Raw genomic sequence first — 57,671 nt, forward strand, 5'->3', positions numbered from 1 at the left:
TGACGCCGAATCGAAGATCGCGCTGCGCGCCTACCGGTCTGACGAGTACGTCGCCGTGGAAGTCACGAACACCGGCCAAACCATTCCGCCGGAGCATATCGGCAAGATCTTCGACCGCTTTTATCGAGTCAATTCCGCGCGGCAAGGGTCGGCGAAGAACATGGGATTCGGCCTCGCCATCGTGCGATCGATCATGGCGTTGCATCGTGGCCGAGTCGACGTCGTGAGCCGCGCCGGCTTGACGACCTTCACGCTTTACTTTCCTTCCGTTACCGAGTGACACCCTGAGTCGGCGTGCCGCGCAATCGCGCGGCATTCTTTTCTCGCAGCGTTCCGTTAGCTGATCCGTGCAAGATGGCGCGCCCGCGTCCGCCTTGCGTCGGCAGGCCGACGGCGCATTCTGCGCGTGCCATCCCAAGATGTCCGAAATGACATCTCCCCGCCACTTCCTAATCAGACACGCAACACGAAAATACGCTCTCCAGCACTGAGGGAAGCCGTCGCGATACCTCAGAGTTCCAAGGTTTGTTCAACCATCGAGAGCTTTCGTGAACATTCGCTTTCGCAAGCGTCTGCAGCTGTCTGTCGGGGAAGCGAGCATCCTCGTTCTTTGTGGTGCCTTGTTTTCCCGTCACTCGCGGACTCCCCCCGCGGCTATCGAGTCAGCGCTGCCAGGGGTCAGTCGATCGGGCTCCCCTGCTGCCCAATACCGTGGACCTGTCGCCCGAGGCGCTCGCGAACGTCAAATTGCAGTTCGAGAAAGCGGAGCTTCAGCCCGAAGCCGAAGCGCTTTATCTGTCAGTGCTGACCGCGGAGCAGGCCTGGCACATGGCGCGGCATTGCGTCGATACAGGCAAGGGCCGCCAAACTGGCGGGTACGGCAGCCTTCTTTCAAGCCGTGGGCGGCGGCTGGTGGAATCGGTCCGATTCACTCGTCTCGACGTTCGCGTCAGACCAACCACGATAGAACAGGTCATGAAACGACTTTGTACAGTTTTTGCCTTTGCGATCGTGCTAACCGGTTGCGCGACACAGCCGCAATTGCGCCATCCCACCCGAGACCGACAGACATCGGATGGCACGGTAGTCGACTACGATGGCGTGCCCTGCCGCAATCAGAACATGCATGTGAAATCGCCCATCTGCCTGTTTCCGACGACCCTGCTCGCGTCACACGGGCGCATATGAGATTTTGCGGTAGGACGGAACATCAGGCGATCGAGACAAAAATGATCAGGATTCCATATTCTGGCAAAGATCGGAATTGGTCTGGACGCTTCGGGACCGTTGCCAGCCGAGCCGCAGATCCGTTTTACGTAACTATGAAGCGCAATTAATTCGATATAAGCAACAATGTAAATTTCCCTCCAGAACTTTAATAAATGAATAGATTGCTCATAAATGCATGCGCGAAAGTCCTCAATCAAATTTTAGTTTGTTGATCTGCGTGAGGCGTACAGCACCTGCCCCACCTATAGCGATCACGGTATGCACATGGCAGCATTGCTCAATCTCTCTGCAGAGCAATGCACCTTCATTGTTCTTTCGCCTCCTCTAATGCTTTTCATTTCCAAAGTAATTCGGCGGCTATTGAAATGATAGGAAGAAGAGATTGGATAAAAGAACGGCTAAGTAATACGATTCCTCCGCCCCCTTTGAACCAGGAATACAAAGTGAAAGTACCGAAGACACAGATTGCCGCAAGCATTTTCTCGATCGTCTCAGCAATTGCGCTCGCTCCAATGGCGCATGCGGCGGGTATGACTCAGGATAGCGGGTCGCCGGTCGGCGACAACCAGAACTCCCAGACCGCGGGTCCCGAAGGTCCGGTCCTTTTGCAGGACTCTCATCTCATCGAGAAACTGCAGCGCTTCGACCGGGAGCGCATACCCGAGCGCGTCGTGCATGCGCGTGGCACAGGTCTCTTTGGCGAGTTCGTGCCGTCTGCAGACATCAGTTCCCTGACCTCTGCCCAGGTGTTCACGCCTGGATCGAAGACCCCGGTCTTCGTTCGATTCTCGACGGTGATGGGCTATCGCGGCTCGCCCGAGCAGGCACGAGATCCGCGCGGTTTCGCCATCAAGTTCTACACGCAGCAAGGGAACTGGGACATGGTCGGCATCAACTGGCCGCTCTTCTTCATTCGGGACGCCATCAAGTTTCCTGACTTCGTACACGCGAACAAACCCTCGGCAGTGACCGGTGTGCAGGATCCGAATCTGGCGTTCGACTTTTTCGCCCATTCGCCCGAAGCAACCAACATGCTCACGCACCTTTACACGGACGAGGGCATGCCGGATTCGTATCGCCACATGGACGGTTTCGGTGTGCACGCCTTCAAGTTCGTCAATGCGAAAGGCGAAGTTCACTACGTGAAGTTTCACTGGAAGAGCCGTCAGGGTATCCAGGGCATTCGCCCCCAGGATATCCCGCACTCGATCGGCGCCGACTGGAATCTGATGACCGATGACCTGTACAACTCGGTCAAGGCGCATTCGTATCCGCAGTGGGACCTTTACATCCAGGTACTCTCGCCAAAGGATCTGGACAAGTTCGATTTCGATCCGCTGGATGACACGAAGGTATGGCCGTCGTCCATCCCCGAGCAGAAGGTGGGCACGATGACGCTCAACCGCATTCCGGATAACTATTTCGAGTCCACGGAAGAATCGGCATTCGCACCGTCGCGCCTCGTGCCGGGGATTGAACCTTCAGAGGACCGGATGTTGCAGGGGCGCCTGTTCGCCTATGCCGACACACAGATGTATCGCCTTGGCCCGAACTACAACCAGTTGCCGATCAACCGTCCGCTGTTCTCGGTTTCCAACAACAACCAGGACGGCCTGATGAATGGGGGAGATCGTAAGGGCGAAGTGAACTACGAGCCATCCGGAATCGCCGAAATCGCACAACAGGACAAGTACAAGTCAGTGCAGACGCCGCTGCAGGGGACGACCCAGCAAAGAGCGATTCACAAAACACTCGACTTCCGTCAGGCCGGCGAGTACTACCGGACGCTGTCCGATACCGACAAGACAGACCTGATCACGGCACTGTCGGGCGACCTTGGCCGCGTGACCAACGACGCGAACAAGTACGCGATGCTCTCGTACTTCTATAAGGCTGATGCCGACTATGGCACCCGCCTCGCACGTGCGACCCATGCGGATGTCACGCGCGTGAAGGATGCGGCGGCACACCTGAGCGACAACTAAGCGAAATGGGGGAGCCTGCGCAAGCAGGTTTCCCCACTGAATAGGTATGCTTTCTCATGGAGGACGCGATGCGATGTTCTTTTGCTGCCCGGCGCCTTGTTCGGACCGTGGCGGCCATCACCCTAACCGCACTGTTGACAGCGAGTTGCGCGCAGCATGTGTATCAGGCGGGAACGTATTCGGCCGTGACGGACACACCGCGTTACACTGAAGACTGGTTTGCCGCAGCGCGTGAGGGACGCACGGATATTGTTCAGGCCTTGATCGCTGCCCATTTCCCGCTCGAGACAACGACGCCCGAAGGCTATACCGCGCTGATCCTTAGCGCGTACGACAATCACCCGGAAACCTTGACGGCCCTCCTTGCTGCAGGCGCCAACGCTTGCGCGGCCGACCGGCATGGCAATACGGCTCTGATGGGGGCGCTCTTCAAAGGCGAGACGAATATTGCCACGATGTTGCTGGACACGCATTGCGACATCGATCAAACCAACAACGCGGGGGAAACGGCATTGTCGTTTGCCGCGCTATTCGGCCGACTCGATATGATTCCGGTGCTCGTCGCACACGGCGCCAACGCGAATCATGTCGATGCGCGCGGCGGAACCGCATTGCAAATGGCGATCGCACAACACAATCCGGCTGCAGAGGGCGCTCTACGCCAAGTCGGCGCGACACAATGAGACGTGGCCGATGAGCCACATTTCACACCGCGTCGACCATCGGCAGATCAGTGACTGTGCTGGTCACGCCCGCTTCAACAGCGCGCTATCCACCGGTAACGCCCGAATCCGCGTGCCTGTCGCATTGAAGATTGCGTTGCAGATCGCCGCCGTTGTCGGCGGCACGCCCGGTTCGCCAACGCCGCCAGGCGGCGCAGCACTCGGCAAGATATAGACATGAGTTTCCGGCACGGAGTCGATGCGGGCGACCCGGTAGTCGGTGAAGTTCGACTGCTCGGCCGCCCCGTGACTAAACGTCAGTTCGCTGTATAGCGTATTACCGAGAGCCATGACCACCGCGCCTTCGAACTGCGCAATCACGCGGTCGGGATTGACGATACGTCCGCAGTCGATCGCCAGATCGACACGCGTCACCCGTACCGAGCCATCCTCGGCTACCTGCACCTGCGCGACCGCGGCAACGTAGGTCAGAAAGCTGCGATGGACAGCGATCCCGCGCCCGTGGCGAGCGGGCAACGCCGCAGCCCAGTTCGAACGCACCGCCGCCGCGCGGACCACAGCTGCATAGCGCGCGGTATCGATTGGATACTCGTCGATCGACGCGCCGTAGTTCGGATAATCGACCCCCAGCGCATGCAGATCGACATGGCGAGGACTGCCCAGCAGCGCGAGCAGATGCTGCACCGGATCCTGCCGCGCTGCAGCGGCGAGTTCGTCGACGAACGAGCCCAGCGCGAATCCGTGCGGAATGTTATACACCGACCGATACCAGCCGATACGTGTATGCGCCGGCGCCGCTCCGTTCTCGCACTGCACATTGGCGACTTGATATGGCATGTCAGTCACACCCTGACCGAGTTCGCCCGCCGAACCATAAATCACGTTCGGCGTGAACGTCGAACCGATGGACGGAAACACGCTCCGGTGCAACCACGCGATCGTCTTGCCGTGCCCATCGAGGCCGCCTTCCATGTGCTGCGCGCACACGGCATGGAAGTAGTCGTTACGTATGTCGTCCTCACGTGTCCACGTCAGCTTGACGGGTGCGCCGACCTCGCGCGCCAGGTACGCGGCTTCGGCCACGTAATCCGGCTTCGACTTGCGGCCGAAGCCGCCGCCGAGCAACGTGACATTGATTGTCACGGCCTGCTCCTGCACGCCGAGTACTTGCGCGACAGTCGTGCGTGCTTGCTGCGGATTTTGCGTGGCGGTCCAGACTTCGACTGCGCCGTTCGCAAACGATGCAGTCGCAGCCAGCGGCTCCATCGCCGCGTGCGCCAGATGCGGCACGTAATAGTCCGCCGACACGTGTTGTGCGGCGTTCTTCAACGCTCCCGCGGTATCGCCGTTGTTGCGCACGACCTTCCCGGGCTGCCGCGCAGTGTTTTCAAGCGCCTTGCGATACGCGTCGCTATCGTACGCGCCGTTCGGCCCGAGGTCCCATTCGAGCTTGAGTTTCCGGCGCCCTTGCAGCGCGGCCCAGGTGTTGGTCGCGATCACGGCGACGCCGCCCAGTGGCCGGAAGCCGGCGGGAAGCGGCGCTGAAGAAATGCGCACGACGTGCAGCACGCCGGGCACCTTCATCGCTTCAGTCGAGTCGACGCTTTTGAGCGTTGCGCCGTACACGGGCGAACGTTCGACCGACGCATACGTCATCCCGGGCAACACGACATCGATGCCGTACGTCGCGCGGCCATGAACGATGTCGTCGAGATCGACGATTGGCAGGGACTTGCCGATATAGCGCCACGTGTCCTCGTTTTTCAGCTGCAACGTGTCGCGGCCGGGCACCGGCTGACGCGCCGCAGCCTCCGCCACCGCGCCGTATGAAACGCGCCGCCCGCTCGCCGCATGCACCACGTGGCCGGGTTCGGTCCGGCAGCTCGTCGGGCTCACGCGCCACTGCGCAGCGGCCGCCGCGATCAGCATCTGCCGCGCGGAGCCGCCAGCCTCGCGCAATGGCTGGAAGAACTGGCGGATGCTACGCGAGCCATCGGTATTCTGGTCGCCGTACTTCGCATCGCCTTGCGCCTGCACAACCTTGACTGTGTTCCAGTCGGCATCGAGTTCGTCCGCGAGGATCATCGCGAGGCTGGTACGGATGCCGGTGCCCATCTCGGAGCGATGCACGACCAGCACGATCTCGCCAGACGGCGCGACCGACACATAGACGTTCGGCGCAAACACTGCTTTGACACCGGTTGCCGAGGCGAGCGGGGCCGCCGCAAACGCCAGGCGCGCGCCGCCGACATGCAGACCCAGCACCACGCCGCCCGTCAATGTGCCCTTCAGTACCCGGCGTCGGCTCAAATTGACGATCTCGCTCATGACGCCTGCTCCGCCGCAGCCTTGATGGCAACCTTGATGCGTTGATAGGTGCCGCAGCGGCAGACATTGCCGGACATCGCTTCGACGATCTGCTCGTCGCTTGGCTTCGGCGTCTGTTTGAGCAGCGACGCAGCCTGCATCATCTGGCCAGGCTGACAGTAGCCGCACTGCGGCACATTCGCGGCTTTCCACGCTCGCTGCACGGGATGTTCGCCGCCTTTGCCCAGGCCTTCGATCGTCGTCACGGACTTTCCTTGCACATCCGCAAGCGACGTGACGCACGAACGCACTGCCACGCCATCCAGATGGACGGTGCACGCGCCGCACGCGCCCACGCCGCAACCGAACTTGGTGCCATGCAGTCCCAGCAGATCCCGCACCGCCCACAGCAGCGGCATGTTCGCGTCGGCGTCGACCTTGTGATGCACGCCATTCACAATCAGTTCCATCCGTTGACTCCTTGTTGTCGACGCACGCCACACCTGCCGGCGCTGCCTGATAATCGCCTTACCTGCGCATGCCGTTCATGCTCTTGCCTGATAGGCGTTGCACCATCCGGCGCCGCTCACCTGCTTTGCGCCGAACAACGCACAGAGCGCATTGGCGTCGGCCGGCTTACCCTGGTAGAACTGGCAGTTCGCGCAGCGCTGGTTGTTGCTGAAACGGGGATATTTCGCGTGGTCGACCCGGGTTGCATCGGCCTTGTAGCCGAGCGCCTGCGCAGCGGGATCGCTCTCCTGAAGCTGCGGGGGTGCCGCCCAGACGGAGCGTCCGGTGATCGCAAGCGCAGCGGCGCCGATCGAATGGATCATGAAGGTGCGTCGAAGGGTTCTCATGTTCAATGCTCCCCTCTCACGCTACGAGCAAGCGTTGCGGCGGCGCCATGAACTCCGGCCCCACAGGATCCTTGACGAAGCTCGCGACAATCGCGTCGATCTGCGCGAACGCCTTCTCGTCGAGGCGCCAGCCGAACACCTTTTCGATCCCGTCCAGTTGCGCCGGACGACGTGCGCCCCATAGCGCGATCGTCGGGCCGCGATCGAGCACCCAGCGCACCGCCAGCGCGAGCACCGACTTGTCGAAGTTATCGCGCGCGAACACGTTCAGCGCTTTCACGGCCGCGACATATTGCTCGCGACGCGGCGCGCAAAACTTCGGATCGCGCTGGCGCAGATCGTCGCCCTCAAAGCGCGTCTCGACGCCGATGCGCCCCGCCAGCAGTCCGCGGCACAGCGCTCCATAGGCAAGCGCGACGAGCCCATGCTGTTTTGCGTACGGCAGCACGTCACGATCGATATCTCGCTCGAACAGGTTATACGGCGGCTGAGTGGCAGACAGCGGCGCCACGCGCCGGAATGCATCCATTTGCGCAGGCGAGAAGTTGCTGACGCCCAGCGCCCGCACCTTGCCTTCTTTGCGCAGATCGTCGAGCACCGCGGCGGTCTCTTCGACCGGCACGAGCGGGTCGGGCCAGTGGACCTGATACAGATCGATGTAATCTGTCCGCAAGCGCCTCAGGCTGTCCTCTACTTCCTGACGAATGCGCTCCGGCGACGAATTGCGAAATACCGTGCCGTCGTGCCATTCCAGCGCGACCTTGGTTGCGATGACCGCCTTGTGCCGATACCCGTCGGCCAGCGCCTTGCCAACGATTTCCTCCGAAGCGCCGAAACCGTACACCGGCGCTGTATCGATCAGATTGACACCGCTGTCGAGCGCCCGGCGGATCACCGCGATCGAGTCTTTCTCGTCGGTGCCACCCCACATCCATCCGCCAATGGCCCAGGTGCCAAGGCCGACGCGTGAGACGGGGGTCGTTAAACCTTCAATTGCGATTGTTTCAATAGTCATGTGAAGCTCTCAAATCAATGCACTACATCGAGCAGCGCGTCCGGGTCGAATGCGATCTGACAAATGGCGACGTGCCCATCGGACAGGCAGGCGAGCCGATTATTTCAGCGGCATCCGCCGATCACAAGAAGGCACCTGACGGTTTCATACTTTCCCCATGGAAACTAATTGCTACGACGGTGCTTACGCGCACGACAACGCACGACAATCCGCAAAGGAAAACCGACGATCTGGCGCGGGTCCCGCGCACCGGCGAGCGGAAGTCACGTCGAGCTTTTTCGTCGTGCCTTATGTGGCGAAGTCACTACCTGTGATTGGTCTGGGCATCGCCGTGCAGCTCGCCGGCATTCAACGCGCGACGCTGCTGTTTGTCGGCCTGACGATAGTCATTGTGCTTATCGCGCTGCTCCTGCTGATGCGCGGGCAAGCGAACCGGGAGCCAGACGTCCATGCGATCGGTGACTGACTTCGGTCAATTACACCGTGCGGCGAAGCGGTCCGCGATGCGCGCGTCCGCGCGTCGCTTGATGGCTGTTTTCCGCGCTGGGCGAGGCCGCTAGCGCGTCACGCTCAGGAACCTTCCAGCGCCGGAAGCAGCGCTGGCGCGCTCGTGAGAAAGGCGCGCACGTGCATCGCAATCACCGCGTCGCTGGGCGTGGTGTTGTCGTTGGAATAAATACGGCGGCGAATCGCAAGGTGGGATACCGCCCCATGCAGCAGCCAGCCCACCTCGATCAGATGCGCCGGATCGGCCGGTACGCCGCATCCCAATTCGTGCGCCGTCTCAGTGACAATGATCTCAAGCGCATGCGTCACGACGGCGTTCGTGTACGTCGGTGCCATTTGCAAATCTTCAAGCGAAGAGTAGAGAAACAGGCGAAGCCACTGCCGCGTCAGCAGGGTATCGTAGTAGTCGCGATAAAAAGTATTGAGTCTGCTTTCAATCGGCACACTGCGGTCTTTCAGTTGAACAAACCACATCGCCTTGAAGGTTCCGACGATTTCGCGCTTATAAACTTCGTCGATCAACGCGGCCTTGCTAGGAAACAGGCTATACAGCAAACGTTGCGACACGCCACAAGCCTCGGCAATCGCGCGAGTCTGCGCGGTCAAACCGTGCTCGGCGAAATATTCGGCGGCCTTCTCCAGCACACGCGCCTGACGCTCCGCGCGTGGCAAACGCTGCGGTGCCTTTTTCATCGCCCGCCTGATCGGCGCGCGACCGGCTGCCGTCTTGCTGCCCGGCTCTGCAACATCCCTGGGTTTGGCCTTCATGACGCTCCTGTGTCCAGCACTTTTGAAAATAAGTCTTCACGTGACGACTTATGATTTGGTAGAGTATATCGTCCGGGTACGAGGAAGAGTCTCGCCAGGCACCCGGGCGCTGCCATGCATTATCTCAGGCTACCTCGAAGCGAGTCCCATCTTTGACGGCCATCAAATGCAAACGCTCCAATCTGAAGCGTTTGAGGCGCTGCCGCACAACCCGAATTCCGTTCTCCGTCCATGTCTTTGTCAAGCCGCCAGTCAGTCATCATCGCGCTGATCGTCGCCAGTGCCTATTTCATGGAGAATCTGGATGCGACGGTAATCGCGACCGCCCTGCCCCACATGGCCGCCACGTTCGGCGTCACGTCCGTGAGCCTGAGTATCGGCATGACCGCCTATCTGCTGGCGCTCGCGGTCTTCATTCCAATCAGCGGATGGGTGGCCGACCGCTTTGGGCAACGTTCGGTGTTCGGTGGCGCGATCATCGTGTTCACCGGCGCCTCCATACTGTGCGGGCTGAGTAACGGCCTCGTCGAATTCACCGTGTCGCGGATCCTGCAGGGAATCGGCGGCGCGATGATGGTGCCGGTGGGCCGCCTCGCCGTGCTGCGCAGCACCGAGAAGCGTCACCTGATGCGCTCGATAGCCTATATCACCTGGCCTGGCCTCGCCGCTCCGGTGTTGGGTCCAGCGCTGGGAGGATTTATCTCGACCTATTTCAACTGGCGGTGGATCTTTCTACTAAACATACCGATCGGTTTGCTGGGTCTGGCGCTAACCGCCCTATTCATTCCGAACTACCGCGAACCCACCCGCCGTCCCTTCGATGTGCCGGGGTTCGTACTGAGCGGTATCGCGCTGACGTGCCTGATGTACGGCATGGTCCTGATCGGGCAACTGCATAGCGACTGGCGCATCACGACCGCCGCGCTGATCTGCGGTTTTGTCGCTGCGGTCCTGGCCATCCGACATTTCGGCCGCGCCGAGCATCCGCTGATCGATCTTTCGCCCTGGCGAATTCCGACGTTCCGCGTGACCCTCGACGGCGGTTCGCTATACGTCGTCTCGGTTAGCGTCTCACCCTTCCTGTTACCGCTGCTGTTCCAACTGGGCTTCGGGTTGAATGCATTCGCTGCGGGTTTGCTGGTGCTCGCATACGCGGCCGGCAATCTGGGCATGAAGACCGTCACCACGCCGATCCTTAAACGCTTCGGCTTTCGCAGGGTAATGATCGTCAACGGGGTGCTTACCGCGGCCACAATCGCGTTGTGCAGCCTGCTCTCGCCGGACACGCCGCGCGCGCTGATCATGCTGGTGCTGCTGGTCGGCGGCCTGTGCCGATCGATGCAATTCACAAGCATCAACACGCTCGCGTTTGCGGACGTCCCAGCGGCGCGAATGAGTTCAGCGAGCACATTCTTCAGTATGGTCCAGCAGATGACCATCGGTCTGGGCATCGCATTTGGTGCGATCGCGCTGCACGTTGCGGTCCTGATTCATGGAAATCACGCTCAGCTCTCATTGGCCGATTTCCGGGTCGCCTTCCAGCTAGTGGCTGTGCTGGTGCTGTTCTCGGTTCTTTACTTTCTCGGCATACAAGCGGATGCAGGCCGGGAGGTGAGTGGCCATAGACAGACCGCATCGCGTTAGCGCGGAATTGAATCGAGCGAATTCGCGTGTCCAGATGAGCTTAATGGTAGAAGTTGAAGAGAGAGATAGCCAGTGCAGGAAAAGAGCGGTACCCCGTCCGCAGTACGACCGGCCGCCCCGGCCAGTGTCATGCCAACAGTAGACGCAGCAGCCCCACGTAGCGCCTCGCAACAGATGCTGATCCTCGTGGGCATTTGCATCGCAGTGCTCGTGCTGCCGCTGAATTTCGGCGGTGCGGCCGTGTCCGCGCCGGCCATCGGCACCGCGTTGGGAGGCAGCCCAGTGGCGGTCAACTGGATTCTCAACGCCTTTATGCTGAGCTTCGGCAGCAGTCTGATGGCCTCGGGAGCGCTCGCCGATCTGTTCGGGCGAAAGCGTGTATTCGCCATAGGCGTGGTCCTCTTCGCGTTGACATCACTTGGGATCGCCGCGTCGCCGACTCTGTTGTGGGTCGATGTTCAGCGCGCGCTACAGGGGATTGCCGCTGCATTGGTCCTGGCCGGCGCGTCGGCAGCGCTCGCACAGGAGTTCGACGGACCTGGGCGCGCCCGCGCGTTCAGCATGCTCGGCACCACCTTCGGCGTGGGCTTGGCGCTTGGCCCATTACTCGCCGGGTTTCTCACGGAGACGTTCGGTTGGCGTTCGTTCTTCCTGGCGGATGCCGCAATCGGCTTGACCGGATTTGCGCTCGGCGTTCCGAAGCTAAGAGAATCGTACGATCCCAATGCGATGGGTCTCGATTGGCCGGGCGCCGCCAGCTTTACCGCCGCGCTGACACTCTTCACATTCGGGCTGTTGCAAGGGCCGGAAAGCGGCTGGAGCAGCCCTCTGATCATTGGACTGTTCTCGGGTGCCGTGGCGGTGTTCATCGCGTTCGTCTGGATCGAAAAACGTGCTTCCCGGCCAATGCTCGACCTGTCGCTGTTTCGCTATCCGCGCTTCGTGGGCGTGCAGGTGCTCCCTCTCGCGACGGCATTTTGTTACGTCACCCTGCTGCTCGTCTTGCCGACGCGATTCATCGGAATTGAAGGACATTCTGCGATTGACGCCGGTTTGATGATGGTCTCGCTATCGGCGCCGATGCTCTTTGTGCCCATCACGGCTGCATTTCTCACGCGATGGATGTCGGCCGGTGTCATTTCAGCGGTCGGCCTCGTCATAGCGGCGGTCGGTATGCTTTGGTTCAGCGGCATCGCGCCTGACGCGCCAGCCGATGCCCTGACGCTTCCGCTGTTCATCATCGGAGTCGGAGCCGGCCTGCCGTGGGGCCTGATGGATGGCTTGTCGGTCAGCGTCGTTCCAAAGGAACGTGCGGGCATGGCAACCGGCATTTTCAGCACGACACGTGTAGCGGGAGAGGGCATGACGCTCGCAATCGCCGGCGCGATATTGGCGGTCCTCACGCATCTAAGGCTATCCGATGCACTTGCAGCGTTGCCGCCCGTTTCGCGCGATGCCGCCGCGGAAGCCGCCCAACGCGTGGCAACCGGCGATCTGCCCCATGCCGCCGCGCTTCTACCCGCGCTGGGGCAGCCTATTCTCGCGCAGGCGTACGACGGCGCGTTCCGCATCCTGCTCCATATTCTCGTGGCAATCACACTGGCCTCCGCGCTCGTCGTGCTGGGATTTCTCGGTCGCACACCATCCGCTGCTAAACCTAAGGATACCGGCTCTACACTTTTGGATAGCGAAGGAGTGGCCGACTGAGAACGCATCCGGGGCGAATTGGTGATCGCCGGGGCGCCCGCCCCGATCTGTGACGTTTGCTCACAAAGTCAATATTTTTCGTGCATTGTCGTACCCTCGGTCAGCGCGCTTAATCATCCTCGAGAGCATTCCGCAACGCGTAAATCTGGAGGAAGCCATGGATTTCGGGCCGCGCAAACCTGCGATTTCTGATCGGTTGATGAAACGGATCGCCTGGCGGCTCGCGCCGCTGATGATTGTGATGTACATCGCGAACCAGCTTGACCGCGCGAACATCGGCTATGCGGCCCTGACCATGAACGCCGAGCTCCACATGTCAACGGCGCAATACGGCCTCGCCGCAAGCCTGTTTTTTCTCGGCTATATTCTGTTCGAAGTGCCGAGCAACCTGTGCATGCATCGCTTTGGCGCGCGGCTGTGGATGACGCGCATTCTTCTGAGTTGGGGTCTGCTCTCCTCGCTGACGAGCTTCGTCCCCAACGCCAACTGGCTCTTTATCGCCCGCTTCTTCCTTGGCGCGTTCGAAGCCGGCCTGTTTCCGGGCATGGTGTATTACCTCACGCTATGGATGCCGGCGCGCAATCGCGTATGGATGATGTCTCTGTTCGTGACAGCAATCCCGCTGACCGGTGTACTCGGGGCACCGGTGTCCACCTGGCTGATGGCACATGCGAACGTGTTCGGTATCACCGGCTGGCGCGCGATGCTTCTGCTGGAGGGGATCCCCGCAATCATGCTGGCCGGGATTGCCTACTTCTGGCTGACGGACGACCCATCGCGCTCCCGCTGGCTTTCCGCTGCGGAAAAGAGTGAAATCGCCGCGGCGCTGGCTGCCGAACGGGCCGAGGCAGCGGCCGCCACCTCACCGTCCAGCGCATCGCGGGCGCTCGCCAATCCGAAAGTCTGGGCGCTCGGTCTGGTCTACTTCGGCACCAACGCCGGCATCATCGGCTTGCTCTACTTCCTTCCGCAAGTCATCAAAACGTTTGAAAGCACTTTTGGGGTGAAGTACAGCCTGATGGATATCGGGCTGATCACGGCGATTCCATTCGGCGTTGCCGTTGTCGCGACGCTGATCTGGGGCCGTGTGGTTAGCCGTCACCAGGTCGGCGCCCGACATGTGGCAGGCCCCCTGCTGGTGTGCGCGGCCGCGCTCTCGGTGGCCCTACTGCTGAAATCTCCCTACCAGTCGATCATCGCCCTCTCGATCGGCTCCGCGGCCTGCTTCTGCAGCATCACGACCTTCTGGCAGCTGCCTAGCCGCATCCTCACCGATCGCGCCGCAGCGGCCGGCATCGCGCTGATTACGAGCATAGGGGTATCGTCAGGATTTTTACTGCCGTATTTTATCGGTTGGGTAAAGGACACAACCGGCACGTTTGTCCTCGCATTTGTCGGCATTGCCGCGACGATGGTGGTCGCCTCGATCACGGTCGCGCTGCTCGAGACCCGCTGGCGCAACGTTGGCCAGCCGCAGCTTGCCAGCGATTAAGCGTGGCGAGCGCCTCGCCGTCCTTAGGACTATCATCGAACGATCCATTGCCCATTTCTTTTCGCCAGCAAGGATTCTCGATGCGCCGCGGTGTCCCTAGTCTCAGTGCGCTACAGGCTTTTGAAGCCGCGGCGCGACATGAAAGTTTTTCGAAAGCCGCAGTCGAACTGTCGCAAACGCATGGTGCCGTCTGCAAAAAGGTCAACGAGCTCGAGGCTCATCTGGGCATGCCGCTGTTCGAGCGGGTGCGTCAGCGTCTAGTACTGTCCAAGGCGGGCGCAGAGTACGCGCGGCGAATTCGCGTCCATCTGGACCAGATTCGCCGCGATACGCTCGAGCTGATGCGCAAGCAAGGTGAAGTGAAGATCCAGTTGGCGGTCGGCGTCACGTTCGCATCGCAATGGCTGATTCCGCGTCTGCGTGACTTCTACGAGCTCAACCCGGACCTGCAACTTCACATCATGGGGCGTGACCAGCCGACATTCTTCGACAATTCAAGCTTCGATGCCGCGATCTATTTCGGACAGAGCCTGTGGCCCGCTATGCCAGGACAACCACTCGTGAGCGACGATAAGATTCTGGCTGTCTGTGCGCCCGGGTTGATCGGCAGGCGCGATAGCTTGAGCAGCGAAACGATCAGCGCGCTACCCTGGATTCACACCCGCGATCTTCCGCGCGCGTGGCTTGCATGGTCCGAAAGCGCGTCCACACAGATCACCGAACATAGCGCGGCGAACCAGCATTACGACATGTTCATCATGGCAATCAACGCCGCGATTTCCGGACTAGGCGTGGCACTGCTTCCGCACATCCTGATTGAACGGGAGCTGCGCAGCGGTGCACTCGTCCAGGTGCATCCTCATTCGATCCCGAATCCGGAGACGGTTTACTACTCGTTTCCCGAGCAGAAGCGTGACTGGGAGCCGCTTAAACGCTTCGATCAATGGCTAGGCGCGGCCGTGCGCGACTATCGCGAAGGCTGCCATCGCGACCGCACGGCAACCTTCGAAACGACGCTTGCGGCAAACTGAGGACGTCCGTATGAGGACGTCCGCGTTCACGCGAGTTCGCGCAGATCAGGGCTGTCGCGCAGGAGTTGCTGGTAGAGCCCCTGGAAGTTGAGCCATGCGACATAGTCGGACCCCAGTTGCGCACGCGTTGCCCGCGCGTCCTCGTCCGATAGCGGCTCAATTGGACCTGCCGCCTCCGCCAGCAACTGCACCTGGCAGCAACGCTCCATTGCAATGAAGCGGTACGCCGCGGCGTCGACCGATGAACCAACGGTCAGCAAGCCATGATTGAGCAGAACGGCGGCGCGCTTTGTACCCATCGTTTCCGCGATTCGGCGACCCTCTTCGGTGGCGAGCACGACTACGTCGCCGCGAAATAGCACGTGATCGTCGTAGAAGAGACAGGCTTCCTGATTGAGCGGAGCAAGGAGCCGGGCGCGCGCTGAAAACGCGCGGCCGGAAGGCGTATGTGTATGGGCCGCTGCAACGACATCGGGATTCGCGCCATGGATGCCGCAGTGAATCGCCGCCGCAGCGGCGTTGACGGGGCCGGTCCCATGATAAACGTTGGCCTCCTCGTCAATGCAAACGAGGTCGTCGGGATGGATCGACGAAAAATGCTGCGCATACGGATTGACCCAAAAACGGTCATGAAACTCCGGATCGCGGACCGTGATATGTCCGGCTATGCCTTCGGCCAGTCCGAACCGCGCAAAGATGCGAAATGCCGCAGCGAGTTTGAGCTTGCGATGTTGCCGTTCATCGTCGAGGCTGGCGAATACCGGCGGCTCCGGCAAGCGTCCGCCAATTGGTTTTGGAATCTGCAACTCGCGGACTTCCGCGTGGCCCATGACATACTCCTTCGTGCTGGTCGGAGTCTTGATTTTGGTCTGCACAGAGGACACAGTCCATCGACGATTTGTCACAAGATCGCTTCTTGCGCTCACAAGGCGTGGCAGACGTTTCGACCCACTTCACTTCGTAGATAGCACGCGTTCGAGGCCAAGGGATGAAACAGACATACATAAAAATTCAATCACAAGTGTCCCGGTAGTCATGCGATACTCGTCGTTTGACAAACCGCACTCGTGCCGGATGCTGTCCGAGGAACTGAGGCATGCTGAGGCATGCTGACTAAGCGAACACGCTTACGATCATGTCAGCCACATCAGGCGACCACCAAACACCTCGCGGCCCCATACTTTTCCCCATGGCAACAAATTGCGACGATGCGCTTTGCGCCGACGACAATGCGCAAAAGAAAACCGACGACCTTGCGCGCGACATCATTGAGCAGATCGCCGACAAGTGGAGCATTCTGGTGATCGATGCACTTGGGACTCGTGGCGAGATGCGTTTTTCACGCCTACGCGAGCACATCGGCGGCGTCAGTCAGAAGATGCTCACGAAGACGTTGCGCCAACTTGAGCGCGACGGCCTGGTTTCGCGCCACGTGCATCCAGTGATACCGCCGCGCGTCGATTATCGGCTGACACCGCTCGGAAAGAGCCTTCTGGACAAAATCTGCGGAATTTGGGATTGGGCCGAACGTCACATGACCGAAATGGAAGCGGCGCGAGTGCAGTTCGATCGTCGAGAAAAACGGGCCGACACCTCACGGTCACCCGACGGTGCAACCCTTTAGACGGCGCGGTTGAAGCTAGTGAGTTGCAAATGCATGCAGCAGTTCGCTGCCCACAACGGTGACCGAGGCCTTATACGAGCGGGTCAATGACGCTCCGTTGACAACGAACCGCGTATCCGGAAAGCGCCGACTGCGCTGCGCAACGCGAGCGCCTGCTGTTCCAGTGATCGCGTAGCCGCCGACGCCTGCTCCACCAGTGCGGCATTTTGTTGCGTCGCTTCGTCCATTTGCACGATTGTCTGCCCGACCTGTTCGATGCCGACGCTCTGCTCTTCCGACGCCGCGGCGATCTCGGCCATGATCTCGTTGACCTGGCGTACCGATTGCAAAATCTCGGCCATCGTCGCCCCGGCGTCGCGCACCCTGAGCGAGCCCGCCTGGACACGCTGGACCGATTCATCGATAAGCGCCTTGATTTCCTTGGCAGCGGTCGCCGCGCGCTGCGCGAGCGAGCGCACCTCGCTCGCGACAACCGCGAAGCCACGCCCCTCCTCGCCCGCGCGAGCAGCTTCCACTGCCGCATTGAGCGCGAGAATGTTAGTCTGGAACGCAATGGCCTCGATGACCGAAATGATCTCCGCCATCCGCTCCGACGATGCCGAAATTCCGTCCATCGTTTCAACAACGCTTTGCACAGTCTGACTGCCGCGCGTAGCTATCTGCTCCGCCGCCGTAGCGACTGCACTGGCTTGCCTGGCGCTGTCCGAGTTCTGTTTGACGGTGCCAGTGAGTTGATCCATCGACGCTGAAGTCTGCTGCAGTGACACAGCTTGCGATTCGGTGCGCCTCGACAAATCTGCATTGCCCTGGGTGATCTGAATACTTGTCGTCGAGACTCCGTCGGCATGCTGCCGCACACTTTCGACAACCTCATGCAGTGCGTTGCGCATCCGCTCCATGGTCGCAAGTATGCTGTCGCTATCACCAGGCCGCACCCGCACCGCCTGCAACAGGTCGCCGCTGCGGATCGCGTCAGCGAGATGCTTGACCTGACCCGGTTCGCCGCCAAGCGCCCGCGTGATGTCATGCGTGATCCAATAGGCAATCACACCGCCTATCGAGATTGCCACCGCGGTCAGCACGAGCATCAGCACCTGGAATGTGCGCCCAACTTCCCGCGCCGCGTTTCCCTGTACGCCGTTCAATTGCTCTTCGAGATCAATGAAGTAATCGATGTCGTTCAGCCAGTCGACGAATGCCGGTCGGGCCTGTCCAAGCAGCACGCGCTGCGCACCGGCTGTGTCCCCCGCCTGCTGCCTTGCAATCACGTCGGCCATCAAGGGCAGCGTGCGAGCCTCGTCGGCCTTGATGGCTGTCAGCGCGGGCTGCTCGTCGTTATACGCCGCGCTGCGCACAGCGACCATTTTGTCGAGTGGACCGGCTGCTTCCTGGTACGCTTCGTTTAATTCCTTGATACGCGAGAGCACCGAAGAAAGTTCTCCCGGCGGCACGAGCACCACGTCGCGCAGCGCTATTGCGCGGTTGTGGACACTTCCACGAAATGCAATCGCATAGGTTTCCTTGACACTGTTGATGTCGTTGATTGTCGTGAGGCTCGCATTGATCTTGTTGACTCGCGTGATCCCTACAATCGTCAGCGCGATGAGCGCAAACAGAATCAGCCCAAAACCCACGGCAACCCGCGTGCCGGTGCGAACATTCTGAAGTTTCAACATCGTCCCCTGTGCGATCATTCTCACTAACCTGTGTACCTGCTTGCTATCGTCCAACGTGCCCGAGCCTGGCGAACAGCCGACTCACGGCCTTATCGCCCGACAAAGAAGTCCCGCACGACGGTGAGCGCAGCATTGACGGCGGCCGCGGGGACGTCGAGGTGCGTAACCCAGCGCTGCTGCGTCGTGCCATACACAGACGTGACGCCAATGCCGTGTGCAGCCAGGTGACCGGAAAACACCTCTGCTATCTCTTCGGCGACATCGACGAAAACGATATTCGTGTCGGGTGCTGACACGGTCAAGCCAGGGAACGTCGACAAACCCTGCGCGAGGATCCTGGCATTGGTGTGATCAACGTCTAACCGATCGACGTTGTGCTCAAGCGCAAACAGTCCGGCTGCCGCCATGATGCCCGCCTGCCGCATGCCTCCGCCGAGCATCTTGCGCAGCCGCCGCGCCCGCGCGATAAAAGGGGACGAGCCGACGAGCACGGACCCGATGGGCGCACCCAATCCCTTTGAAAGACACACGGATGCGGAGTCGAATGGTGCGACCAGCGTCGCCACCGGAACGCGCAGTACGGCGGCCGCATTGAACACACGCGCGCCGTCGAGGTGGCATGAAAGGCCATGCCGGCGTGCCAGTGAAGTGGCGGCGTCGACGTAGGCCAAAGACAGGGCCTTCCCGCCGATTGTGTTCTCCAGCGCGAGCAGACGCGTGCGGGCGAAGTGTGGATCGTCAGGCTTAACGGCCAGTTCGATATCCGCGAGCGACAGCGTCCCATCGGGCTGATTGGTCAACGGCTGTGGCTGAATACTCCCGAGCGCTGCGGCTCCACCGGCTTCCCAGCGATAGCAATGGGCTTTCTGGCCGACGATATACTCGTCGCCGCGCTCGCAATGCGACATGAGTGCGATAAGATTGGCCTGCGTGCCGGACGGCACAAAGAGCGCAGATTCCTTGCCGAGCATGTCGCAGACTGTTGCTTCCAGCCGATTTACGGTCGGATCGTCTCCGAAGACGTCGTCGCCCACTTCGGCGGCTGCCATTGCGGCACGCATTGGAGGGCCCGGTCGGGTAACGGTATCGCTGCGGAAGTCGTATCGGATTGCAGCGCTCATCGCATTTCCTTCAAAAAGCGGCGATGTTGGCATTCCGATCGTGTCAAGCCAATACACAGCAAAGGCGAATCTGTTAGATAACAGATTCGCAGCGTTGAATCGAACACCATGCAGGCAGCTGAATCCGTTTTGCCACGATATAAACGACTTGCTCAGCAATTGTGGGAGGGAATCGTCCATGCGGGACTGTGCGAAGGCAGTCGCATACCGTCCGTGCGTGCGCTGGCAGTCCAACATGACGTGAGCCTCACTACCGCAATGCAGGCCCTGCGCTGGCTGGAAACGCAAGGGCATATCGAGGCTCGCCCCCGATCCGGTTATTTTGTCGCCAGGCGACCGGAGCACTCCAGCCACGCGCGAGCAACAGGGTGGCCCAATCCGCCTCCAGAACTCGATGCCCAGGCCCGTGATCACCTTGCGATGGTAGGTGCGCCGTGTGCGGTTCGTTTGGACCTCGCTGTGGGGGAGCCATCGCTTTACCCGGTCGACAGGCTGAGCGTCCTGCTACGCCGCCACGCGTATCAGCAGCCGGACCTCGTCGGTGCCCATGCGCGGGGGGGCGGGACACCCTGACCTGCTGCGAGAGATCGCTCGTCAGGCGATGCAGTATCGTTGCGAACTCGCCCCGGACGAACTGGTTGTGACCAACGGCTGCATCGAAGCGCTGAATCTTGCGCTCAGGGCCGTGACGCGCCCTGGCGATGTCGTGGCAGTCGAGTCGCCGACTTATTTCGTGTTGCTGCAAATGTTGGGCGCCCTCGCACTTCGGGTCCTGCCGATTCCTTGCCGAACCGGCACCGGGATGGATCTCGACGCGCTAAAGAGTGCGCTCAATGAAACGCGCATCAATGCAGTCGTCACGATTGCAAACGCCAACAATCCGGTTGGCAGCATCGCGTCAGACGCGGACAAGGCGGCACTCGTGAGGCTGCTACAAGCGCGCGACATCCCTTTGATCGAGGACGACATTTTTGGAGACGTCTGCTACGACGAGCCGCGGCCGCGTCCGGCACGGGCTTTCGATACGTCCGGCAATGTACTTCTGTGCGGCGGCTTCTCGAAGAGTCTGTGTCCCGGCTTGCGCCTTGGCTGGATTGCCGCGGGAAAATTTAGCGAGAAAGTTCGGGCACTGAAGTACACCACCAGCATGGCCACGGCCGAATTGCAGCAAACCGCCGTCGCCGGGATGCTCTCCAGCGGTGGTTTCGCGTTGCACCTGAGACGGCTCAAGGGTGCGCTGCAGGATCAGCAGAGTGCACTACGCGATGCTGTCCTCCGTCACTTTCCCGAAGGCACAGAATTGAGCCATCCACGCGGCGGCTTCGTTCTCTGGCTAAAGTTACCCGCCACCGGCCACCTTCGCGTCAGCACGCGCCCGATGTTCGAGCAGGCACGCGCCGAGGGTATCGGCTTTGCCCCAGGACATCTGTTCGGCCAGGGCGGCGCCTACGACGATTGCCTGCGATTGAACGCCGGTTATCGGTGGACGAGCAACCTGGAAAAAGCGGTCGAGCGTCTCGGAGCGCTAGCACGAAATGCCGTCGCCGCGCCAGAATAGCGGCGTGCAGCAGAGAGCACTGGCAGCCGGCGCTGGATCGGCGCAGCAGACTGTGTCAGAGTAGCGTTTTGAATACTACCGACGCCGGATAACCATGCTGCCGATTGCCGAACGATGGTTCGAGTTAAAACGTATCAGCGACGATATCACCCTGCTGTGGGAGCCTCATGTCGTGCCACTGATGCGCTGCAATATCTGGCACGTGCGCGGCCGCGACCGCGACCTGATGATAGATACCGGCATGGGCATCGCCAGTTTGCGGGAGGCGGCCCAGCATCTTTTGCAAAACAACGTGACAGCCGTTGCGACGCATACGCACTCGGATCATATTGGCGGACATCATGAGTTTGCGCATACGCTGGTCCACGAGTTGGAGGCCGACAACCTGCGTTCGCCGCGCGAGCGCGGCACGCTGCTGGCATCGGTATTGGGCGAGAACGCAATACGCCGGTACCGTGAAGCGGGCTATCCGTTCGACGGCGATTTGATCACGGCCCTTCCCAGCGCGGAGTATGTGATGTCCGACTACGAGATACGTGCGGCAACAGTCACGGAAATCGTCAAGGAAGGGAATATCGTCGACCTCGGCAACCGGCATTTCGAGGTACTGCATCTGCCTGGCCACTCACCGGGCAGCATCGGCCTATGGGAAGCGGCATCCGGCACCCTGTTCTCCGGCGATGCGATCTACGATGGCCCGCTTCTGGATGAAATCGGTGGCGCCGATATCCCAACCTATGTGCGCACGATGAAGCGCTTGCGCGAATTGCCCGTGCAGGTCGTGCATGCGGGACACGACGTTAGCTTTGGGCGAGAACGGCTCGTTGCGTTGGCCGATGCCTATTTGGCCAAACGCGCATGAGCCTCGTTTGGCGAGTCTAACGACTGTAGCGTCGTGCGCAATAAATGAAAAAATGATTCAGGCTGTGCGCTTGCGTCGTGTCGGCGGGAGCGTCCAGTCACCGCCCTCCTCAACGTGTTCCGTCAGCTTGTCCACGCAGTGAAAAAGCACTCTCTTTTCCTCTGCTGACAGAACCGACATGAGTTGCTCGTCGAAGATCTTGCCGATTCGATCGCACTTCCGGACAATTGACTTGCCCTTTTTGGTCAAGTGCAGGTTGATGACACGTGCGTCCGTCGTGCCGGTAGAGCGCGTCAGCAAGCCGCGATTAGCTAGCGCGGTGACCAGCTTTGAGACCAGTGTCTTTTCAAGGTATGTCAGCTCAATCAGCGGACCGAGGGAGATACCCGGCTGCATATCGACGAAACGCAGCACGCGCAGGTCGCGCAGAGTGACATCGCATTCGGCTTCGTAGAGACCAGACGCCACGCCCTTGGCCAGCTCGCTTAGTACGTCGAGGCGGAAATTCAAATGCTCCAGTCTTGGATATGGCGCCTTCACCATGGCTGTTCTCCCATTCAGCTACTCTGATTCAGTTGCACACTACAATATTTGAATTTTACGCGATTCGTGCACGAAACATACCATCGTATGGTAACTCCCCATACGTACGGACAAGTCGGACGCTTGCCGCGCGACACCGGGCATGCCGCAACGCGCACGAATGGGGCACGCGTGCGCGATGACCGTGCGGCAAGCGGATCAATGCTGATTAGCCGTCACCCCGTCAACCGCCTCGCGCACCAAACCGAAAATTCGTCAGAATGCGCTGGGTTGAGCAAGCGAGTTGCCCAGCAAGCTGGCCGTAGCCGATTGCATTACGAGCGCCCGGATGCGCGGGCAAACCACGCTCGGCGCATCGGCCTGAGTGCGGCGATCGCGAGCACAGCTGTACAACTATCCAATGCGATAGCCGTGCCGAACACCGCGTCCCAACCGCCCGTATGCTCATGGAGTAGTGCGGCCACCGGTCCGCCGAGGATCGAACCGACGCCTTGTGCATAGGAAAGGCATGCGTAGTTGACGATCGCATGCTTGCTGCCAAAGGTGTCCGTGAGCGTCGAAGGGAAAAGCGAAAAAATCTCGCCCCAGCCGAGAAAGACGACGCCAGACAGCAGCACGAACAACAACGGGTCGTGCCGCAACGTGAGCCACAAGGTCATCGCTACCGCTTCCATCCCGAATGCGATCAGCATCGTGTATTCGCGTCCGATCAGATCGGAGACCCATCCGAACATAGGCCGCGTCACGCCGTTCGCCACACGATCAATCGTCAACGCAAGCGGCAGAGCTGCGAGGCCGAACACGGTGACCCCCGCCATGCCGAAATCTCGCGTGAAGACTGCCATTTGCGAAGTCACCATCAGGCCGGAGGTCGCCATCATCGACATCATCACGAACATCAGCCAGAACAACGGCGTGCGCAGCATATTGCCAGGCCGCGTGTCGGGTACGGCTGTGGCGCCTCTCTGTGGCCGCCAGTCCGCCATGTAGCCGGGCGGCGGCAGCCTCATGCCGAGCGCGGCAAGTATGCCGATCACGCCGAGGATCACGCCATAGACGAGCAGCGTATTCTGATAGCCGTACCTCGCGATGCTATTGGTGATCGGAAACGTCGTGAGCATTGCGCCCATACCAAAGCCCGCCATCACTACGCCTATCGCAAAGCCCCGACGGTCTGGGAACCAGCGTGCCATCAGCCCGATCGTGCCGACCACGACAATACCTACGCCGATTCCCCCGAGAACGCCATAGCAGAGATAAACGGACAGCAGAGACTCCGCGCGGCTCGTCAGTACCCAGCTAAGCCCCGTGATCGCGCCACCGGCGGCCAGCAGCCAGCGCGGCCCAAAGCGCTCGATCAAGTAACCCTCGAGCGGCGACAGAAAAGTCTGGCAGACAATGAGGATGGAGAAGGTGACCTGCAGACTCGGCAGCGACACGCCGAGCTTCGCTGTCAGCGGGTGCGTCAGCAAAGTCCAGATATATTGGGGATTGGACGCAACCATCGCGCATACGAGGCCGCACAACAATTGCCACCAGCGGCTCCGTAGTGAAAGTGCAAACGGCGCGCTGATGCCGGCGTCGAAATTCTGGGTGCTCATACTTCAACTCCGTACAGATAAGTGACACGAAACGACTCAGGCAGCGCGCTTGCCTGGAGGCCCGACGCCACACTCCTAGACAGCCTGCTCAGTACACCGAAGCGTAAGTTCAGGTGAACCAGCATTGAAAACGACAGCCTCGACAATCTGCTAGTGCGCTTGCATCGTGTCGATATAGCTGCATTTTCCAATAATTGTCATTTACATGTTGTCTCTACGCGCACGAAGTGTGCCACGATGCGGCAAACCCTGTTTTCATGGATAAAACAGGCGTTTTTATACCGCGACGCACACATGGCCATGCGCAAAATCCATGCGCGGCGCGCGCGAGAAAGGTGCACTGCGCAACTCAATATCGCCCTTGCACCGATTCCGGGCTCAATATCCGCATTCGCCGGCCCATATGGCTGCGACGACCCCAGGGAGCGCTTTAAATGTGACGACGCGGTCTGCCGAAACACCGACTCGGTTCATCGCGTTGCGCACTATGTCGTTCTCAACGCTCGCCGATGATGGAGAACGCCGCCGGTTCGTGTGGACTGTCTTTGTTCCGTAACCAGGCTGACTGGCCGCGTAGGTTGCTGCGTCAAGCAGTACGCCATGCCTGTGGAAAGGCTCGCTTCGAAAGCATCCGGAAAGAATCGTGCTACCTGGGACCAAGGCTCGTTAGGCCGGATGACTGCCATGCCGGGGACGCCTGTGACGTCCCAACCGACATGTTGTAGTCGCACTAGCATCCGCATCAGCGAGTTCTGCAATGTTGTTCGACAGCATTCGCGTGGGGGCTGGCGGTGCCGATGGAGGATTGCAAGAGAAACATGAGACACTGCTGCGGCATCTCCAGCTCGTCAGTCCTCAAGATGCCGGGTTATCGCAGCGGAAATAAACGCGGCATCGTCCAGATTGGCTGTCGGCAGTCCGGCGCGATGGCCCCATATCGACGAAATGGGAAGGAGCTTGGCGTTTCGCATTTGCTCGACCTCGAGGCGGTTGTCTTCCACCTGGAAATACAGATCCGTTTCGCTTGGCATGATCAACGCCTTTGCCGTAATTGCCTTCAGCGCCGCGTGAAAATCGCCGTTATATTTGGAATTAGCGGCGATGTTCGCATGCTGCCATGTCCATAGATGAGCCAAGAGGTTGTTGCCATCGCGCTTAAGGAAATTCGCCTCCCACGACATCACGAGATAATCTTCGAGCGAGGAAAAACCGGCCTCCCGCCACACCTCGTTGCGATAAAACGTCTGTGACATCGCCATTGCGGCGTAGCTGCGGCCCATGGCCCGCAAACCGCGCTCGGGACGCTCGACAAACGTCCCGTTTTGAAAACCGGGATCCGTCGTCAGGGTCGCGCGGACGCCCTCGATGAATACCTGATTGTGCGGCGAGGTTTTTGCCGCGCCGCAAAGCACGACCAGCCGCCTAACCATCTCCGGATACATTGATGCCCATTGATACGCCTGCAACCCACCCATCGACCATCCGCAAGCCAATTGCAAAACGTCGATGCCGAGTTCTTGCGTCAGAAGTTGGTGTTGGATCGCGACGTTATCGGCCATCGTAAAATTCGGCCAACGGCTTCCGCTAAAGGGCTCGGTTGCATTGCTGGGCGAGGATGACAGTCCATTGCCGAACAGATTCGGAATAACGACGAAGTACTTTTCGGTGTCTAGCGCCTTGCCCGGACCGACCATCCACTCGATGTCATAGTGATGCGCGGAAAACGACGTCATATACAGAATGACATTCGATTTTTCTGCGTTCAGCTTTCCGTAGGTTTGATAGGCGAGCTTCGCATCTCTGAACGTGATACCGGATTGCAGCACCACGTTTCCGGCATTGAATACAAAATAGTCTTCCATGAGTGGGATCCGACTGGTGAAATGTTACGAGTGGTTAATAGAAAAGTCAGATAGAAGGTATCGCTTCGCCAGCCCGTGAGCGACACGATAACGTCAGCTGATGTAACCGGCTTGCCGTCGCTGAACGCGAGGCCCTTGCGAAGCGTGACCGTCCAGGTCTTGCCCTCCGGCGAGGTCGTATACGCGTCCATCATCTCCGGTTGCGTTGCGCCCCTGGCATCCACACGTGTTCCGACAGGTTGACTTCCGATTCCATCATGCCACGTTAATTGCAACTCGCAATAATTGCCATTTACGTACATATAGGCACGAAGCGTGCCATCACGCGGTAAATTCAATACGTGTGGACAAGTCAGAAGCTTGTCCTACCGGCATGACTACACGGCAATGCGCGAAACTTGTGCAAGTGTGCGCGAGGACAGTGCATCGCGCAGCGCAAGATCGCTATCGCACCGATTCCGGGCGCAATAAGGGCGCCCCTCGCCGGTAGCGAATCTTCGCACGCTATTTGAGCTACGGTTTAAGCTGAGATTCTCAACGCACTCGAAAGGAACGCTTCGATGAACCGTCCGCGCATTGCCGTCGGGGCATTAGGCGGCACGATATGCATGACCGCGAACAATGCCGACGCTGGCGCGTTGCCACGTCTTTCCGCGCAACAATTGGTGACTGCGGTCCCCGGTCTGGCTGATATCGCGCAGATTCACGCCGAGACCCTCTTGCAATTACCCAGCCCTTCGCTGAACCTTGCGCATGTGCTGGACAGTCTGATGTGGGCAGAGCGCATGGTGGCTGCCGGCTACGCCGGGATCGTCCTGACCCAAGGTACCGACACGCTCGAGGAAACCGCCTTCCTGCTCGACCTTCTGTGGACGCATCCGCAGCCGCTGGTGGTCACAGGGGCGATGCGCACGCCGCTGGCCGCAGGCGCGGATGGGCCCGCCAACATTCTTGCCGCGGTGGCCTGCGCGGCGTACAGCGCCAGTCGCGGGCGCGGTGTAGCCGTGGTCATGAACAACACGATCCATGAGGCGCGCTGGGTGCGCAAAGCGAACTCGAGGTCGGTCGAAACCTTCGAGTCGCCGGTCGTTGGGCCAGCTGGCATGGTGCTCGAAGGTGTGCCCCAGTATTTTCGCCCACCGTCCAGGCGTTATTCCCAGCGCTTCGCCAAGCCCGACCTGTCGGTTCGAGTGGCACTCGTCGAAACATGTCTGGGCGAGACAGGTGAGATGCTCGACGCGGTCGCCCACGCGGGATATCACGGGATCGTCATCGCGGCCTACGGCGCAGGGCATGTTTCGGATGACGAAGCACAGCGCATCGAGGCGCTGGCGCCGCGGCTGCCGATCGTCATCTCCAGCCGCACGGGATCGGGATCGACGGCAGCGCGTACCTATGGATTTTCCGGTTCAGAAATCGATCTGGCCCGCCGTGGCGCCTTGTTTTCAGGGTGGCTCGGCCCGCGCAAGGCGCGCCTGCTTCTCTGGCTGCTGCTCGCCACGGGCGCGCCGCGCAACGCATGCGTCGCTGCGTTCGAATTCTGGAAACGCGTCGACGACGCCGACTAGACGCGCGGCACAACGTCCATTGCCAGCCGGCTCGACGGAGGTGTTACGGGTTGCGTGCGAATCGCAGGTGAGCGGGAAACCACCCGCTTTTTCGCCATCTCAACCCGCTCCCGGCCCCTTCCCGAGAAAGCCTTTGAGAAACTCCACGAACGCCGTCACCTTCGCCGTCAGATTGAGCCGTTCTGGATACACAGCATAGATGTCTGCCGGCGGCAACGACCAATCGGGCAGCAATTGCTTGAGACGGCCAGACTGCAGATAAGTGGTCGCATCCCACTCCGAACGCATCAGGATGCCCTGTCCGTCAAGCGCCCAGACCAGCGTCGCCTCGCCATCGTTGCTGCTTAGCACGCCGTGCACCTTGACCGTCTCGTGGCGCTTCCCCTTGCTGAAATGCCAGGTGCCGTAGGCCGTGTCGTTTTCTCTGAGTACGATGCATTGATGCCGCTGCAGATCGCGCGGCGTGTCGGGTTCGCCTTTCGCGCGCACGTAGATCGGCGACACGCAGACCATCCGGCGGTTGGTCGCGACCTTGCGTGCGATCAACCTGGAATCAGGAATCTCGCCGAACCGGACGCCGACGTCGAACGCCGCTTCGGCGAGATTCAATGGGCGATCCGTCAACTCGAGTTGTACCTCGACGTCGGGATACTGGCGATGAAACGCTGCGATAGCCGGGGCGATGTGACGGCGGCCAAAGCCGAATGTCGCATTGACGCGCAGCAGCCCCTTTGGCGTCGCCCTGCTGCTCGAAATGGTCCGGTCGAGTTCCTGTAACGCAGACAGCAGCTTCGACCCTGTCGTCAAGTATTGCTCGCCCTCGTGCGTCAAGCTCAGCCGCCGCGTCGTCCGGTTCAGCAACCGCACACCGAGGCGCCGCTCGATCTGGGCAAGACGCGCGCTCACCGCCGGCGGCGTGACCCCAACGTCCCGCGCGAGCGCCGACAGGCTGCCATGCTTGACGAGTTCGACGAAAAATTCGAGGTCCGATACCGCATTCATTGATAAATATGATTTAAGAGTAGTTTAGATTTTACTGAATTCTATAACCGAATCGGCGAATTAGACTCATGCCCATCGGTCGATCATGACCGCGCCCCGCGCTTCAGATTCAACCGGCCAGAGGAGTCCATGCCGCACACCTTCTATCAAAAGCTCGTCGCATCACATACGGTCGACCGCCTCGACGAGCAGCATGTGCTGCTGTATGCGGACCTGCACATCATGAACGAATACACGAGTCCGCAGGCGTTCGCCGGACTCGCCGAGAAAGACCTCCTCGTGCGCCGGCCACGGCAGCAAATGGGCATTGTCGACCACGTCATCCCGACGCGCGCGGTGCCGGTTGCCTCCCGCACGATCGACATCGTCGACGCATCAAAGCAAGCCGCGAATTTCACACGCAACTGCGTCACGCAAGGCATCCACCTGTTCGACGTGAACGATCCGGCACAGGGGATCGAGCACGTCGTCGCACCGGAAATCGGACTGATCCGGCCGGGCATGGTCGTACTGTGCGGCGACAGCCACACGACGACTTACGGTGCGCTCGGCGCACTTGGTTTCGGAATTGGCACTTCCGAAGTCGAACACGTGCTCGCGACGCAAACGCTCGTCTATCGCGTGGCGAATGACATGCGGATCACCGTCGACGGAGAACTGCCCCCTGGCACCACGTCGAAGGACCTGGTGCTGCATATCATTGCCCGTATCGGTGCACAGGGCGCCCGCGGCTTCGCGCTCGAATATGCCGGATCGACAATCGCTTCGCTTTCTGCCGAGGCGCGAATGACCCTGTGCAACATGACCGTCGAGGCCGGCGCGCGCGCCGCGCTGATTGCACCGGACGACACGACGATCGACTATGTGCGGGCCCGCGTGCGTGGCCTCGATACAGCGACGCTCGATGCCGCGACGGCCGCATGGCGCTCGCTGCGCTCGGACCCCAATGCTGTCTTCGATGTCGAACATCATGTCGATGCATCGCAAATCGCGCCGTACGTTACGTGGGGCACGAGTCCAGACCAGGCCATTCCCGTCGACGGGCACATTCCCGAGGTCGACACGGCAACCGGAATCGATGCGGCAACCGCGCGCAAGGCACTCGACTACATCGCACTGCCGGCCGGCGCAAGCATCGAGGGCACGCCGATCGATCGTGTGTTCATCGGCTCGTGCACGAATGCACGCATTGAAGATCTGCGAGCGGCAGCGGCCATGGTGCGGGGACGCAAGGTCGCGGCATCGGTTCGCGCCATGGTCGTTCCCGGTTCCGGCATGGTCCGCGACCAGGCCGAGCGCGAAGGCGTTGCCCAGATCCTGATCGACGCAGGCTTCGAATGGCGCCAGCCCGGCTGCTCGATGTGTCTCGCGATGAACGACGACGTCCTCTCACCGGGCGAGCGCTGCGCTTCGACGACCAATCGCAACTTCGAGGGCCGCCAGGGCCGCGGCAGCAAGACCCACCTGATGAGCCCCGCCATGGCCGCTGCCGCCGCAATCGCGGGTCATATCGTCGACATTCGCAAGGAGCTTGTACATGGCTGATCGCCGTCTTATTCAGGGCATCGCAGCACCGTTGCCCATCAATAATCTCGATACCGACCAGATCATGCCGAAGCAGTTCCTGTTCGGCATCGACAAGTCGGGGCTTGCGCGCGGACTGCTTTACGACCTGCGCTACGATGACCGCGGTCAGCCCCGCGAGACGTTCGTACTGAATCGCCCGGAATATCACGGCGCACGCATTCTGATCGCCGGCTCGAATTTCGGCTGTGGGTCGAGCCGCGAACACGCCGTGTGGGGACTGCAACAAGCCGGCATCGAAGCGATCATCGCTCCCAGCTACGGCGAGATCTTCTACTTCAACGCCGGCAACAATCGCCTGCTGCTTGTGACGCTCGCGCCCGAGATAGTCGATGCACTCGTCGCCGAACTTGCTCAAACGGACACCAAACAGTTGTCGATCGACGTCGAGAACGAAGTGGTCGTGACCGCCTCGGGCGAGCGCCATTCGTTCTCGATCCCGTCGAGGCAAAAACGCATGTTCATGGATGGTCTCGACATGGTTCAGATGACGCTGCAGCAATCCGACGAGATCGACACATTCGAAAAGCGGCATTGGGCAGCCAATCCGTGGGCACGCATCGATCTTCCCGCCCAACAACGCAACATGTCGTAATCGAGCAACGCGAATTTCAACCTGATAACGAGACCGGCGCGTGGAACGCGCCGGCGGGAGACCAGCATGCCCCAGCCTGCCGAACGCGCTACCGTGCCGCACACGCACGCGCTAGAAACGCGCACAGTCAAGAAGATTACATGGCGCATCGTGCCATTCATCATCGCGCTCTATTTCGTGAGTTTCCTGAACCGCGTCAATGTCGGCTTCGCCGGCCTGACGATGAATCACGACATCGGGCTCTCGCCGGCGATGTTCGGCTTCGGAGCGGGAATCTTTTTCGTTGGCTACATTGTGTTCGGCATGCCGTCGAATCTCGCGCTCCAGCGCGTCGGCGCACGGCGGTGGATCGCGCTGCTCATGGTCGTGTGGGGCGCCCTCTCCGCTGGGACCGCGAGCGTCAGCGGTCCTTATAGCTTCTATGTACTGCGGTTCTTGCTAGGGCTGGCGGAGGCCGGGTTCTTCCCCGGCATCATTCTGTACCTGAGCTACTGGTTTCCGGCCCGGCATCGAGCGCTCGTGACGGCGATCTTCATGACCGCCGCGCCGTTGTCGAACATGATCGGCTCGCCGATCTCCGGCGCCATCATGGGCATGGACGGCATCGCACAACTGCATGGCTGGCAGTGGCTCTTCATTCTCGAAGCGGCACCGACCATCGCGCTCGGCGTGATCGCGTTCTTCTTCCTGACCGACAAACCTGAAGATGCGCGCTGGCTCGATACGGACGAGCGTGAGTGGCTCACGCTCGAGATGGCCCGGGAGCGCGCCGCCAAGTCGACGAACGCGGCATCCAGCGTGTGGGCGGCCACGAAGGATCCGCGAGTGCTCGCCCTCGCCCTGGTGTATGCGGGCACCTCGACCGGTCTGTACGCGATTGGCATTTGGGCGCCGATGATCATTAGCCACTTCGGCTTCAGCTATTTCGAACTAGGGCTCGTCAACGCTATTCCCAATGTCGTCGCCGTCGTCGGTATGGTGCTCTGGGCGAAAAACTCCGACCGCACCGGCGAACGCAGATTGCACGTGTCGATCGCATGTCTGGCAGCGGCCGCAGGAATGCTGCTTGCCGGGTATGCACCGTCCGCCCTGCTCCTGATCGTCGGACTGTCGGTCGCAAATTTCGGCATCAACGCGGCGAAACCGCCGCTGTGGAGCATGCCTACGCAGTTCCTCTCGGGATCGGCTGCGGCAGCGGGCATCGCATTGATCAATGCGATGGGCAGTCTGATCGGCGGTACGATCGGCCCAATGGTCATCGGCAAGTTACGCGAAATCGGTGGCGATTACTCGTTCGGACTCTACTTCGTTAGCGGCACGCTGGTCGTATCGGCGGTCATCTCCTGGATGTTCGGCCGTCGACAAAGGGAATCGTCCGTCACACCCACGGTCTCCTGATCTCCCTCGTACGAAGCTGCATCCGATTCTTCAGCGAACAGGATCAGTTTGCTATAGCCATACAAAACATGATCAGGATGAAAACGACGCAAACGAAGGTTCCTAACCCCAGACGCGTCGAATTCTCCTGACACGCGTGGACGCTGCGGCCGTCGCGGCAATATCGTTGGGCAAAGGCGCCGCTACGCGCAAAGCACGCGCTGACTTGCGCGTAGCGGCGTTTTTCGGCCTCCCTTCTGACGCCGCGGCATTCAAGCGGCGGCCGAAGCGACACCTCCTACCGCACGCCCCGTCGCCAATCCGGCGAATAGATCGAACTGGCAAGGCGCTGTATCCAGCGCGCACACAAGCCGCAACACAGACGTTCCGATGCGATCGCGTTGGCACGGCACTTCAATTCTGGATGCGGCTCTCGCACCGATTCCCAATCTGAATGTCTTGCAGTCGCCTTTCGTCGCCGACGTTGGCGTTTCGCACAGAGGCGGTGCACCGCCGATTTTGTTGTGCCCGATGCACCTTCCTTGCGCGTATCTGCACACTTCCAGGACCTGGCAATGTGCTCCTTTCCATCCGGAAGTACTCGATTCACCCTTGTATATTGGGCTTTCGCATGTTGGCACGTTTTGTGCACATTGAATCAATGTGGATATTACAAATATTGCAGTTTGCACATATATTTCGCCGACAGCCGACGAAACCCACAACAAAGTGCCCCATGACAGGCGCTTCACAAGCGTCAACCAACCGTGTACCGACGCTGCGTGAAGCGGACTCGTAAGCGAAGGGCGAAGTGATTCAAGTCAGCTTCGTTGTATGTAGCAAGTATCACGTGATCATGCGAACCCGTAGCGGCTGGGCGGGTAACGATGATCGATTGATTTTTGAGGAAACATGTCAGCAGAATCTTTAAATCCTGTGCGGGGCATCCGCGGGATGGCAGTTACACCCCATGCGCTGGCGTCGCAAAGCGCGCTCGCGATCCTGCGCGACGGAGGCAATGCCGTCGAGGCGATGATTGCCGCCGCGGCGACCATCGCAGCGGTGTATCCGCATATGAACAGTATCGGCGGCGACGGCTTCTGGCTGATTTCGCGGCCGGGCGAAGAGCCCGTCGGTATCGAGGCGTGTGGAGCGGCGGCAGCGGCGGCGACGATCGACGCCTATCGCGCACGCGGCCTGCAATCCATCCCGTTTCGCGGCCCGCTGGCGGCGAATACGGTGGCCGGGACAGTGTCGGGCTGGTCCTTGGCGCATCGCTGGTCGACTGAAACACTCGGCGGCAAGCTCCCGGTCGCGCGCCTGCTCGAAGACGCCATCGCCTACGCAGGAGGGGGTATTCCGGTCACGCGGAGCCAGTCCGAATGCATCGCGCTCAAGCGGCAGGAACTCGAATCAGTCGCGGGGTTCGCCGAGACGTTTCTGACGAGCGACAACCCGCTGGGCGTGCCGGCCGTCGGCGACCGCTTTGTGCAACCGCGCCTCGCCGCGACCCTCGAGCGTCTCGCCCACGCGGGTCTCGACGACTTCTACCGGGGCGACCTCGCACGCAGCATCGCGGCCGACCTGCGTGCCCTTGAAAGTCCACTGTCGCTAGCGGACCTTGAACAGCATCGCGCACGGCTGCGCCAGCCACTGGCACTCGCACATTCGCTCGGCACGATCTACAACATGCCGCCGCCCACACAAGGGCTTGTATCGCTGCAGATTCTCGGTGTGCTTGACCGTGTCTTGCGCGACGACATGGATCCGCTCGGGCCCGAGTACGTCCACGCGTGCGTGGAGGCGACCAAGCTCGCGTTCGCCATCCGCGACAGGCACATCACCGACCCGGATTACATGGAGATCGATCCACAGGCGCTGCTTGCGCCGCATGTGCTCGACTCGATGGCCGAGCGGATTTCGATGTCCGCGGCAGCTCCGTGGGGTCATGGTCTCGGACCGGCCGACACCGTGTGGCTCGGCGTGATCGACGCCGATGGCGTGGCCGTCAGCTTCATTCAGAGCATCTATCACGAGTTCGGCAGTGGCCTCGTGCTTCCCGATTCGGGCATTAACTGGCAAAACCGCGGCTGTAGCTTCTCGCTCGACCCGTCCGCGCGCAATCCACTTACGCCGGGGCGACGTCCATTTCACACGCTGAATCCGGCACTCGCGCGCTTCGCCGATGGACGCACGATGGTGTATGGAAACATGGGCGGCGACGGCCAGCCGCAATCGCAAAGCGCCGTGTTTTCACGGATCGCGCACTTCGGTTGGAATCCGCAAGCCGCTATCGATGCGCCTCGCTGGCTGCTGGGTCGAACCTGGGGGCAAACCAATGAATCACTCAAGCTGGAGGCGCGGTTTCCCGTCGACACATTCAATGCGCTGCGTCGTCTCGGGCATGACGTCGAGCAGATGCGGCCATACGACGAAGCAATGGGCCACGCCGGCGCGATCGTCCGGCACAGCAACGGATGTCTGGAAGCAGGCTATGACCCCCGCAGCGACGGGGCTGCGGCCGGCTGGTAGGCGCGCCTGCTAGACCGCGGGCGGCCGCTCCGCCCGCCCCCGTTTGAATCGACGACCCGCGAGCGTTCGTGCCGACGGCAAGGACGGCGCACGTCCGTCCAACTGTCGATACTTCAATCCGAAACGGAGAAACACATTGAACACCCGCACGCAATCACTGAACGGCGTCGCCTCGCCCGGCGCACAAACAGCCGCGCATACCCGCTGGATCCAGCTCGGACTCGGTCTTGTGTGCATGATGACCATTTCGAGTCCTCAATATGTATGGACTCTGATGACGAAGCCGCTCATGGCCAAGCTCGGCATCGCACTGCCGGAACTGCAAGTGACATTCTCACTGCTGGTGCTGCTGCAGGCATTTTTTTCACCGTTCCAGGGTGCGCTGATTGATCGTTTCGGGCCGCGCATGCTGATCTCGATCGGTACGTTGCTGGCAGGCGTGAGCTGGGTGTTGGCTTCGTATGCGCACAGTACGTCGATGCTGTACCTCACGTACGGCGTCATCGGCGGTCTCGGTACCGGCATCGTCTACGTCGGTGTGGTCGGGCTCGTGGTTCGCTGGTTTCCCGATCGACGCGGCTTCGCCGCTGGTGTTGCGGCGGCAGGCTACGGCATGGGCGCCATTGTCACCACCTTTCCGATCTCCGCATCGCTGGCAACGCGCGGCGTCGAATCCACGCTGTGGCTGTATGGCATCATCTTCGCAGTGATCGGTCTCCTCGCCTCGCAGGGCCTGCGGGTACCGCCCGCGGCACACAGTATCAGTATCGGCTCGGCGGTTTCCCGGACAGCGGTTGTGACGCGCGACTACCGGCCCTCCGAGATGCTCAAGTCGCCGTTGTTCTGGCTCATGTTCGTGATGATGACGATGATGTCCACTTCAGGCCTCATGGTCACGTCGCAGATGGCAAGCTTCGCCGCTGACTTCGGCGTCAGCAAGGTACTGGTCTTCGGGCTCGCCGCGTTGCCGCTGGCACTGACTATCGACCGCTTCACGAACGGTCTGACCCGTCCGCTGTTCGGCTGGATATCGGATCGCCTGGGGCGCGAAAACACGATGTGTTTCGCGTTCGCGCTGGAAGGTGTGGCGATGGCGCTCTGGCTAATGACCCGCGACAACGCGGTTCTGTTCGTGCTGCTGTCCGGCGTGGTGTTCTTCGGCTGGGGTGAGATTTTTTCGCTGTTCCCTTCGACCCTGACCGACACGTTTGGTACCCGTTATGCCACCGCGAACTATGGCTGGCTTTACATCTCGTTCGGGATTGGCTCGATCTTCGGCGGCCCGCTGGCCGCGCTGCTGCATCAGCACACCGGCAGCTGGGTGCCGGTGTTCGGATGCGCGATTGTGCTCGATCTGAGCACCGCCGTGCTTGCGATGTTCGTGTTGAAGCCGGCGCGCGCGCGTTTTGTCGGAGCGAAGGGATAACGCGTCTATTCGCGGACGACATCTCTTCTGCAAGCAAGGCTTGTCACGACAGCTGAAACAACACGGCCGCTCGTTGTTGCAGTGATCGTGACGTCAATGGCGGTGGCCGCTATCGAAGCGACCACCGCGTCTGCTGTGATGCCGCGCGGGAAAACCTGCACGAGGCAAGCACACATGATCACCGATTTCTATCGACTGCGCGGGTCACTTTCGATTATCTCCACTCAGGTCCGCGCACCTATACTCAATTTCAATTATCACGAAACGGGCGCCTGCATCGTCGCAGACGGCCGGTTCATACATTGCCGATGCGCAACGCGCCGGGCGTGTATCTGACATTCAAATAGCGCATTAGGAGAACAGACATGAGCGGAACACCTGCAGCGGTCGTGGCGTACGCCCAGCCGAAGACATCGGTTCGCTGGAAGATTTTCTTCATCATGTTGCTGCTGGTTACGGTCAACTACATCGATCGTGCATCGCTGTCCGTCGCGATGCCGATGATCGCAAGCGAGTTCACGCTTACGCCGGTCATGCAGGGCCTCATCATGAGTTCGTTCTTCTGGTCATACACGCTGATGCAGATTCCAGGCGGCATGGCCGTCGACCGCTTCAAGCCGCGCCTGGTCCTCGCGCTGTGCACTTTGCTCTGGGGTGCCTTCCAGGGTCTTGGCGCGTTGACGACCAACGCGATGTCCTTGCTCGCGACGAGACTCGGACTCGGTGTGGCAGAAGCGCCCGTGGCCTCGGCGGGAGGTGCGCTGAATGCGATGTGGCTCACGCAGCATGAGCGGGTCCGTGGCGCATCGCTGATGGACGGTGGCTCGCCGCTCGGCGCAGCGCTTGGATCGGTACTGATCACCTGGCTGATCGTGGTCGCGCACTCATGGCGCACAGCGTTCGCGATCGCCGGCGTCGGCACAGTGCTGTGCGGAGTAGGCGCCTGGTACTACATCAAGAATCAACCGCGCGATCACGCCGGGGTCAATGAAGCCGAAGCAGAACACATCGAACGGGCCCGCCGCCTGGAGGATGAAAAGGAAGCCAAAAGCCTGTCGGGCAACTCGCTCGATTTCTTCAGGTATCGCTCAGTTTGGCTGATGTTCGTCGGATTCATGTGTTGCACGACGCTTTACTACGGCCTGTTGACCTGGATGCCCACCTATCTGCAGAAAGTGCAGGGCTTCAACATTCAGCAAATGGGCGGCGCCAGCTTCGTGATCTTCTTCTGCGGCTTCATCGGCGAACTCTCCGGGGCCTACGTCGCCGACAAGTGGCTCGCCAGCGGCGCCGCGCCGAACCGCGTCATGCGCACTTTCTTCGGTATCGCCGGCGTGGTTGCCACGATCGCGGTGTTTTCAGTGGCGCATGCGACGAGCCCCACCATGGTCGTGATCCTGCTGTCCATCACGCTCTTTTTTCTGCGGTGGGGCGGTCTGTACTGGTCGATCCCCGCGATGCTCGCCTCGCGCAACAAGGTGGGCACGCTCGGCGGTCTGCTCAACTTCGGCGGGAATATCGGCGGCATGGTGATCCCGATTGCGATCGGCGCGATCGTTCAATTTACGGGCTCCTATTTCCTCGCGCTGATGTGTTTCGCCGCAATGGGCGTCGGCCTGCTGCTCTGTTCAATCGGAATCGATTATGAAACGAAGATTCCGGTCTGAGCGATCGCCGCGCCCCACATAAGCAACATTGCTACTGAGATTGGAAAATGGGAATAGCAAAAGTCGAAGACATCATTGGCCAAACTGTCCGGCGCGACATTGGCCGCATGAAGCGGTTCGTTGAAGGTCAGCTGGAAGCGGCCGCGCGTTCGATCATGAGCACGCCGAACGCCCACGTCGGTATCGTGACTGGCTTCTTCATACGCAATGCCGTGCCGCCCTCGCCGGAGACGGACGGACTGGGCGGCATGGCCCATCTGGCCGCCGCACTTTCGAACCTCGGCATACCGGTGACGGTGATCTCGGACGCGCCATGCTGCAAGGCGGTGTGGGCGGTCACCACGGAATTGCCGAAAGATGTGGCGTTCGAGATCACCTCGGTGAGCGCGGCATCGGTCAAGTCGCTGAGAGCCCGGCTAAGCGAGGCTGAACGTCCGATCACGCATATGATCTCGATCGAGCGGGTGTCGCCCGCGAGCGACGGCAAGCCGCACCGCGAGTACGGCGCGGACATGTCCGACGACACCGCTCCGCTGCATCTTCTGTTCGAGGACCCCGAGTGGTCGCGTCCGTGGGTCACGATCGGCATCGGCGACGGCGGCAATGAAATCGGCATGGGCGTGCTGCCCGAGCAAATCGTCCACGACGACATTCCCAACGGCCCGTTGATCAGCGCGGCCATTCCCGCGGACTACCTGATCGTTTCCAGCGTCTCGAACTGGGGCGGCTGGGGACTGGTATCCGCGATGGCGATGGTCGCGCCGCGAGACGCGGCGGCGCGGCTGCTCACCGATTTCACGCCAGAGCGAGACCGGGCGTATCTGGCTGCGGCCGTCGACATCGGGCAGGCGGTTGACGATAGCCGCATCGACCGCCCCGCGACGCCGAAGATGAGCGTCGACCGGCTCTCGTGGGAACAGCATGCAGAAGTGCTGAGTCAGCTCAGGGCGCACGTCGACGGATACCTCGCAGCGCCGTCGCACGCGTGAGCGTGACGCCTTTTTTATTTCGCAACGTACCAACCATGTCCGATCTTTCGCGTACCACTCTCAGACGTGCGCCCTCGTGGGCTGCCAGCTTGCCAGAAGAATTGAAGACACCGTGTTTCATCGTATCCGAGCGCGGCATTGTCGATAACTTGCATGCGACCGCCCGTGCGTGTGGAGGGGTGGAACGGCTCATGCCGCACGTGAAGACGCATCGCGCCGGATGGGTCGTCGAGAGACTGATTCGCGAAGGCGTAACTGCATTCAAGGCCGCTACCGTGGCCGAAGTGGCGATGGTGCTCGAGGCCGGCGCGAAACACGTCCTCTGGGCGTATCCGACCGTGAACCGCGCTCATATCCGTACCTTGCTCGCGCTGGCACACGCTCATCCGGCCGCAAAGGTCGACGCGCTCGTCGACTCGGCGGCAGGCGTAGCCGCGTGGCGTCTCGCGACGAATGGAGCGCCGTTGAGCAATCTCTCGCTGCTCATCGACCTGGATGCCGGCATGGGCAGAACTGGCGCGCCGATGACAACGGCGACGCTGCAATTGGCCCGTGAGCTGGCCGCGATCGCCTGCTTTGGCGGATGGCATGTCTACGACGGCCATATCCATGATCTCGACGGTGCCACACGCCGCGCGCGAGTGGCCGCCATCGTGGAGAAAGTGGCGGCGCTGACGCACGCAGCCGATGCAGAGGGACTGTCGACCAGGCTCGTCGCCGGGGGCAGCTATACGTTCGATCTGTGGCCGCGCACACTCGCCGACTTCGTATCCCCGGGCAGTTGGACCTATTCGAGCGCTCAGCACGATCTGGAGTTGCCCGCGTTCGGCTGGACGCCAAGCGCATATGTACTGGCAACGGTGATTTCACGCAACGGCACGACCGCCACGCTCGATGCGGGCTCGAAGGCCATCTCGCCGGACAAGCCGCTGGCCGAGCGCTTTCGCTGGGACGGCAAGATCGTCATGATGAGCGAAGAGCACGTCGTAGTCGAAAACACCGATCTGGCAGTCGGCGACCGGGTGATGTTATTGCCGCGCCACGCTTGCACGACTGCCTATCTCTACCCCAGCGCAATGGTGCTTAACACCGAAGGGTGGTGGGAAGTGCGCGAGCAACTCGGGAGCCGTCGATAGGCCACGAGCCCGGGAGCGGGTCAATGTCGATTGAAACAATGCAACACGACGCAGCCACGCACGCCATGCGGCAACTCTGAAAAACACCACATCAAGGCGATGAGAAAAACATGAACGACAGTGGCACGCGCCGCGCATTGCGTGGCGTCAATCCAACCGACCTCAATCCAGTCGGGCACTATTCCTCCGCGATGATCGCGGGCGACTTCGTCTTCCTGTCCGGCCAGACGCCGCGCGACGCCAACCGGCATGTGATCGGCGACTCGATCGAAGAGCAGACCCGTGCAACGCTCGCCAATGTCGAGTGGGTGCTGGCCGCCGCCGGCGCGCGACTGGAGGACGTCGTCAAGGTCACAGTCTATCTGACCGACTTGACGCTCTTTAGCCGCTTCAACGCGCTCTATGCGAGCTGGTTTGCCGAGCACAAGCCGGCGCGAACGACCGTGGAAGCCGGTCTGCAGGGTGTGCTCCTGGAAATCGACCTGGTTGCCTACATCGGCAAGCGCTGAAACAGCCGGCGCGCCGCACACACGCTAAAAGCCGTAAAGCCTTGCAGGATTTTCAACGAGGATTCGACGCCGCGTCGATTCATCGGGTATCCACAGCGTCAGGTCATCCAGCAAGTTGGCAGCGTCCGGCTTGTTGTCGGCCGCTTGCGTCGGATGTGGCCAGTCCGATCCCCACAGCATCCTGTCCGCGGCAAGTTGGGTAAGCCTGAGCGCGACCATGCCGGCGTCGGCGTAGACCGGCGCTCCGCTTCGCGACGCAAGATAGGGACCACTCAATTTGACCCAGGTACGACCGCCGGCCAGCAGCGTCTCGATCATCCGGAATGCGGCATGCTCCGCGCCGCCCGGTTGCGGGATCTGCCCCATATGATCGATCACGAGCGGCGACGACAGACTCGCAAGCAACGGCCGATGCGCGAGTAGCTGCGCAGCGGTGGCATTGACTTGAATGTGCCAGCCAAGCGGTTCGATCCGCTTCGAGAGCGGCTCCATCATCGATACCGTGACGCCGACCAGGTATTCGAGATTAAAGCGCAGCCCGCGTACACCCAAATCGTGAAGACCGGCCAGCTCACCATCCGTCACGGTGTCGGACACGGTCGCAATGCCGCGCGCGGTCTTTCCAAACTGCGACAGGGCATCGAGCAGGCAACGGTTGTCGGTTCCATACGTCGACGGTTGAACGACGACATGTCGCTCGACGCCCAGCCTGCGCTGCAGCGCGCGATAGTCGGCGACCGTCGCGTCGGGCGGCTGCAATTGTGCTGACGGATCGACCGGATACCGCGCATCGTAGATGTGGTGATGACTGTCGGTTGTCTTCGGCGGAACGGGAAAGCGCGGCTGGCCGGTGCGGCCAACGCGTGCCGGCTCCTCGGGAAAAGCAGATTCGCCCGATGAGGGCGGCGTGGTTGCTGGGCCGGTCGTCCGGTTGCCGCGGCGAGGGTCTTCGCCGCCTTGGGGTAGATCCCAGTGGCTTTGCTTCTGCTGCTTCAATCGGCATCTCCTTTAGCCGGTGGGTCAATGGGAACGACGGACGGTCCTGACGCAAAATGACCAACCACGCACTGCGTTCTGACACAACGAAAAGAGTGGCTCAGTATACGAATGAATTTTGTCCGGGAGATAATCAAAGTTAGCGACACCATCTGATAGAAACCCTCGATCATGCGCATTTCTCTTCAACAAATTGAAACCTTTTATTGGGTGGCGCGATTAGGCGGATTTCATGCGGCGGCGCGTCATCAGCACCTCACGCAGCCGACCATTTCGGCACGCATCCAGGAGTTCGAAGAGCATCTCGGCGTGCAACTCTTCACGCGCAGCCGGACGCACTCCGAACTCACGCTCGCAGGCCGCGACGCGCTCGTCAATGCGGAACAGGTGCTAAAGCTCGCCGAAAAGCTCGAACAGATTGCGAAGCGTACCGATCCCATGTACGGGCTGCTACGTCTCGGCGCGATTGAGTCCATCGCCCACGCGGGGCTTGCAGATCTACTCACGCAACTCAAGACGCGCTATCCGCACATGAAGATCGAACTCACGATCGACGTGGGCGTCGCCCTCGGACGCAAGCTTGGTGCGCACGAACTGGACATAGCGATCCTGAACGATTCAACCAATGCGCCCCACGTGGTCGAGACCGCCATCGGCTACACCGATCTACACTGGGTCGCGTCGCCGCAACTCGTGCCCAACTGCAATGTCGCGCCTCACGAGCTTGCGTCGGTGCCGATCATCACCGTCTCGCAACCGTCATCGAACCATTCGCTTGTGATGAACTGGTTCCGCAGCGCCGGTTGCAATCCGGACAACATCAGCTCATGCAATTCCCTGTCCATGATGTCGCGGCTGGTCGCGGCGGGACATGCGGCGGCCGTGTTGTCGCCCGCGATAATGCGCACGGAGATCGACGCCGGGCTGATTCACGTGCTGAACACTGAACGGCCGATCACCCAGCAAGGATTCTTTGTCGCCTATCAGGAAGAGTGTCTGAGCGGCGCGGATACCATCGTGGAACTGGCAAAAGAGGTGCTCACGCGCAGCCGCGTGCTGATTCCGCTGTAGTCGGCGGTGGGGCGCGGACTATTGCGCGCGGGAAAGCAACACTGGAATCGCAGCCACGGAACCCCGAGTCGCTTCAAACGTACGCCTCGTCAACGACGCCACGCCGCGCCGCGCGTGGGCGACCTAGGCGTTGCGAGGACGCGCCGTCGTGCCGCGCACGATCAGGTCGGTCGGCACGATGTTCTGGGAACTCACGGGCCGTCCTTCGATCCGTGCGAGCAGATACTCGGCGCTGCGCGCGCCGATTTCATCGGCGGCGAGCCGCATGGTCGTCAGCGGCGGCGACGTGAAGCTGGAAAATTCGATGTCGTTGATGCCCGCGATCGACAGGTCGCCCGGCACGTCGATACCCGATTCGCGCGCCTCGGCCAGCGCGCCGATTGCGAGCAGATCGGTGCCGCAGATTACGGCCGTCGGACGCTCGGGGCCGTTCATCAGCGCCTTCATCGCCATCTTGCCTTCAATGATCTTGTGCGGCATCTCGATCAGATGCTCGTGGCGCAACTGCAGCCCTCGCGACTGCAGCGCCGCGCGCACGCCGATGATGCGATCAGCCGCGCGATCGCTATGCTGCGTCATTTGCGTAATCATGCCGAAGCGCGTATGGCCGAGATCAAGCAGATAGTCGGCGAGTCGACGGCCGACCGCCACGTTGTCGAAGCCGACATACGGATAGTCGTGATCGACCGTCCAGCCATTGACGAGCGGAATCTGCTCCTTTTCGATCAGTTCGTAGAGCGCGGGCGAGTGACTGCGGCCCACGAGCATCAGCCCGGCGATGCCGTCCGCGATAAGGGCGCGGACCTGCTTCAGCTCATCTTCCTGGTCGTAGTACGAGCATCCGAGCAGCAATGTATAACCGGCTTCCCCGATGCGCTTTTGCAGCGCGAACACGCCGATCGCGAAGTTCTGGTTTTCCAGCGATGGGATCACCGCGCCGATCGTTTTCGAGCGCTGCGAAGCCAGCGCGCGCGCTGCGGCGTGCGGTGTGTAGCCGAGTTCCTGCGCGATGTCGCGCACACGGTTCTGCAGTTCTGCCGCTACCCTTGCGTTACCGTTCAACACGCGCGAAACGGTCGCAGTCGATACCCCTGCCGCCCGCGCGACATCTACCACGGAAATCGCATTCGATTTGCGACGCGGCGCTCTTTTCTTTGTCTCGTTGCTCAACTTGCACCCTGCCCGGTCTCGAGGCGCACCATCGCGCCTGCCCTGTCCGGCATACTATAACGCGGCACCTTGAGAAATGGCCACCGCCGGGCGCGGGACTTCGCCTGGTTGGTCCGTTCGGGGTTCGCGCCGAACTTCATTTTTCTGGCATGTAGCCGAGCTGCCTCACGTTTTGTTCCAGCGGTTGTGCGCATGACCAGACACGCCGTGCAAGAACATCGTCATTGACACGCAAGGTCACATCAGTACCAACGTGCTGCGCAACTGATGACGCCGGCTGGGAAACGGTGCCCGTGATAAAGCGATTTCGGCTTCTTCATCTTCCAATCTCAGGCGGCTGAGGCCGCGATCTGACAAACCCCTTTTGACCGGTTTTTTGTGCCCGAGCGAATTCCTCTTTCAAAGATGCGAATCGCCGGCCAGCCAGGCCGTCCTCGCCGTTGACTCCGGCCCTGCGCAACCCACCTGCGAACAACAGGGCATCAACGCTGCGCCGTTTCGCCACAGCCTCGCTATTTTGAGACACGTCCGACACTCGTCCTGGCTGGCAAATGCGATCGTTAACGCAACTGATCTGCGGGAGAGAGAAATGAAAGCGATTGCGGTTATGACAGTGGTCACCGTGTGCCTGGCTGGACTTGCGGGGTGCGGCACCACGAAAAGCTACAGCGAGATGTATGTGCATGGCTGGACACGTGAAAGCATGGAGAAGCGGTTCCCGACCGGGACAACCGAACGGCAGGTTGTTGACAGGCTTGGCTATCCGTACCGGGCCAGCAAGGCTGATCGCGTGGAACGCTGGGACTATGCTGGTGGCAAGACCAGCAAACAGAGGATCTCATTCGTTTTCCGGGACGGCAAGCTCGTCGAGAAGATGTACGAGAATTTCTGATCGGCGGTCTGGGCGCGCTGCGCGTTCATTCCTGCCACAAAAAAGGTTTGTGGCGGAAAGAACAGTGGGACGAGCGATTTCCAATCCGCGCAGGAATACTCACATGACAAGCGAATAGAATCGCCCGGTCGCAGTTTTGGCGGCGCCGTTGTCCTGCATCTGCCCTTTGCGGATCATATGCATGTATATGAACGCCTCCCGTTTGCGAAGCAATTTCGCCGGTTTTGACGTGCAGGATCGGCTGCGGCTGTATATACGGCCTTTCTGCAGCCGATATCGATGCAGCAGCGGGCCCCTATGAAATTCGCTGACTCGCACCTCATTGACTTCACGACCTCGTGGCTCTTATGCATATTCAGGTTTAGCGAGTCCCTGCCCAACCTGTCTTGTCATCAGATTCGATTGCCAACGCAGTCTTTCGACGGATCATCCTGTGCAGGCGTTGATGCTCGAGGCGCGGCTAACCTTTCAGGCTGGCTTCGCGCCGAAGTTCCCCTTCTGGTACGGCCTGTCGTGGGCGAGGACTGTCCAGATCGTGCGCGCCGTCTTGCTGGCTAGCGCCATGGTCGCCACGTTTGGCGGTCGCCGCTTGCTAATCTGCTCAATCCAGGGGCCGGGCTCCCGGGCATGGGCGAGGACGCTGCGCGCGCCGTGAATGAGCAGCGTGCGCAGATGCGTGTCGCCGCGCCTGCTGATGCCGAACAGCGTGACCTTGCCTCCCGAGCCCGTTTGCTTTGGCACAAGACCGATCCAGGACGCAACCTCGCGGCCCGATCTGAACGACTTCGCATTGCCCATCGTCGCCACTGCGGCTGTCGCCGTCAGCACACCGACGCCCGGGATCTCGCTAATCGCCCTGACCGCCTTGTCCTCCAGCAGCCACTGGCGCAGTCGCCGCTCGATCACGACGATCTGCTCATCGAGCTTTGTGGATCCGTTCCACTGCTCGCGCAACGTATCGACCAGCACGGCCGGCAGACGATCCAGGACGCTGGTCAGCACCGCACGTATCGCCTTGTCCAGTGCAGCCCGGCCCTTGCCCATCACTTCGCCGTATTCGGTCAACAGTCCGCGCAGGCTGTTGATCCGCGTCGTACGGAACTTAAGCAGTTGATGGCGCATCCGGTGCAGCGCCAGCACTGCCTGCTGCGCTTCGGTTTTTACTGCCACTGCCTTGCCTGACTGCTGCACGGCCAGCCAGATCGTCCTGGCGTGCGCTGCATCGCTCTTGTTGCGGATGTTGAACGCCTTGACGAATTCGGCCGGCATTAGCTTCACCTCGTGCCCCAGCTTCGTGAGTTGCCGTGCCTGGTGTTGTGACCACTTTGTATCGCCGGAATTCTACCGCCCATCTCTTACTGCAACACAACCGCCAAGCCACTGTCCACTGCGGGGTCTGCTTCGTTCAAGGCCGCACCACACTGTGTCCGATCCCGGGGTGAAGCCGCGACCGTCGCTCTAAAAGCCCCGATAATCAGGTCGGAACAACAGGTATGCTCCGCTTCGGAAAAGAGCGGTTCGGCGCCGACGGGCATCTGGGCCGGGGCATCGGAATTGCGGCTTGCAGGTGCGGGCGACATTTTAGCGTGCTAGTGGCCCCTTCCCGTCCGAGGAGACTGTCATGCGAGCAGCAACGAAAGCCATTTTGATTTCAGCGCTATTTGTCGGTATTTCAGGCAGCGTCTACGCACAAGGCGCGGGCGGCGGGGCCGCTGGCGGGCAAGGTGGAACGGGAATGAGCAAACCGAACGCCGGCGGCACGACCGATACCGTGTCGGGTGCGTCGGGAGCCAACAGCATGGCGCCCTCCGGTACCACGTCCCACAAGAAGACGCATAAGAAGTCCAGCGCCGCCATGCCGGCGTCAGCGACCAATCCGGCTTCAGGTGGCAGTTAAAGGAAAAAATTTCACTTTGGGTCGTCGCGCCTGCGTGCGATGGGAGCGCGCCGACCGCACTTCTGCCAAGGCCTGCGGGCAGGCGCGTCACCAGGCGGCAGCGTTGACTGCGGAAAGCAGGTTCCCTTGGTCGTGTCCGCCGACCGCAATGAAGTTTTCACGCACGTTGGCTGATCTACCTACCCTAGGTGGACCGCCACGTTGCGCGCTTTCAAGCGGGATGCCTATTAGGCGCGCGACGCTGGAGGGAACCGGCGCAAAAATGCCGCAGACCACGCTCCGACCTTCGTCCCCTCCAGCTCGTATTCAACCCTCGCGAGTCAGTTTTTGAGGTCGTCCGGCACCTTGCCGCCATTTTCTGCGAGCTTTTGCATAACCTCTCGATGCAGCCAGACGTTCATTGCAGCCGAATCCTCCGTGTTGCCGGCGTAATGAAGTTCGGATGCCAATTGTTTGCGCGCATCAAGGCTGCTGTCCAGCCCGAGAACCTTGAGCAGGTCGACGATTGACGTCCGCCAGTTCAGCCGTTCGCCGCTTCCCTCCTGCATCCGGGCAAGCACCGCCTCAACGTCGACCGTCGGCATCGGCGTAGCGGACGGCTGTGATATTGGGGCCGCAGGAGCTGACGGCGTCGACGGCGTTCCTGTCGGTACTGACGCGCTGGCGGGCGCTGTCCCCGCAAGCGCCGCCGGCGAGGTGATCGAGCCAGGCGTTGTGTTAGCGGGATGGTCGTGCGGAAAAATCTTGTTCAGGATAGCTGAGAATATGCTCATTTTTCGCTCCTTGGTCGGTGGCCACTTCACCTGAAATGGCATTCCGGCGGCGCAACGGGCATGCCCAGGAAGCGCCCTCCTGCTGTTCTTCCGGTTTAACGTGGGGGTCGCAAAGGGGTGGCTCTTTACTGCGGGCGTTCGATGGTTTGGTCCCGCCTGCCATATCCAATGGTTCCTTCCATCATCACTGGGCATAGCGCTTGCGCGCCGCTGAGTATCCCTATTTTGTAAAGGAGACAATCATGAGCACATTCGACCCGCAGGGCAGCCCGTCGGGCGCCGGGGCACGCATCGTTGGCACGGGCGTAGGCGATGGGCCGGGCCCGGACGTCATGGCAGCGGCCACGCTTGATGGAACCAAGGTTGTGACCTCAGACGGCGAAGACGTCGGAAAAATCTCGGACATCATGCTCGACGTTCGCGGTGGCAGGGTGGCATATGCGGTGCTGTCAGAAGGAGGATTTCTTGGAATGGGCTCGACGCTGCACGCAATTCCGTGGAGTGCGTTGACACTGGATACCGACGCGAAATGCTGCGAAGGTCTGCTATCGGGAAAACTGGTGGTCCCTTAGTGGTCCAGACTGTGTCAAAACGCACGTTGCATCGACCCAGCGCAAAAGACGGCTTGTCAGAACGCCCTATCGGCCTCACGGCACTGCGGGAAACGTAAGGCAACCCCTAGAACCTGGCGATTGTGAGTTTTGACACGGCCTCCGGCCATTCCGGTGATCGACAGAACCGCCGCCAAGATCGCCCCGAATGACAGTTCCCAAGAAATGGACAGCGCGCAAAAAGCCCGCACTGAGTCCGTTTGAGCAGTATCCATGTCAGCAAATAAACACCAACCAGGCACTGCTTATTAATCCTTTCTGCCACCATCGTCTGCTGATCGACGCGCGAAGTCATGCGCCGACAACTTCGGACGGAGCGGTCGTTTGAGATGCCATCGATCCGCCTCATATGACGGAAAAAGTTCGGCCGGATATTGGCAGCAATGCCGACCTCAAATCTTTTTCTGCTAGTGCATTAAAAAAGCGCCACGCGCACGGGCGGGAATTCAATCAATTAGGCCAGGGTCTTTTCCGCGGGCTTCCGGAAATAGTTTCAAATGAGGAGAGGCATAATTTACCGCCTCATTCTGACACATCTCGCATCGGAAATTGATACCGAAACTGTACATTATGTGTACATAATTTTACATTTTACTTTCTAATTCTTTTCGCTAAATAAATTAAATGTTTGCTTGATTTTGCTAAATTTATCAGACAATATTTGCTCGCCTAACACGCATCGAAATATGCTTGGAGAATCAATGCTCTGGCGGCGGAACGCTGCTCCAATATCGTTTTGCTCATAGAATTGTTATAGATATGTGACGGTAAATTTGTCATTCAATTTAGAATGCCCGGGGGTTGTATGCCTGTCGAAAAAGAAATATTTATTTTACATAATTCTCTCAAAGTGCATATCGAACGGCACATTTTCGATACCGTGCGCAAGAGTGTAATTCTCGTGAATGGAGCCCTGGCAACAGCCGCCTCATTTGGGCAAACAATCAAATACCTTGGCGAACGGTATAACGTTATCTGCTTCGACCTGCCTTATGCCGGCCAGTCCAGACAGCACAATCGCAGCGGCTTCCTGCTCACGAAAGACGACGAGGCGGACATTCTGCTGCAGCTGATCAATCATTTCGCGCCGAGCTACCTCTATTCCGTATCCTGGGGCGGCCTCTCCGCATTGCTCGCCTTGTCGCGGCGCCCTGCCAGTATCGAAGGTGCGGTAATCGGATCGTTTTCCCCGTTTCTCAACGACGCAATGATCGCCTACGTGACCCAGGCGAGGGACATGCTCGATTCCGGGGAGCACCTGCAGGCTGCACAGCTATTGAACGACACGGTGGGCAAGCACCTGCCCCGCATCCTGAAGCTTCTGAACTACCGTTATCTAACCGGTTTGCCGAAGGAAGATCAAAGCCGGGTCGCGTTCCACGCCGAACAGATCCTGGCGCTGAGGCCCGAAACCTACCTCGATAAACTGGTCAATATTCGCTGCCGGCTCAAGTTCATCAACGGCGAACTCGACGAATACACCACCGCGGAGGATATTCGTGGCCTGGCGCGTTACGTCATGCACGCCCAGTTCGCTACGGTGCCGAACACCGGACATTTCCTCGAACTCGAGGGGCGAGTTCAGGCGGCCTCCATACGTGACGAAATTCTCGACTTCTTCGGTCTCGATCACGAGTTCGATCGTTCGCGGCTTGAGGTGCTACCTTCCTTGCCTGTCGCGCAAACGTTTGCAAGCTCCGCCCTGAACGTCGATTTCGGGAGCTGAAAGTGACGATTTATCACACGATTGCGGTTCTTGGTCCGTGGGCTGTCTGGCTTGCCTACTGGATGAAAGCGTCCTCCTGGGCGAAGCAAACCGTCAAGCGCGAGGATCGCCTCTCGCGCACCATTCAGTCGATTCCGCTCATCGTCGGCTGTGCGCTGGTTGCGTTGCCGGACAGGGTCGCCGGCGCATGGAGTCTCACGAACGCGCATTTCGATTTGCAGCAATGGATCGGCATTGCGATCATCGTCGCCGGCCTGAGTTTTTCCGTCTGGGGCCGCCGCCATCTCGGTCCGAACTGGAGCGTGTCGGTCACCTTGAAGGCGGATCACGAACTGGTCCGCAGCGGCCCGTACGCGCTCGTCCGCCATCCCATTTACTCGGGCTGCCTGTTTGCAATCGCGGGCGCTGCAATGGTCACGGAACAATGGCGCGGCGTGCTCGGCTTCACGCTCATCTTCGCTTCGCTCGCCTATAAGGTTCGCGTCGAGGAGCTGTGGCTGGCGGAGTATTTCGGCGACCCGTACCGTACCTATCGCCGCGAAGTGCGGGCGCTCGTGCCTTGGCTCTATTGAGCGGCGCCCGACTCATGGCACACGTGGTCATCACCGCAATCGGTTCGGCTGGCGACGTTCATCCGTTCGTCGGCATTGGCCGAACCCTCGCGCAGCGCGGACATCGGATTGTGCTTTGCACGCATCCGCAGTTCGCGCCGCTGGCAGAACAGCACGGTTTCGCCTTCGTGCCGATCGGCACGTGGGACGAGTATGCCCAGGCGATCGCCAGCCCCGCGCTATGGAATCCACGCACCTCGTTTCGCACCCTGTGGAGCATCGTCGCACCGAGCATCCGGCCGCACTTCGATGCGCTTGCCGCGCTGGCGACCTCCGACACGGTACTGGTCGGCTCGTTGTGGGCGTTCGCCGCCCGCCTGATGCAGGAAGTCCATGGCACGCCGTATATATCTGTCCAGGTGTCACCTTCGACCCTCCTGTCCGCAAGCGCTCCACCCACGCACAAGCGTCTGACCGTGCCCATGTGGCTGCCGCTTTCCGTCAAGGCAAAGTGCATGGAAATGATCGAGACAGGCGTGCTCGACAAGGCATGCGGCCCCGCACTGAACGACGTGCGGGCGGCGCTGGGTCTCGCACCGGCGAACCGAATTCTCGGCCAATGGCTGCACTCGACAGACGGCGTGCTGTGCCTGTTCCCGGACTGGTTTGCGACAGCGCAACCCGATTGGCCGCGCAATCATTTCATGGCGGGTTTTCCACTCTTCAACGATGTGTCACCCGAGGCGTTCGACGACGAGTTGAATATTTTCCTCCTGGCGGGCGAACGGCCGGTCGTCTTTACACCGGGTTCCACGCTAACTGACGAGCAGGCGTATTTCGGCGCCGTCGACGAAGCGCTGCGCCGTACCGGCGTACGCGCTATCGTCCTGGCCCGCAACGCCGGGCAGCGGTGGCGCGCAGGCCGAGGTGTGCTGGTGCGCGATTTCGTCCCGATACGGGCACTCCTGCCACACTGCGCGGCAATGGTTCATCACGGCGGAATCGGCACGGCCGCACTTGCATTCGAGGCCGGCATTCCCCAAGTGGTCACGCCGTTCGCGCACGATCAGTTCGACAATGCGCAGCGGGTCGCGAAGAGCGGTTGCGGCATTCGCATCGACAGTCCTGCAAGTGGTAAAGCGCTCGCCTCGGCACTCTCGCACGTCACCACAGACCGGTGGGTCGCGGCCAGTTGCAGGCTCGCCAAACAGCGGATCGGCACGGCCCCGGACGCCTGCGAAGCAGCCGCGCAATACATCGAGCGCTGGGCCGATCGCCGTGCCGCCGTCGGCACGCATTCGGCCGCTTGAACGACCCTGGAAAGATACCAACCACATGAGTACTGCAAGTAGCATGGCCACACAGAATGTCGGAGGTCGCGAGGCGCCGCCCTTGAGCGGTGCAAGGCTCGCGTTGCTGACTTTCGCGCTGTCGCTCGCCACGTTCATCGAAGTGCTCGATTCGACCGTCACGAACGTCGCCGTGCCATCCATCGCGGGCAGTCTCGCCGTGTCGAATTCGCAGGCGACGTGGGTCATCAGTTCGTATTCGGTCGCAGCGGCTATCGCCGTGCCGTTGACAGGCTGGCTGTCGCAGCGGATCGGCGAGGCGCGCCTGTTCGTCTGGTCCGTGCTGCTATTTACGCTGACCTCGCTGCTGTGCGGCATGGCCGGCAATCTGGAACTGCTGGTTCTATGCCGTGCTCTCCAGGGACTCACTTCAGGCCCGATGGTGCCACTGTCGCAGGCCATCCTGTTGCGCGCGTTTCCGCCGCATAGGCGCGTGCTGGCGCTTGCACTCTGGGCAATGACCGTTCTGCTCGCACCGATCTTCGGTCCGGTCCTCGGCGGCTGGATCATCGACCAGTTTTCCTGGCCGTGGATTTTCTTCATCAATCTGCCGATCGGTTTATTCGCCTTCACGGCATGCGCCGCAATGTTGCACCGCGAGCCTCCCGATCCGCACCAACCGCCGATGGACACGATGGGCATCCTGCTGCTCGTCGTCGGCGTGGGTACGCTACAAGCTGTGCTCGACCTCGGGCGCGACCACGGCTGGTTCGACTCGTCTTTGATCGTCGGCCTCTCGTTGATCGCGGCGCTCGCTTTGGTCTCGCTGCTGATCTGGGAATCGGCCGAACCCTATCCGGTCATCGACCTCAGCCTGTTTCGCGACCGCACGTTCTCCTTCGGCGTGGCGATCATTTCGCTCGGGATGGTGAGCTTCTCGGTGATCGGTGTCATCTTCCCCCTGTGGCTGCAAACCGTGATGGGATACAGCGCATTTCAGGCGGGATTGACGGTTGCGCCGCTCGGCATCCTCGCACTCGTTTTCTCCATGCTGATCGGCATCTTTCTGGACCGGTTCGATGCCCGCGTCGTCACGTCGTTCGGTTTTCTGGTGTTTTTTGCCGTGCTGGCGTGGGACGCGCACTTCACCCTGACGATGTCGTTCTGGCAGATCGTCACGCCGACCTTCATTCAAGGCATCGGCCTGCCGTGCTTTTTCATCCCGTTGAGTGCAGCAATCCTGTCGCGCATCCCCAACGAAAAGCTCGCGGCGGCGTCGGGGTTGTCGAATTTCCTGCGCACGCTGTCCGCCGCTTTCGGCACCGCGCTCAGCGTCACCTGGTGGGACAACCGCGCCGCGCATCACTACGGCAACCTCGCGCAATCGGTGACGCATGCATCCACTGGCACAAGCCTGTTCATGCGATCGCTGCAAACGCTCGGGCTGGGCCCCAATCAATTGGCCGCCGTACGCAATGTTGTTGAGCAACAAGCCTACATGATGGCGACCAACGACCTGTTTTATATGGCGAGCCTCGTGTGCCTCGCACTCGCTGTGCTGATGTGGGCAACCAGACCGTGGCGCGGCATCTCCGCTGCACGCGCCGGACACTGACACGCATATCCGTATGACGATCATGAGCGAAACGATCTCCTCTCCAGCTAGCGTGACCGCCGCCGGCAGCGCCGCGCCTCTGATCGGCGCATTGGTGGTGCTGTATCGCCCGACGCCCCAACAACTGACGCATCTGTTCGAACTGTGCCAACCTGGCGTGCCGGTAGTTGTCGTCGACAATTCACCGGTGGCCGCCGCCTCTATGGTTAATGGCCTCGCTACACACGGCATCGCATACCTTCGCAATGCCAATCGCGGCGGAATTGCCGGCGCTTACAACCGGGGCCTCACACACCTGTTCGAGCGCGGCGTTGGCGCCGTCGCGCTGTTCGATCAGGATTCGCGGGTGAGTGCCGATTACTTCCGGGTGATGCGCGAGTCCTGCACGGCGCTCGGCGCACGACCCTACGCCATCGGACCGCGCATCTATGACGAGAACATCCGGCGCTTTCTGCCGCAGATGTACAGCAACGGCTTTTCGATCCGCACGCTGATCTTCGATGCGGGCGCATCGTTGCAGCCGTGCTCGTTTCTGCTGTCTTCCGGCTGCGTCATTTCGCGCCTCGCCTACGAGCGGCTGGGTGCGTTCGCGGAGCCACTATTTATCGATCATGTCGACACCGAATATTCATTGCGTGCGTTGCTGCGCGGCGTACCCTTCTATGTCGAGCCACGGCTCATTCTGTCGCATCGCATCGGTGAAAAGCGGCAACATCGGCTCGGTCCAATACGCCTCACCTCGATGAATCACCCGGCATTTCGCCGCTATTACATGGCACGCAACGGCATGCACCTGTGTCTTCAATACGTTCCGTCCCTTCCGGTTGCGCTCATACCCAATCTCATCACACTCATGCAAGTGTGCCAGGTGTTGCTCTTCGAGTCCGGCAAGCTGGCGAAGCTCTCCGGTATCGCCTGCGGGATTGTCGACGGCATGCTCGGCAGGCTCGGGCCGCTCGAAGCCGCGCGCCCGCGGCTCGCAGCCCGTCTGGCGCGCGACTGATCGATGGGGATCGATATCTGCCTTTCCCGCCGTGCCTTGAAGCGCCTATCGGTTCGCGCGTCAGCCGCGTTGGTGACTGTGTCGTGTGTGCTGACGGGTTGCGCGGACCACAGCCCTTATCAGCCGCTTGTCATGCACGCGCCCGGCCCGGAGGCACTCGCCCAGTTCACGAAAGACGCGGACGGCGTATGGCCGGAGGCACAGTGGTTCGCGTCGTTTCATGACCCACAGCTCGATGCGCTTGTCGAGGAGGCCTGTGCCGGCAACCCGGACATCCAGGTGGCGAGCGCACGGATCGCCCAGGCGCAGTCGCAACTCGACCGGTTCACCTCGGGCACGGGACTCACGGGCGGCGCAACGGCGGCAGCCTACAAAGCGCGCATGCCTGCCATCGACGGCGCGGCGAACGTGAACGTCGACGGTACGACGGTGCCGATCCAACTCTTTAGCGACCCCTGGGTATCGCCCGGAAGCGTTATCGTCGGCGCCAACTATGAGCTGGATCTATGGGGCAAAAACCGCGCGCTCACCCAGGCGCTCGTGTCGGCACGTGACGCCGCGCGCGTCGATGCGCAGCAGGGCCGCCTGACCATCACCACCTCCCTCGTTACCCTCTACGGCCGACTGGCCTACGAATACGCGAGGCACGACCTGATCGAGGCCAAACGCCACGAAGCGGGCGAACTCGACACGATCCGGCGCACGCGCGAGGCGAGAGGAATCGACAGCAGCTACAGTGCGCAGCAGGAACAGATCGAACAGGCCACCATCCGCATGCAATTGCAGACGATTGACGATTCAATCACGCAAACGCAGTTGCAGATCGGCGCGCTGACCGGTGCGGGTCCGGAACGCGGCCTCTCATTGCAACGGCCGACGCTGGCTGATACGGACACCTTATCCGTGCCCGCAAGCCTGCCGCTCGAACTGCTCGGCCGACGCCCGGATATCGTCGCCGCCAGGCTGCGTGTTCAGGCCGCAACGGCGAAGATCGCAGCCACCCGCGCGCAGTTCTATCCGAACATCAATCTGTCTGCGGGGGCCGGGCTGGCGTCATTGAGTCTCGGCTCGCTGTTTTCGAGCGCGTCGGCATTCTTTGCCCTGGGCCCCGCCGTCTCCCTGCCGATCTTCGAACTCGGCCAGTTGCGCTCGCAACTGCATGGCGACTATGCGCAAGCAGACGAAACGATTGCGCTCTACAACAAGACACTCGATAGCGCCCTTGCTGACGTCGCCCGGTCGATTGCAACGATGCGAAACCTCACGGCACTCATTGACGAGCAGAAGCGGATCGTCGCCGCGCGCGAGCAGATGCTCGCCGTCGCCACTGAACGGCAACGGCGTGGCCTCATTGCGCAGGCGGACGTGCTGGCGCAACGCGACATGAAACTCGACGAGCAACTGCGGCTCCTCGAACTCAACGCGCAGCGGCGCGACGCTGACGTTGCGTTGATCCGGGCGCTCGGGGGCGGGTTCGTGGCGAACCAGACGGGGGCCGCCGCCGCTTCGCCTGTAGAGCCCGCGAATCAGGATCCGCACGAAAGCCTGCGTGATAATCGCTCTTCTATCACTCCTTCCTCTAGCTGAGTCGCATGAGCACAGAAAACCTGCTTGGCGAACGCGTTCCGCTTGCGCAGCGCGACCCAACGAAGATTTCCCGCCGAAACCGGCTGTTGGCGCTGCTGTTCGGCGTCGCGGCTGTCGCGGCCGTTGCGGTAGCGGTGCACTGGTTCGTCTCCGGGCGTTTCGTCGAGGAAACGGACAATGCGTATGTCGCCGGCAACGTTGTGCCGATCGCAGCGCAGGTGGCGGGCACCGCTCGGGAGGTGCTGGTGGGCAATACCCAGTACGTCAAGGCTGGACAACCGCTGGTGCGGCTGGACGACACCGAGGCGCGCATCGCGCTGGGGCAGGTCGAGGGAGAACTCATCCGCGCAGTGAGGCAGGTACGCAGCGCTCACTTCTCCACTGCGATGTACCGGGCCGCCGTCGAAGCTCGTGCGGCGGAACTCGAGCAGGCCGAACAGGCCTTGAAGGCGCGCTCGGACGCCACGGTCCAGGTGGTTTCAGGGGAAGAGTACGAGCGCGCACGGGAGTCGGTGGCGGTCGCACAGGCCAATCTTGCAGCGGCGCGCAGCCAGCTTGCAAGCGGATTGGCCACGAGCGGCTCGGGAGATATCGACGACGATCCCGCCGTGATGCAGGCGATACAGCAACTGAAGCTTGCCTACCTACGGGTCGCACGCACGACCCTCGTGGCGCCCGTCGAAGGCTCCGTGGCCCAGCGCTCCGTGCAGATCGGACAGCCCATTGCGGCCGGCGCGCAACTGATGACGGTCGTGCCGGTCAGGCAAGTGTGGATCGAGGCGAACTTCAAGGAAGGGCAAGTCCGCAACCTGCGCATCGGGCAGCCGGTTTCCGCGGTCTCCGACCTCTATGGATCGGGGATGGTATTCCACGGCCGGGTCGGTGGACTGTCGCCCGGAACGGGCAGCGCGTTTTCGATGTTGCCGCCGCAAAACGCGGCCGGCAACTGGATCAAGGTCGTTCAGCGCGTACCTGTGGTCGTTTCCCTGGACCCGGCGGAACTGGCGGCGCATCCGCTGCGTGTCGGCCTGTCGATGACCGTGTCGGTCGATACCCATCAACGCGACGGTGCATTAAACACGGCTATCGATCCAGCTGGCGCCGGCGCTTCGCCTGCGCCGGATGAAGAAATGGACCGCGCGGACGCGCTCGCAAAAAGACTTATCGAGGAGAACGACGGGTTCGGTCCCGGTGAGGCCACATCCAAAAGTGACGAGGGCCTATCACGGCCCCGTGGCCGCAAAATGGCATGCCGCAGCAAATCGATTCCTTGTCGACAGTGAACGCTTGCACGAAAGCAAAAACCCGGATTCATTCGACTTCGACGACTGACGTCGACAATCCAAAGCGGCCATTAGCGTAGTATGGAATGCTACCTGTGCGGTTGACCGCAAGGGCCGAATAACCGTCACCCTGTGCGAGTCGACAAACGGCCTTTGTACCTTGATTGTGTTTGCAAGGACTTCCCCCGATCTTGACTCTCAGGGGAAGTCCTCGCAACAGAATCGGAGCGGCAACGCTCCGCGCCCTGCTGCATCACCACCTGTTGCGCAACTCGCGAAGCTTGAGAAACACAGCCTTGGCATCGGGTTCTTCCGGGAGATCCGAGAAGCGTTCCCGCAATCTGGCGATCACGCTCGCGCTTGTGAGCCGGAAGAAGGTATTGAATTGCTCTTCATCCTTAAGCGTGGTGACGATCGAGGTCTTCGGGTCATGACCGGCCACGCGGGGAAGCAGGGCCCGAGCAGCAGCGTTTTCCGGCTCGATCGATAACGTGAACCTCAGATTGTTCTCGATGTAGTCATGCCCGGGATAGATCCTCGTGTCATCCGGCAGTTTGGCGAGCTGGCCCACAAACGTGGCATACAGCTCGCCCGGATCGCCTCCGTTGTGGCAATTGCCGGCGCCCGCATTGAAAAGGGTGTCGCCGGAAAACAGCGCCGGCTGGTCGGTATGTGATCGCAGGCAGATGTGGCACATGGTGTGACCCGGCGTGTCCATACATTCGAGTTCGATCCGCTTCCCGACTTTG

General features: G+C 60.8%; 51 protein-coding genes and 3 pseudogenes (1 of these 54 running past the window's edge). 35 read left to right on the plus strand and 19 right to left on the minus strand.

All coding sequences use genetic code 11. The annotated features are described in order from the left end of the window. From P0D89_RS29325 to P0D89_RS29340, 4 genes are all read left to right on the plus strand, one after another. The coding region (locus tag P0D89_RS29325) for an ATP-binding protein (protein ID WP_408377595.1) at positions 1 to 280 on the plus strand (280 nt) is incomplete at its 5' end. A 431-nt stretch (positions 281 to 711) separates the two neighbouring features. Beyond that, complete coding sequence (locus tag P0D89_RS29330) at positions 712 to 1,188, plus strand: hypothetical protein (RefSeq protein ID WP_408361920.1); 477 nt, start codon at positions 712 to 714, stop codon at positions 1,186 to 1,188. 554 nt (positions 1,189 to 1,742) lie between these two features. Next, a complete protein-coding gene (locus P0D89_RS29335; protein WP_408361926.1) occupies positions 1,743 to 3,215 on the plus strand; it encodes a catalase in 1,473 nt (490 codons plus the stop codon). A gap of 68 nt (positions 3,216 to 3,283) precedes the next feature. Further along, positions 3,284 to 3,898 carry an ankyrin repeat domain-containing protein gene (locus P0D89_RS29340; RefSeq protein ID WP_408361919.1) on the plus strand — a complete coding sequence of 205 codons (615 nt, stop codon included), beginning with the start codon at positions 3,284 to 3,286 and terminating at the stop codon, positions 3,896 to 3,898. A 63-nt stretch (positions 3,899 to 3,961) separates the two neighbouring features. On the opposite strand, the gene P0D89_RS29345 is transcribed toward P0D89_RS29340, so the two are convergent. From P0D89_RS29345 to P0D89_RS29360, 4 genes are all read right to left on the minus strand, one after another. Continuing rightward, entirely contained in the window at positions 3,962 to 6,226 is a 2,265-nt protein-coding gene (locus P0D89_RS29345) for a xanthine dehydrogenase family protein molybdopterin-binding subunit (RefSeq protein WP_408361918.1), read from the minus strand. Continuing rightward, positions 6,223 to 6,675 (minus strand): (2Fe-2S)-binding protein, encoded by a 453-nt coding sequence (locus tag P0D89_RS29350; protein WP_408361917.1) that lies wholly within the window; start codon positions 6,673 to 6,675, stop codon positions 6,223 to 6,225. The genes P0D89_RS29345 and P0D89_RS29350 overlap by 4 nt, the downstream gene beginning before the upstream one ends. 75 nt (positions 6,676 to 6,750) lie before the next feature. Continuing rightward, the gene (locus tag P0D89_RS29355) at positions 6,751 to 7,062 is read right to left on the minus strand and encodes a high-potential iron-sulfur protein (protein WP_408361916.1); all 312 of its coding nucleotides are present in this window, start codon (positions 7,060 to 7,062) and stop codon (positions 6,751 to 6,753) included. 16 nt (positions 7,063 to 7,078) lie between these two features. Next, a complete protein-coding gene (locus tag P0D89_RS29360) occupies positions 7,079 to 8,077 on the minus strand; it encodes an aldo/keto reductase (protein WP_408361915.1) in 999 nt (332 codons plus the stop codon). Positions 8,078 to 8,094: 17 nt separating this feature from the next. Here P0D89_RS29360 and P0D89_RS29365 point away from each other — a divergent pair, with 17 nt between their 5' ends. Continuing rightward, positions 8,095 to 8,391, plus strand: coding sequence for a hypothetical protein (locus P0D89_RS29365; RefSeq protein ID WP_408361914.1), 297 nt, complete (start codon positions 8,095 to 8,097; stop codon positions 8,389 to 8,391). Beyond that, positions 8,388 to 8,543, plus strand: a complete 156-nt coding sequence (locus P0D89_RS29370) for a hypothetical protein (RefSeq protein ID WP_408361913.1) — start codon at positions 8,388 to 8,390, stop codon at positions 8,541 to 8,543. Before P0D89_RS29365 ends, P0D89_RS29370 begins: the two co-directional genes overlap by 4 nt. A gap of 104 nt (positions 8,544 to 8,647) precedes the next feature. Here P0D89_RS29370 and P0D89_RS29375 read toward each other — a convergent pair whose 3' ends face one another. Then, a complete protein-coding gene (locus P0D89_RS29375) occupies positions 8,648 to 9,352 on the minus strand; it encodes a TetR/AcrR family transcriptional regulator (RefSeq protein ID WP_408361912.1) in 705 nt (234 codons plus the stop codon). A 231-nt stretch (positions 9,353 to 9,583) separates the two neighbouring features. On the opposite strand from P0D89_RS29375, the gene P0D89_RS29380 reads away from it, so the two are divergent. From P0D89_RS29380 to P0D89_RS29395, 4 genes are all read left to right on the plus strand, one after another. Beyond that, on the plus strand, positions 9,584 to 10,996 hold the full coding sequence (locus P0D89_RS29380) for an MFS transporter (RefSeq protein ID WP_408361911.1): 1,413 nt from the start codon (positions 9,584 to 9,586) through the stop codon (positions 10,994 to 10,996). Positions 10,997 to 11,125: 129 nt separating this feature from the next. Further along, positions 11,126 to 12,703, plus strand: coding sequence for an MFS transporter (locus tag P0D89_RS29385; protein ID WP_408361910.1), 1,578 nt, complete (start codon positions 11,126 to 11,128; stop codon positions 12,701 to 12,703). Positions 12,704 to 12,860: 157 nt separating this feature from the next. Then, positions 12,861 to 14,195, plus strand: coding sequence for an MFS transporter (locus P0D89_RS29390; RefSeq protein ID WP_408361909.1), 1,335 nt, complete (start codon positions 12,861 to 12,863; stop codon positions 14,193 to 14,195). Between the two features lie 80 nt (positions 14,196 to 14,275). Further along, positions 14,276 to 15,226 (plus strand): LysR substrate-binding domain-containing protein, encoded by a 951-nt coding sequence (locus P0D89_RS29395; RefSeq protein ID WP_408361908.1) that lies wholly within the window; start codon positions 14,276 to 14,278, stop codon positions 15,224 to 15,226. A 26-nt stretch (positions 15,227 to 15,252) separates the two neighbouring features. On the opposite strand, the gene P0D89_RS29400 is transcribed toward P0D89_RS29395, so the two are convergent. Continuing rightward, positions 15,253 to 16,056: a class II aldolase/adducin family protein gene (locus tag P0D89_RS29400; RefSeq protein WP_408361907.1), complete on the minus strand. Its 804-nt coding sequence runs from the start codon at positions 16,054 to 16,056 to the stop codon at positions 15,253 to 15,255. A 305-nt stretch (positions 16,057 to 16,361) separates the two neighbouring features. On the opposite strand from P0D89_RS29400, the gene P0D89_RS29405 reads away from it, so the two are divergent. Next, complete coding sequence (locus P0D89_RS29405) at positions 16,362 to 16,850, plus strand: winged helix-turn-helix transcriptional regulator (RefSeq protein WP_408361906.1); 489 nt, start codon at positions 16,362 to 16,364, stop codon at positions 16,848 to 16,850. A gap of 83 nt (positions 16,851 to 16,933) precedes the next feature. Here the strand turns inward: P0D89_RS29405 and P0D89_RS29410 are convergent, their stop codons facing one another. Both P0D89_RS29410 and ltaE read right to left on the minus strand, forming a co-directional pair. Further along, positions 16,934 to 18,526, minus strand: coding sequence for a methyl-accepting chemotaxis protein (locus P0D89_RS29410; protein ID WP_408377598.1), 1,593 nt, complete (start codon positions 18,524 to 18,526; stop codon positions 16,934 to 16,936). 89 nt (positions 18,527 to 18,615) lie between these two features. Beyond that, positions 18,616 to 19,647: a low-specificity L-threonine aldolase gene (ltaE, locus tag P0D89_RS29415; protein WP_408361904.1), complete on the minus strand. Its 1,032-nt coding sequence runs from the start codon at positions 19,645 to 19,647 to the stop codon at positions 18,616 to 18,618. A gap of 108 nt (positions 19,648 to 19,755) precedes the next feature. Here ltaE and P0D89_RS29420 point away from each other — a divergent pair, with 108 nt between their 5' ends. The 3 genes from P0D89_RS29420 (at position 19,756) to P0D89_RS29430 (ending at position 22,067) form a co-directional block, all read left to right on the plus strand. Beyond that, positions 19,756 to 20,220, plus strand: coding sequence for a GntR family transcriptional regulator (locus P0D89_RS29420; protein WP_408377599.1), 465 nt, complete (start codon positions 19,756 to 19,758; stop codon positions 20,218 to 20,220). Continuing rightward, positions 20,195 to 21,205 carry an aminotransferase-like domain-containing protein gene (locus tag P0D89_RS29425; RefSeq protein WP_408377606.1) on the plus strand — a complete coding sequence of 337 codons (1,011 nt, stop codon included), beginning with the start codon at positions 20,195 to 20,197 and terminating at the stop codon, positions 21,203 to 21,205. The genes P0D89_RS29420 and P0D89_RS29425 overlap by 26 nt, the downstream gene beginning before the upstream one ends. Positions 21,206 to 21,299: 94 nt before the next feature. Continuing rightward, positions 21,300 to 22,067, plus strand: coding sequence for an MBL fold metallo-hydrolase (locus P0D89_RS29430; RefSeq protein ID WP_408361903.1), 768 nt, complete (start codon positions 21,300 to 21,302; stop codon positions 22,065 to 22,067). Between the two features lie 57 nt (positions 22,068 to 22,124). Here P0D89_RS29430 and P0D89_RS29435 read toward each other — a convergent pair whose 3' ends face one another. From P0D89_RS29435 to P0D89_RS29450, 4 genes are all read right to left on the minus strand, one after another. After that, complete coding sequence (locus P0D89_RS29435) at positions 22,125 to 22,610, minus strand: MarR family winged helix-turn-helix transcriptional regulator (protein WP_408361902.1); 486 nt, start codon at positions 22,608 to 22,610, stop codon at positions 22,125 to 22,127. Between the two features lie 314 nt (positions 22,611 to 22,924). Then, positions 22,925 to 24,211 carry an oxalate/formate MFS antiporter gene (oxlT, locus tag P0D89_RS29440; RefSeq protein WP_408361901.1) on the minus strand — a complete coding sequence of 429 codons (1,287 nt, stop codon included), beginning with the start codon at positions 24,209 to 24,211 and terminating at the stop codon, positions 22,925 to 22,927. Positions 24,212 to 25,059: 848 nt separating this feature from the next. After that, positions 25,060 to 26,073, minus strand: coding sequence for an alpha/beta fold hydrolase (locus P0D89_RS29445; protein WP_408361900.1), 1,014 nt, complete (start codon positions 26,071 to 26,073; stop codon positions 25,060 to 25,062). After that, a complete protein-coding gene (locus P0D89_RS29450; protein WP_408377607.1) occupies positions 25,974 to 26,375 on the minus strand; it encodes an ABC transporter substrate-binding protein in 402 nt (133 codons plus the stop codon). The genes P0D89_RS29445 and P0D89_RS29450 overlap by 100 nt, the downstream gene beginning before the upstream one ends. 258 nt (positions 26,376 to 26,633) lie before the next feature. Between P0D89_RS29450 and P0D89_RS29455 the strand changes: the two genes are divergently transcribed. Next, positions 26,634 to 27,641 (plus strand): asparaginase, encoded by a 1,008-nt coding sequence (locus P0D89_RS29455; protein ID WP_408361899.1) that lies wholly within the window; start codon positions 26,634 to 26,636, stop codon positions 27,639 to 27,641. Positions 27,642 to 27,740: 99 nt separating this feature from the next. On the opposite strand, the gene P0D89_RS29460 is transcribed toward P0D89_RS29455, so the two are convergent. Further along, the gene (locus tag P0D89_RS29460) at positions 27,741 to 28,643 is read right to left on the minus strand and encodes a LysR family transcriptional regulator (RefSeq protein WP_408361898.1); all 903 of its coding nucleotides are present in this window, start codon (positions 28,641 to 28,643) and stop codon (positions 27,741 to 27,743) included. Positions 28,644 to 28,772: 129 nt separating this feature from the next. Between P0D89_RS29460 and leuC the strand changes: the two genes are divergently transcribed. The 9 genes from leuC (at position 28,773) to P0D89_RS29505 (ending at position 40,458) form a co-directional block, all read left to right on the plus strand. After that, positions 28,773 to 30,188 (plus strand): 3-isopropylmalate dehydratase large subunit, encoded by a 1,416-nt coding sequence (leuC, locus tag P0D89_RS29465; protein WP_408361897.1) that lies wholly within the window; start codon positions 28,773 to 28,775, stop codon positions 30,186 to 30,188. Further along, positions 30,181 to 30,822 (plus strand): 3-isopropylmalate dehydratase small subunit, encoded by a 642-nt coding sequence (gene leuD, locus P0D89_RS29470; RefSeq protein WP_408361896.1) that lies wholly within the window; start codon positions 30,181 to 30,183, stop codon positions 30,820 to 30,822. Before leuC ends, leuD begins: the two co-directional genes overlap by 8 nt. Before the next feature lie 66 nt (positions 30,823 to 30,888). Then, a complete protein-coding gene (locus P0D89_RS29475; protein ID WP_408361895.1) occupies positions 30,889 to 32,220 on the plus strand; it encodes an MFS transporter in 1,332 nt (443 codons plus the stop codon). 933 nt (positions 32,221 to 33,153) lie between these two features. After that, positions 33,154 to 34,731, plus strand: coding sequence for a gamma-glutamyltransferase family protein (locus P0D89_RS29480; protein ID WP_408361894.1), 1,578 nt, complete (start codon positions 33,154 to 33,156; stop codon positions 34,729 to 34,731). A gap of 136 nt (positions 34,732 to 34,867) precedes the next feature. Next, positions 34,868 to 36,157: an oxalate/formate MFS antiporter gene (gene oxlT / locus P0D89_RS29485; protein ID WP_408361893.1), complete on the plus strand. Its 1,290-nt coding sequence runs from the start codon at positions 34,868 to 34,870 to the stop codon at positions 36,155 to 36,157. A gap of 365 nt (positions 36,158 to 36,522) precedes the next feature. Continuing rightward, on the plus strand, positions 36,523 to 37,824 hold the full coding sequence (locus tag P0D89_RS29490) for an MFS transporter (RefSeq protein WP_408377601.1): 1,302 nt from the start codon (positions 36,523 to 36,525) through the stop codon (positions 37,822 to 37,824). Positions 37,825 to 37,871: 47 nt separating this feature from the next. After that, positions 37,872 to 38,813 (plus strand): glutamate cyclase domain-containing protein, encoded by a 942-nt coding sequence (locus tag P0D89_RS29495; RefSeq protein ID WP_408361891.1) that lies wholly within the window; start codon positions 37,872 to 37,874, stop codon positions 38,811 to 38,813. Between the two features lie 35 nt (positions 38,814 to 38,848). Continuing rightward, complete coding sequence (locus tag P0D89_RS29500) at positions 38,849 to 39,949, plus strand: alanine racemase (RefSeq protein WP_408377603.1); 1,101 nt, start codon at positions 38,849 to 38,851, stop codon at positions 39,947 to 39,949. 110 nt (positions 39,950 to 40,059) lie between these two features. Further along, positions 40,060 to 40,458: a RidA family protein gene (locus P0D89_RS29505; protein ID WP_408361889.1), complete on the plus strand. Its 399-nt coding sequence runs from the start codon at positions 40,060 to 40,062 to the stop codon at positions 40,456 to 40,458. Between the two features lie 24 nt (positions 40,459 to 40,482). Here the strand turns inward: P0D89_RS29505 and P0D89_RS29510 are convergent, their stop codons facing one another. Next, on the minus strand, positions 40,483 to 41,454 hold the full coding sequence (locus tag P0D89_RS29510) for an amidohydrolase family protein (protein WP_408361888.1): 972 nt from the start codon (positions 41,452 to 41,454) through the stop codon (positions 40,483 to 40,485). 171 nt (positions 41,455 to 41,625) lie between these two features. Between P0D89_RS29510 and P0D89_RS29515 the strand changes: the two genes are divergently transcribed. Continuing rightward, the gene (locus P0D89_RS29515) at positions 41,626 to 42,525 is read left to right on the plus strand and encodes a LysR family transcriptional regulator (RefSeq protein WP_408361887.1); all 900 of its coding nucleotides are present in this window, start codon (positions 41,626 to 41,628) and stop codon (positions 42,523 to 42,525) included. Between the two features lie 123 nt (positions 42,526 to 42,648). Here P0D89_RS29515 and P0D89_RS29520 read toward each other — a convergent pair whose 3' ends face one another. Beyond that, a complete protein-coding gene (locus P0D89_RS29520) occupies positions 42,649 to 43,641 on the minus strand; it encodes a LacI family DNA-binding transcriptional regulator (protein ID WP_408361886.1) in 993 nt (330 codons plus the stop codon). 299 nt (positions 43,642 to 43,940) lie between these two features. After that, positions 43,941 to 44,015: pseudogene (locus P0D89_RS29525) on the minus strand (IS6 family transposase); the annotation flags it as partial. A gap of 269 nt (positions 44,016 to 44,284) precedes the next feature. On the opposite strand from P0D89_RS29525, the gene P0D89_RS29530 reads away from it, so the two are divergent. Further along, positions 44,285 to 44,587: a hypothetical protein gene (locus P0D89_RS29530; RefSeq protein WP_408361885.1), complete on the plus strand. Its 303-nt coding sequence runs from the start codon at positions 44,285 to 44,287 to the stop codon at positions 44,585 to 44,587. A 468-nt stretch (positions 44,588 to 45,055) separates the two neighbouring features. Here the strand turns inward: P0D89_RS29530 and P0D89_RS29535 are convergent. Beyond that, positions 45,056 to 45,907 (minus strand): annotated as a pseudogene (locus P0D89_RS29535) (IS110 family RNA-guided transposase); the annotation flags it as partial. A 301-nt stretch (positions 45,908 to 46,208) separates the two neighbouring features. Here P0D89_RS29535 and P0D89_RS29540 point away from each other — a divergent pair. Beyond that, positions 46,209 to 46,484, plus strand: coding sequence for a hypothetical protein (locus P0D89_RS29540; protein WP_408361884.1), 276 nt, complete (start codon positions 46,209 to 46,211; stop codon positions 46,482 to 46,484). A 320-nt stretch (positions 46,485 to 46,804) separates the two neighbouring features. Here P0D89_RS29540 and P0D89_RS29545 read toward each other — a convergent pair whose 3' ends face one another. Beyond that, positions 46,805 to 47,257, minus strand: coding sequence for a DUF3597 domain-containing protein (locus P0D89_RS29545; RefSeq protein ID WP_408361883.1), 453 nt, complete (start codon positions 47,255 to 47,257; stop codon positions 46,805 to 46,807). A 242-nt stretch (positions 47,258 to 47,499) separates the two neighbouring features. On the opposite strand from P0D89_RS29545, the pseudogene P0D89_RS29550 reads away from it, so the two are divergent. The 8 genes and pseudogenes from P0D89_RS29550 to P0D89_RS29585 all read left to right on the plus strand — a co-directional run. Then, positions 47,500 to 47,790: pseudogene (locus P0D89_RS29550) on the plus strand (PRC-barrel domain-containing protein); the annotation flags it as partial. A gap of 883 nt (positions 47,791 to 48,673) precedes the next feature. Beyond that, positions 48,674 to 49,594 (plus strand): alpha/beta fold hydrolase, encoded by a 921-nt coding sequence (locus tag P0D89_RS29555; protein WP_408361882.1) that lies wholly within the window; start codon positions 48,674 to 48,676, stop codon positions 49,592 to 49,594. A 2-nt stretch (positions 49,595 to 49,596) separates the two neighbouring features. Beyond that, positions 49,597 to 50,166: a methyltransferase family protein gene (locus tag P0D89_RS29560; RefSeq protein WP_408361881.1), complete on the plus strand. Its 570-nt coding sequence runs from the start codon at positions 49,597 to 49,599 to the stop codon at positions 50,164 to 50,166. A gap of 14 nt (positions 50,167 to 50,180) precedes the next feature. Beyond that, entirely contained in the window at positions 50,181 to 51,455 is a 1,275-nt protein-coding gene (locus tag P0D89_RS29565; protein WP_408361880.1) for a glycosyltransferase, read from the plus strand. Between the two features lie 43 nt (positions 51,456 to 51,498). Further along, the gene (locus P0D89_RS29570; RefSeq protein ID WP_408377604.1) at positions 51,499 to 53,049 is read left to right on the plus strand and encodes a DHA2 family efflux MFS transporter permease subunit; all 1,551 of its coding nucleotides are present in this window, start codon (positions 51,499 to 51,501) and stop codon (positions 53,047 to 53,049) included. Positions 53,050 to 53,071: 22 nt separating this feature from the next. Then, positions 53,072 to 54,052, plus strand: a complete 981-nt coding sequence (locus tag P0D89_RS29575) for a glycosyltransferase family 2 protein (protein WP_408361923.1) — start codon at positions 53,072 to 53,074, stop codon at positions 54,050 to 54,052. Between the two features lie 72 nt (positions 54,053 to 54,124). Next, positions 54,125 to 55,639: an efflux transporter outer membrane subunit gene (locus P0D89_RS29580; RefSeq protein WP_408361878.1), complete on the plus strand. Its 1,515-nt coding sequence runs from the start codon at positions 54,125 to 54,127 to the stop codon at positions 55,637 to 55,639. 86 nt (positions 55,640 to 55,725) lie between these two features. After that, a complete protein-coding gene (locus P0D89_RS29585; protein ID WP_408361877.1) occupies positions 55,726 to 56,922 on the plus strand; it encodes an HlyD family secretion protein in 1,197 nt (398 codons plus the stop codon). Between the two features lie 253 nt (positions 56,923 to 57,175). Here P0D89_RS29585 and P0D89_RS29590 read toward each other — a convergent pair whose 3' ends face one another. Then, positions 57,176 to 57,671 carry the 3' portion of a hydroxyacylglutathione hydrolase gene (locus tag P0D89_RS29590; RefSeq protein WP_408361876.1) on the minus strand. Its footprint extends 296 nt past the window's final position, so 496 of the gene's 792 nt are visible here — the last part of the coding sequence; its start codon lies beyond the right edge, outside the window — the gene reads right to left on this strand; it ends in the stop codon at positions 57,176 to 57,178.

It is taken from the genome of Paraburkholderia sp. RL18-085-BIA-A (assembly GCF_046027075.1).
GTDB lineage: Bacteria > Pseudomonadota > Gammaproteobacteria > Burkholderiales > Burkholderiaceae > Paraburkholderia.

Coding starts and splice junctions, on each gene's coding strand:
- P0D89_RS29335 (WP_408361926.1), top strand. CDS start 1,743: ATGGCGCATGCGGCGGGTATGACTCAGGATAGCGGGTCGCCGGTCGGC.
- P0D89_RS29340 (WP_408361919.1), top strand. CDS start 3,284: ATGCGATGTTCTTTTGCTGCCCGGCGCCTTGTTCGGACCGTGGCGGCC.
- P0D89_RS29345 (WP_408361918.1), bottom strand. CDS start 6,226: ATGAGCGAGATCGTCAATTTGAGCCGACGCCGGGTACTGAAGGGCACA.
- P0D89_RS29350 (WP_408361917.1), bottom strand. CDS start 6,675: ATGGAACTGATTGTGAATGGCGTGCATCACAAGGTCGACGCCGACGCG.
- P0D89_RS29355 (WP_408361916.1), bottom strand. CDS start 7,062: ATGAGAACCCTTCGACGCACCTTCATGATCCATTCGATCGGCGCCGCT.
- P0D89_RS29360 (WP_408361915.1), bottom strand. CDS start 8,077: ATGACTATTGAAACAATCGCAATTGAAGGTTTAACGACCCCCGTCTCA.
- P0D89_RS29365 (WP_408361914.1), top strand. CDS start 8,095: ATGCACTACATCGAGCAGCGCGTCCGGGTCGAATGCGATCTGACAAAT.
- P0D89_RS29375 (WP_408361912.1), bottom strand. CDS start 9,352: ATGAAGGCCAAACCCAGGGATGTTGCAGAGCCGGGCAGCAAGACGGCA.
- P0D89_RS29380 (WP_408361911.1), top strand. CDS start 9,584: ATGTCTTTGTCAAGCCGCCAGTCAGTCATCATCGCGCTGATCGTCGCC.
- P0D89_RS29385 (WP_408361910.1), top strand. CDS start 11,126: ATGCCAACAGTAGACGCAGCAGCCCCACGTAGCGCCTCGCAACAGATG.
- P0D89_RS29390 (WP_408361909.1), top strand. CDS start 12,861: ATGGATTTCGGGCCGCGCAAACCTGCGATTTCTGATCGGTTGATGAAA.
- P0D89_RS29395 (WP_408361908.1), top strand. CDS start 14,276: ATGCGCCGCGGTGTCCCTAGTCTCAGTGCGCTACAGGCTTTTGAAGCC.
- P0D89_RS29400 (WP_408361907.1), bottom strand. CDS start 16,056: ATGGGCCACGCGGAAGTCCGCGAGTTGCAGATTCCAAAACCAATTGGC.
- P0D89_RS29405 (WP_408361906.1), top strand. CDS start 16,362: ATGTCAGCCACATCAGGCGACCACCAAACACCTCGCGGCCCCATACTT.
- P0D89_RS29410 (WP_408377598.1), bottom strand. CDS start 18,526: ATGTTGAAACTTCAGAATGTTCGCACCGGCACGCGGGTTGCCGTGGGT.
- ltaE (WP_408361904.1), bottom strand. CDS start 19,647: ATGAGCGCTGCAATCCGATACGACTTCCGCAGCGATACCGTTACCCGA.
- P0D89_RS29420 (WP_408377599.1), top strand. CDS start 19,756: ATGCAGGCAGCTGAATCCGTTTTGCCACGATATAAACGACTTGCTCAG.
- P0D89_RS29425 (WP_408377606.1), top strand. CDS start 20,195: ATGCGCGGGGGGGCGGGACACCCTGACCTGCTGCGAGAGATCGCTCGT.
- P0D89_RS29430 (WP_408361903.1), top strand. CDS start 21,300: ATGCTGCCGATTGCCGAACGATGGTTCGAGTTAAAACGTATCAGCGAC.
- P0D89_RS29435 (WP_408361902.1), bottom strand. CDS start 22,610: ATGGTGAAGGCGCCATATCCAAGACTGGAGCATTTGAATTTCCGCCTC.
- oxlT (WP_408361901.1), bottom strand. CDS start 24,211: ATGAGCACCCAGAATTTCGACGCCGGCATCAGCGCGCCGTTTGCACTT.
- P0D89_RS29445 (WP_408361900.1), bottom strand. CDS start 26,073: ATGGAAGACTATTTTGTATTCAATGCCGGAAACGTGGTGCTGCAATCC.
- P0D89_RS29450 (WP_408377607.1), bottom strand. CDS start 26,375: ATGTACGTAAATGGCAATTATTGCGAGTTGCAATTAACGTGGCATGAT.
- P0D89_RS29455 (WP_408361899.1), top strand. CDS start 26,634: ATGAACCGTCCGCGCATTGCCGTCGGGGCATTAGGCGGCACGATATGC.
- P0D89_RS29460 (WP_408361898.1), bottom strand. CDS start 28,643: ATGAATGCGGTATCGGACCTCGAATTTTTCGTCGAACTCGTCAAGCAT.
- leuC (WP_408361897.1), top strand. CDS start 28,773: ATGCCGCACACCTTCTATCAAAAGCTCGTCGCATCACATACGGTCGAC.
- leuD (WP_408361896.1), top strand. CDS start 30,181: ATGGCTGATCGCCGTCTTATTCAGGGCATCGCAGCACCGTTGCCCATC.
- P0D89_RS29475 (WP_408361895.1), top strand. CDS start 30,889: ATGCCCCAGCCTGCCGAACGCGCTACCGTGCCGCACACGCACGCGCTA.
- P0D89_RS29480 (WP_408361894.1), top strand. CDS start 33,154: ATGGCAGTTACACCCCATGCGCTGGCGTCGCAAAGCGCGCTCGCGATC.
- P0D89_RS29490 (WP_408377601.1), top strand. CDS start 36,523: ATGAGCGGAACACCTGCAGCGGTCGTGGCGTACGCCCAGCCGAAGACA.
- P0D89_RS29495 (WP_408361891.1), top strand. CDS start 37,872: ATGGGAATAGCAAAAGTCGAAGACATCATTGGCCAAACTGTCCGGCGC.
- P0D89_RS29500 (WP_408377603.1), top strand. CDS start 38,849: ATGTCCGATCTTTCGCGTACCACTCTCAGACGTGCGCCCTCGTGGGCT.
- P0D89_RS29505 (WP_408361889.1), top strand. CDS start 40,060: ATGAACGACAGTGGCACGCGCCGCGCATTGCGTGGCGTCAATCCAACC.
- P0D89_RS29515 (WP_408361887.1), top strand. CDS start 41,626: ATGCGCATTTCTCTTCAACAAATTGAAACCTTTTATTGGGTGGCGCGA.
- P0D89_RS29530 (WP_408361885.1), top strand. CDS start 44,285: ATGAAAGCGATTGCGGTTATGACAGTGGTCACCGTGTGCCTGGCTGGA.
- P0D89_RS29540 (WP_408361884.1), top strand. CDS start 46,209: ATGCGAGCAGCAACGAAAGCCATTTTGATTTCAGCGCTATTTGTCGGT.
- P0D89_RS29545 (WP_408361883.1), bottom strand. CDS start 47,257: ATGAGCATATTCTCAGCTATCCTGAACAAGATTTTTCCGCACGACCAT.
- P0D89_RS29555 (WP_408361882.1), top strand. CDS start 48,674: ATGCCTGTCGAAAAAGAAATATTTATTTTACATAATTCTCTCAAAGTG.
- P0D89_RS29565 (WP_408361880.1), top strand. CDS start 50,181: ATGGCACACGTGGTCATCACCGCAATCGGTTCGGCTGGCGACGTTCAT.
- P0D89_RS29570 (WP_408377604.1), top strand. CDS start 51,499: ATGGCCACACAGAATGTCGGAGGTCGCGAGGCGCCGCCCTTGAGCGGT.
- P0D89_RS29575 (WP_408361923.1), top strand. CDS start 53,072: ATGAGCGAAACGATCTCCTCTCCAGCTAGCGTGACCGCCGCCGGCAGC.